At 39.9% G+C, this 57,671-nt stretch carries 56 protein-coding genes and 1 riboswitch (2 of these 57 running past the window's edge); of the genes, 24 read left to right on the plus strand and 32 right to left on the minus strand.

What is annotated here, in order from left to right; all coding sequences use genetic code 11:
• A protein-coding gene (def, locus tag OW157_RS02965; RefSeq protein ID WP_268751844.1) for a peptide deformylase crosses the window boundary here: on the plus strand, window positions 1–436 show its 3' portion. 131 nt of this gene lie to the left of the window's left edge; the window shows 436 of its 567 coding nt (coding positions 132–567); the start codon falls outside the window, past its left edge; its stop codon occupies window positions 434–436.
• Window positions 437–495: 59 nt separating this feature from the next.
• Here the strand turns inward: def and coaBC are convergent, their stop codons facing one another.
• The gene (gene coaBC / locus OW157_RS02970) at window positions 496–1,719 is read right to left on the minus strand and encodes a bifunctional phosphopantothenoylcysteine decarboxylase/phosphopantothenate--cysteine ligase CoaBC (RefSeq protein ID WP_268751845.1); all 1,224 of its coding nucleotides are present in this window, start codon (window positions 1,717–1,719) and stop codon (window positions 496–498) included.
• A gap of 410 nt (window positions 1,720–2,129) precedes the next feature.
• Here coaBC and OW157_RS02975 point away from each other — a divergent pair, with 410 nt between their 5' ends.
• The gene (locus tag OW157_RS02975; protein WP_268751846.1) at window positions 2,130–2,762 is read left to right on the plus strand and encodes a 50S ribosomal protein L25; all 633 of its coding nucleotides are present in this window, start codon (window positions 2,130–2,132) and stop codon (window positions 2,760–2,762) included.
• Between the two features lie 162 nt (window positions 2,763–2,924).
• Here the strand turns inward: OW157_RS02975 and OW157_RS02980 are convergent, their stop codons facing one another.
• The 3 genes from OW157_RS02980 to pyrR form a co-directional block, all read right to left on the minus strand.
• Entirely contained in the window at window positions 2,925–5,294 is a 2,370-nt protein-coding gene (locus tag OW157_RS02980) for a CAMP factor family pore-forming toxin (protein WP_268752773.1), read from the minus strand.
• 323 nt (window positions 5,295–5,617) lie between these two features.
• Complete coding sequence (thiT, locus tag OW157_RS02985) at window positions 5,618–6,184, minus strand: energy-coupled thiamine transporter ThiT (protein ID WP_268751848.1); 567 nt, start codon at window positions 6,182–6,184, stop codon at window positions 5,618–5,620.
• Between the two features lie 146 nt (window positions 6,185–6,330).
• A riboswitch (TPP riboswitch) is annotated at window positions 6,331–6,430 on the minus strand.
• Between the two features lie 47 nt (window positions 6,431–6,477).
• Window positions 6,478–7,017, minus strand: a complete 540-nt coding sequence (gene pyrR, locus OW157_RS02990; RefSeq protein ID WP_268751849.1) for a bifunctional pyr operon transcriptional regulator/uracil phosphoribosyltransferase PyrR — start codon at window positions 7,015–7,017, stop codon at window positions 6,478–6,480.
• A 107-nt stretch (window positions 7,018–7,124) separates the two neighbouring features.
• On the opposite strand from pyrR, the gene OW157_RS02995 reads away from it, so the two are divergent.
• From OW157_RS02995 to OW157_RS03005, 3 genes are all read left to right on the plus strand, one after another.
• On the plus strand, window positions 7,125–7,481 hold the full coding sequence (locus OW157_RS02995) for an iron-sulfur cluster biosynthesis family protein (RefSeq protein ID WP_268751850.1): 357 nt from the start codon (window positions 7,125–7,127) through the stop codon (window positions 7,479–7,481).
• The gene (locus tag OW157_RS03000) at window positions 7,478–8,803 is read left to right on the plus strand and encodes a hydroxymethylglutaryl-CoA reductase, degradative (protein ID WP_268751851.1); all 1,326 of its coding nucleotides are present in this window, start codon (window positions 7,478–7,480) and stop codon (window positions 8,801–8,803) included. The genes OW157_RS02995 and OW157_RS03000 overlap by 4 nt, the downstream gene beginning before the upstream one ends.
• A 115-nt stretch (window positions 8,804–8,918) precedes the next feature.
• Window positions 8,919–9,572, plus strand: a complete 654-nt coding sequence (locus OW157_RS03005) for a YczE/YyaS/YitT family protein (protein ID WP_268751852.1) — start codon at window positions 8,919–8,921, stop codon at window positions 9,570–9,572.
• Window positions 9,573–9,681: 109 nt separating this feature from the next.
• Here the strand turns inward: OW157_RS03005 and OW157_RS03010 are convergent, their stop codons facing one another.
• The 6 genes from OW157_RS03010 to uxuA all read right to left on the minus strand — a co-directional run bounded on the left by OW157_RS03010 (window position 9,682) and on the right by uxuA (window position 16,113).
• Complete coding sequence (locus OW157_RS03010; protein ID WP_268751853.1) at window positions 9,682–10,857, minus strand: hydroxymethylglutaryl-CoA synthase; 1,176 nt, start codon at window positions 10,855–10,857, stop codon at window positions 9,682–9,684.
• 205 nt (window positions 10,858–11,062) lie between these two features.
• The gene (uxaC, locus tag OW157_RS03015) at window positions 11,063–12,475 is read right to left on the minus strand and encodes a glucuronate isomerase (RefSeq protein ID WP_268751854.1); all 1,413 of its coding nucleotides are present in this window, start codon (window positions 12,473–12,475) and stop codon (window positions 11,063–11,065) included.
• A gap of 49 nt (window positions 12,476–12,524) precedes the next feature.
• A complete protein-coding gene (locus OW157_RS03020) occupies window positions 12,525–13,166 on the minus strand; it encodes a bifunctional 2-keto-4-hydroxyglutarate aldolase/2-keto-3-deoxy-6-phosphogluconate aldolase (protein ID WP_268751855.1) in 642 nt (213 codons plus the stop codon).
• Window positions 13,167–13,187: 21 nt separating this feature from the next.
• On the minus strand, window positions 13,188–14,036 hold the full coding sequence (locus tag OW157_RS03025; RefSeq protein WP_268751856.1) for an HAD family hydrolase: 849 nt from the start codon (window positions 14,034–14,036) through the stop codon (window positions 13,188–13,190).
• Window positions 14,037–14,139: 103 nt separating this feature from the next.
• Complete coding sequence (locus OW157_RS03030; protein WP_268751857.1) at window positions 14,140–14,985, minus strand: SDR family oxidoreductase; 846 nt, start codon at window positions 14,983–14,985, stop codon at window positions 14,140–14,142.
• Between the two features lie 42 nt (window positions 14,986–15,027).
• Complete coding sequence (gene uxuA, locus OW157_RS03035; protein WP_268751858.1) at window positions 15,028–16,113, minus strand: mannonate dehydratase; 1,086 nt, start codon at window positions 16,111–16,113, stop codon at window positions 15,028–15,030.
• Window positions 16,114–16,502: 389 nt separating this feature from the next.
• Here uxuA and OW157_RS03040 point away from each other — a divergent pair, with 389 nt between their 5' ends.
• On the plus strand, window positions 16,503–17,189 hold the full coding sequence (locus tag OW157_RS03040; protein WP_268751859.1) for an RluA family pseudouridine synthase: 687 nt from the start codon (window positions 16,503–16,505) through the stop codon (window positions 17,187–17,189).
• A 447-nt stretch (window positions 17,190–17,636) separates the two neighbouring features.
• Here OW157_RS03040 and rpiA read toward each other — a convergent pair whose 3' ends face one another.
• The gene (gene rpiA, locus OW157_RS03045) at window positions 17,637–18,311 is read right to left on the minus strand and encodes a ribose-5-phosphate isomerase RpiA (protein ID WP_268751860.1); all 675 of its coding nucleotides are present in this window, start codon (window positions 18,309–18,311) and stop codon (window positions 17,637–17,639) included.
• A 212-nt stretch (window positions 18,312–18,523) separates the two neighbouring features.
• Between rpiA and OW157_RS03050 the strand changes: the two genes are divergently transcribed.
• Together OW157_RS03050 and OW157_RS03055 are read left to right on the plus strand one after the other, a co-directional pair.
• Complete coding sequence (locus OW157_RS03050; protein WP_268751861.1) at window positions 18,524–19,264, plus strand: hydrolase; 741 nt, start codon at window positions 18,524–18,526, stop codon at window positions 19,262–19,264.
• Window positions 19,265–19,286: 22 nt separating this feature from the next.
• A complete protein-coding gene (locus OW157_RS03055; RefSeq protein ID WP_268751862.1) occupies window positions 19,287–20,414 on the plus strand; it encodes a M24 family metallopeptidase in 1,128 nt (375 codons plus the stop codon).
• Window positions 20,415–20,516: 102 nt separating this feature from the next.
• Here the strand turns inward: OW157_RS03055 and OW157_RS03060 are convergent, their stop codons facing one another.
• Window positions 20,517–20,828 carry a hypothetical protein gene (locus OW157_RS03060; protein WP_268752774.1) on the minus strand — a complete coding sequence of 104 codons (312 nt, stop codon included), beginning with the start codon at window positions 20,826–20,828 and terminating at the stop codon, window positions 20,517–20,519.
• An 81-nt stretch (window positions 20,829–20,909) separates the two neighbouring features.
• Here OW157_RS03060 and OW157_RS03065 point away from each other — a divergent pair, with 81 nt between their 5' ends.
• The 4 genes from OW157_RS03065 (at window position 20,910) to OW157_RS03080 (ending at window position 24,953) form a co-directional block, all read left to right on the plus strand.
• Window positions 20,910–21,455, plus strand: a complete 546-nt coding sequence (locus tag OW157_RS03065; protein ID WP_268751864.1) for an aromatic acid exporter family protein — start codon at window positions 20,910–20,912, stop codon at window positions 21,453–21,455.
• 118 nt (window positions 21,456–21,573) lie between these two features.
• Entirely contained in the window at window positions 21,574–22,788 is a 1,215-nt protein-coding gene (metK, locus tag OW157_RS03070) for a methionine adenosyltransferase (protein WP_268751865.1), read from the plus strand.
• A 151-nt stretch (window positions 22,789–22,939) separates the two neighbouring features.
• The gene (gene alr / locus OW157_RS03075; RefSeq protein WP_268751866.1) at window positions 22,940–24,079 is read left to right on the plus strand and encodes an alanine racemase; all 1,140 of its coding nucleotides are present in this window, start codon (window positions 22,940–22,942) and stop codon (window positions 24,077–24,079) included.
• Between the two features lie 34 nt (window positions 24,080–24,113).
• Window positions 24,114–24,953, plus strand: a complete 840-nt coding sequence (locus OW157_RS03080) for a helix-turn-helix transcriptional regulator (RefSeq protein WP_268751867.1) — start codon at window positions 24,114–24,116, stop codon at window positions 24,951–24,953.
• A 56-nt stretch (window positions 24,954–25,009) separates the two neighbouring features.
• Here the strand turns inward: OW157_RS03080 and OW157_RS03085 are convergent, their stop codons facing one another.
• Window positions 25,010–25,987: a tetratricopeptide repeat protein gene (locus OW157_RS03085; RefSeq protein WP_268751868.1), complete on the minus strand. Its 978-nt coding sequence runs from the start codon at window positions 25,985–25,987 to the stop codon at window positions 25,010–25,012.
• Between the two features lie 280 nt (window positions 25,988–26,267).
• Here OW157_RS03085 and OW157_RS03090 point away from each other — a divergent pair, with 280 nt between their 5' ends.
• Window positions 26,268–27,197, plus strand: a complete 930-nt coding sequence (locus tag OW157_RS03090) for an AraC family transcriptional regulator (protein ID WP_268751869.1) — start codon at window positions 26,268–26,270, stop codon at window positions 27,195–27,197.
• Between the two features lie 65 nt (window positions 27,198–27,262).
• Here OW157_RS03090 and OW157_RS03095 read toward each other — a convergent pair whose 3' ends face one another.
• A complete protein-coding gene (locus OW157_RS03095; protein ID WP_268751870.1) occupies window positions 27,263–27,844 on the minus strand; it encodes a hypothetical protein in 582 nt (193 codons plus the stop codon).
• 45 nt (window positions 27,845–27,889) lie between these two features.
• Entirely contained in the window at window positions 27,890–28,819 is a 930-nt protein-coding gene (locus tag OW157_RS03100; protein ID WP_268751871.1) for a YitT family protein, read from the minus strand.
• A gap of 252 nt (window positions 28,820–29,071) precedes the next feature.
• On the opposite strand from OW157_RS03100, the gene trhO reads away from it, so the two are divergent.
• Entirely contained in the window at window positions 29,072–30,046 is a 975-nt protein-coding gene (gene trhO / locus OW157_RS03105; RefSeq protein ID WP_268751872.1) for an oxygen-dependent tRNA uridine(34) hydroxylase TrhO, read from the plus strand.
• Between the two features lie 84 nt (window positions 30,047–30,130).
• Here trhO and OW157_RS03110 read toward each other — a convergent pair whose 3' ends face one another.
• Complete coding sequence (locus tag OW157_RS03110) at window positions 30,131–30,793, minus strand: helix-turn-helix transcriptional regulator (protein WP_268751873.1); 663 nt, start codon at window positions 30,791–30,793, stop codon at window positions 30,131–30,133.
• Window positions 30,794–31,042: 249 nt separating this feature from the next.
• Between OW157_RS03110 and OW157_RS03115 the strand changes: the two genes are divergently transcribed.
• From OW157_RS03115 to OW157_RS03125, 3 genes are all read left to right on the plus strand, one after another.
• A complete protein-coding gene (locus OW157_RS03115; RefSeq protein ID WP_268751874.1) occupies window positions 31,043–32,116 on the plus strand; it encodes a PTS sugar transporter subunit IIC in 1,074 nt (357 codons plus the stop codon).
• Between the two features lie 21 nt (window positions 32,117–32,137).
• The gene (locus tag OW157_RS03120) at window positions 32,138–33,484 is read left to right on the plus strand and encodes a D-serine ammonia-lyase (RefSeq protein WP_268751875.1); all 1,347 of its coding nucleotides are present in this window, start codon (window positions 32,138–32,140) and stop codon (window positions 33,482–33,484) included.
• Window positions 33,485–33,565: 81 nt separating this feature from the next.
• The gene (locus tag OW157_RS03125) at window positions 33,566–33,949 is read left to right on the plus strand and encodes a Rid family detoxifying hydrolase (RefSeq protein ID WP_268751876.1); all 384 of its coding nucleotides are present in this window, start codon (window positions 33,566–33,568) and stop codon (window positions 33,947–33,949) included.
• Between the two features lie 149 nt (window positions 33,950–34,098).
• Here the strand turns inward: OW157_RS03125 and OW157_RS03130 are convergent, their stop codons facing one another.
• On the minus strand, window positions 34,099–35,001 hold the full coding sequence (locus tag OW157_RS03130) for a M15 family metallopeptidase (protein WP_268751877.1): 903 nt from the start codon (window positions 34,999–35,001) through the stop codon (window positions 34,099–34,101).
• Window positions 35,002–35,175: 174 nt separating this feature from the next.
• Here OW157_RS03130 and proB point away from each other — a divergent pair, with 174 nt between their 5' ends.
• The gene (gene proB / locus OW157_RS03135; RefSeq protein ID WP_268751878.1) at window positions 35,176–35,982 is read left to right on the plus strand and encodes a glutamate 5-kinase; all 807 of its coding nucleotides are present in this window, start codon (window positions 35,176–35,178) and stop codon (window positions 35,980–35,982) included.
• 21 nt (window positions 35,983–36,003) lie between these two features.
• Complete coding sequence (locus tag OW157_RS03140) at window positions 36,004–37,260, plus strand: glutamate-5-semialdehyde dehydrogenase (protein WP_268751879.1); 1,257 nt, start codon at window positions 36,004–36,006, stop codon at window positions 37,258–37,260.
• Between the two features lie 95 nt (window positions 37,261–37,355).
• On the opposite strand, the gene OW157_RS03145 is transcribed toward OW157_RS03140, so the two are convergent.
• The 10 genes from OW157_RS03145 to brnQ form a co-directional block, all read right to left on the minus strand.
• A complete protein-coding gene (locus OW157_RS03145) occupies window positions 37,356–37,817 on the minus strand; it encodes a hypothetical protein (protein ID WP_268751880.1) in 462 nt (153 codons plus the stop codon).
• Window positions 37,818–37,841: 24 nt separating this feature from the next.
• On the minus strand, window positions 37,842–38,267 hold the full coding sequence (locus tag OW157_RS03150; RefSeq protein ID WP_268751881.1) for a PPC domain-containing DNA-binding protein: 426 nt from the start codon (window positions 38,265–38,267) through the stop codon (window positions 37,842–37,844).
• Between the two features lie 102 nt (window positions 38,268–38,369).
• Complete coding sequence (locus OW157_RS03155; protein WP_268751882.1) at window positions 38,370–39,485, minus strand: SLC13 family permease; 1,116 nt, start codon at window positions 39,483–39,485, stop codon at window positions 38,370–38,372.
• Between the two features lie 99 nt (window positions 39,486–39,584).
• Entirely contained in the window at window positions 39,585–40,343 is a 759-nt protein-coding gene (locus OW157_RS03160; protein WP_268751883.1) for a CpsD/CapB family tyrosine-protein kinase, read from the minus strand.
• Between the two features lie 11 nt (window positions 40,344–40,354).
• Window positions 40,355–41,095, minus strand: a complete 741-nt coding sequence (locus OW157_RS03165; RefSeq protein ID WP_268751884.1) for a YveK family protein — start codon at window positions 41,093–41,095, stop codon at window positions 40,355–40,357.
• A 75-nt stretch (window positions 41,096–41,170) separates the two neighbouring features.
• Window positions 41,171–43,012 carry a polysaccharide biosynthesis protein gene (locus tag OW157_RS03170; protein ID WP_268751885.1) on the minus strand — a complete coding sequence of 614 codons (1,842 nt, stop codon included), beginning with the start codon at window positions 43,010–43,012 and terminating at the stop codon, window positions 41,171–41,173.
• Between the two features lie 31 nt (window positions 43,013–43,043).
• Window positions 43,044–43,823, minus strand: coding sequence for a tyrosine-protein phosphatase (locus OW157_RS03175; protein ID WP_268751886.1), 780 nt, complete (start codon window positions 43,821–43,823; stop codon window positions 43,044–43,046).
• 39 nt (window positions 43,824–43,862) lie between these two features.
• The gene (locus OW157_RS03180; RefSeq protein ID WP_268751887.1) at window positions 43,863–44,327 is read right to left on the minus strand and encodes an NUDIX hydrolase; all 465 of its coding nucleotides are present in this window, start codon (window positions 44,325–44,327) and stop codon (window positions 43,863–43,865) included.
• A complete protein-coding gene (locus OW157_RS03185) occupies window positions 44,327–45,202 on the minus strand; it encodes a DegV family protein (protein ID WP_268751888.1) in 876 nt (291 codons plus the stop codon). The genes OW157_RS03180 and OW157_RS03185 overlap by 1 nt, the downstream gene beginning before the upstream one ends.
• A 148-nt stretch (window positions 45,203–45,350) precedes the next feature.
• Window positions 45,351–46,706, minus strand: coding sequence for a branched-chain amino acid transport system II carrier protein (gene brnQ / locus OW157_RS03190; RefSeq protein ID WP_268751889.1), 1,356 nt, complete (start codon window positions 46,704–46,706; stop codon window positions 45,351–45,353).
• 179 nt (window positions 46,707–46,885) lie between these two features.
• Here brnQ and OW157_RS03195 point away from each other — a divergent pair, with 179 nt between their 5' ends.
• Window positions 46,886–48,400 (plus strand): FAD/NAD(P)-binding protein, encoded by a 1,515-nt coding sequence (locus OW157_RS03195; protein ID WP_268751890.1) that lies wholly within the window; start codon window positions 46,886–46,888, stop codon window positions 48,398–48,400.
• A 106-nt stretch (window positions 48,401–48,506) separates the two neighbouring features.
• On the opposite strand, the gene OW157_RS03200 is transcribed toward OW157_RS03195, so the two are convergent.
• The 5 genes from OW157_RS03200 to map form a co-directional block, all read right to left on the minus strand.
• Window positions 48,507–49,400: a DNA/RNA non-specific endonuclease gene (locus OW157_RS03200; RefSeq protein ID WP_268751891.1), complete on the minus strand. Its 894-nt coding sequence runs from the start codon at window positions 49,398–49,400 to the stop codon at window positions 48,507–48,509.
• Window positions 49,401–49,488: 88 nt separating this feature from the next.
• Window positions 49,489–50,460: a GMP reductase gene (locus OW157_RS03205; protein WP_268752245.1), complete on the minus strand. Its 972-nt coding sequence runs from the start codon at window positions 50,458–50,460 to the stop codon at window positions 49,489–49,491.
• Between the two features lie 766 nt (window positions 50,461–51,226).
• Complete coding sequence (locus OW157_RS03210; RefSeq protein ID WP_268751892.1) at window positions 51,227–52,156, minus strand: LCP family glycopolymer transferase; 930 nt, start codon at window positions 52,154–52,156, stop codon at window positions 51,227–51,229.
• Window positions 52,156–53,535: an LCP family glycopolymer transferase gene (locus OW157_RS03215; RefSeq protein WP_268751893.1), complete on the minus strand. Its 1,380-nt coding sequence runs from the start codon at window positions 53,533–53,535 to the stop codon at window positions 52,156–52,158. The genes OW157_RS03210 and OW157_RS03215 overlap by 1 nt, the downstream gene beginning before the upstream one ends.
• Before the next feature lie 226 nt (window positions 53,536–53,761).
• Window positions 53,762–54,517, minus strand: a complete 756-nt coding sequence (gene map / locus OW157_RS03220) for a type I methionyl aminopeptidase (protein ID WP_268751894.1) — start codon at window positions 54,515–54,517, stop codon at window positions 53,762–53,764.
• A gap of 364 nt (window positions 54,518–54,881) precedes the next feature.
• Here map and OW157_RS03225 point away from each other — a divergent pair, with 364 nt between their 5' ends.
• The 4 genes from OW157_RS03225 to OW157_RS03240 all read left to right on the plus strand — a co-directional run.
• Window positions 54,882–55,532, plus strand: a complete 651-nt coding sequence (locus OW157_RS03225; protein WP_268751895.1) for a GntR family transcriptional regulator — start codon at window positions 54,882–54,884, stop codon at window positions 55,530–55,532.
• Window positions 55,533–55,750: 218 nt separating this feature from the next.
• Complete coding sequence (locus OW157_RS03230) at window positions 55,751–56,992, plus strand: aminopeptidase (RefSeq protein WP_268751896.1); 1,242 nt, start codon at window positions 55,751–55,753, stop codon at window positions 56,990–56,992.
• Between the two features lie 27 nt (window positions 56,993–57,019).
• A complete protein-coding gene (locus tag OW157_RS03235; RefSeq protein ID WP_268751897.1) occupies window positions 57,020–57,322 on the plus strand; it encodes a hypothetical protein in 303 nt (100 codons plus the stop codon).
• Between the two features lie 6 nt (window positions 57,323–57,328).
• Window positions 57,329–57,671, plus strand: the 5' end (the start) of a protein-coding gene (locus OW157_RS03240) for an ABC transporter substrate-binding protein (RefSeq protein ID WP_268751898.1). The gene runs 1,304 nt beyond the window's last position; 343 of the gene's 1,647 nt are visible here — the first part of the coding sequence; the start codon lies at window positions 57,329–57,331; the stop codon falls past the right edge of the window.

The following is a 57,671-nucleotide window of genomic DNA, read 5'->3' on the forward strand; positions in this document are numbered from 1 at the left end:
CCAAGATGAAGAAATCGCTGCTAAATATGATTTGCGAGCTGGAGTCGGTCTAGCTGCTCCCCAACTCGATATTTCCAAGCAAATCTTAGCAGTGCTCATTCCTGGATTAGGCGAAGATGACGATCCAGAACTAAAAGGAGTTTTTATTAACCCTCGTATCATCAGCCATTCCGTAGAATCTGCCTGTTTGCGTGAAGGTGAAGGTTGCTTATCAGTTGATCGTGAAGTTCATGGTTATGTGCCTCGTCCTGCCCGGATAAAATTACGTTATACTGATATCGAAGGCCAAGAACATACCCAACGTTTTTCTGGTTACCCAGCAATTGTCTTACAACATGAAATTGACCACCTTAACGGTATCATGTTTTATGACCATATTAATGAAGAAGACCGCTTTGCCTTAGATGATAATACCCATATCTTAGGCGAAGACTAATAAATGAGTAAAAGCGGCAGCGAAGATAGCTATTAGTTAATCTTCGCTGCCGCATTTTTCTATTTTTTCTTCGCACGGGAATCAATTAATACTGCAGCCAATATTTGGCTAGCAATAATCATTTTATTGGATTTTTCCAAGGCCTTTACCTCCGTTTGGGTAACCAAATAAGCGGCATTGTCTTCACTAGCAAAACCAATAGATCGGTCAGAAACATCATTAGCGACAATCATATCGGCACCTTTAGTTTGCAACTTAGCTTGGGCGTAAGCAACGACATCTTGAGTTTCAGCAGCAAACCCAACAACATAATGATTGGCTTTAGGCAAGTTGGCCAAAATGTCCGGGTTTTCAACTAGGGATAAATTAAGGCGATTTTTTGACTGAGTCTTATCTTTTTTCATCTTTTGTCCGGCGACTTCCTCTGCCCGATAGTCAGAAACCGCTGCCGCCATGATAATGATATCAGCTTGGCCTTCTTGCATGGTCATCGCATCATTTAGTTCCACTGCTGACGACACAGTAATAGTATCAATGCTAGGTAAAACAGGTAAATTTAGCGTAGACTCCGTTCGCACCAGACTAACTTCTGCCCCTAACATAGCTGCCACATGAGCAATGGCAATACCCATTTTACCGGAAGAATGGTTGGATAGGTATCGCACCGGATCTAGAGCTTCTCTAGTCCCCCCCGCACTAACCAAGACTCGTTTCCCTTGCAGCTTTTGGTCAAAGCCTACTGTTTCAATGGCCATCAAGGCAGACAGCGCTTGAAAAACCTGGTCTGTTTCTGGCATGCGTCCCTTTCCTTGATAGCCTTCTGCCAAGAAACCATAAGCAGGCTCAATAACATAGTAGCCATCTTTGCGGAGTTGGGCAATTTGTCTTTGTAAACTAGCCTTCTGCCACATATTATGATTCATAGCTGGTACAAGTAATAGCGGGCTGTGACTAGCCATCAAGCTTGACAGCATCTCATTATCTGCGCGTCCTGTGGCTAATGCCGTTAAGGAATTGGCAGTTGCGGGAAGTAAGACCATGGCATCTGCCCAGTCTGCCAAAGCAACATGACCTACCATTTCAGGATAGTCTTGTCCCTCAACTAGGACAGGATACTTGCTTAGAACAGCCAAAGTTTCACTGGTCACAAAACGTTGAGCTTGGGGTGTCATTGTTACTCGCACTTGGGCCCCAGCCTTAATCAAAGCGCGCACAAACATGGGCACCTTATAAGCTGCAATCCCCCCACTTATTGCGACAACAATATGCTTTCCTGCTAACATAATCCTCCTACTTTCTCTCAAAATTCTAGGATAAACTTTAATCTATCATCATTTTCAACCGATTAGATCGCTTTTACACTCATTTTATCATGCTTATTAAGATAACTCGAAAATTTACTCACGTCAGCTCATTATTGGGAATCTAGAGTCACTGAACTGGGTCATTAGAATAGGGGGCGTGCCATTAATCTGCACAGGCAATGCTTGATAAATTTCCCTCTATTATCAAACGGTGATAAGGGCATTAATATATATAGCTCCCTAGAATTCGCACTCAAAATCTCCAAATTAGGTATATGACAATCTTTGGTTAAGCTTTTGGGATTAGGATTTGACAAATCGCCTATTTCTAGGTATTATAAAGTGTATTTCTGAATAAGTCAGAAAGTAATTACTCAGGAGGTAGGACAATGAAATTTACAGCAAACAAGCGTGAAGCAGCTGGAACTAATGCTGCTAAACAATTGCGTAAACAAGACTTAGTGCCTGGTGTTGTGTACTCAAGCGACATGGAACCAGTTAATATTACAATGCAACGCGCAGATGTTGAACAAATCAAACGTGAACTTGGTATCAACTCTGTGTTCACTCTCGACTTAGATGGTGAAAGCAAAACAGTTTACGTTCGTGAAATTGATACAGCAGCTATCAAGCCAATCGTTTATAACATTAACCTACAAGCAATCAAGAAAGGTCAAAAATTACAAATGCCTATCGCGATTACTGTGGTTAACGAAGAAGAATTGGGTAACCCAGATGGTGTTGCTTCCGTAAACTACTTCGAAATCGATGTTGTTGCTGACCCAGCCACCGCGCCAGAAGTTATCGAAATCGATGTTACTGGTATGGAAATTGGTGACACAATCACTGCTGGTGATCTTAAATTAGCTGATGGTATTGAACTTGACCAAGACCCAGAAGAAGTTATTGTGTCAATCACTGTTCCAGATGAAGAACCAGAAGAAGTTGATCCTGATGCTGAAGAAGCAGAACCAGAAGTGATTAACGAAAAACCTGGTGAAATTGTAGAAGAAGACGACTAATTATAGTCACAAAAAAAGCCAGCCTTGAGGTGATTCACTCTTGGCTGGTTTTTTTATCTCTTCGATTCATCGACAAAAAGCCCCCTAAGGACATCCCTAGGGGGCTTTTACTGACTATAGCTCGTTGTCATTCAACAGAACTAATTATTAGGATCAGATCATTTAAACTGTTGCAAGATCTGCACTAAGGTTAACTTGATTTTGCGCATCAATAAGGGTTTGACGAAGTTTTGCCATCATATCTGTGACTTCACTTGAGCTAACTTTAGCGCGTAAACGTGTTCCGACAGCTTGGCTAATGACTTGGTTAAGATTGTTATAAGTATCGAAGGAAACATTACCTAGTAGTTCCTTATCACGAATCTTACGAGCTTGCCAGATTAAATCACGCAATTGTGTTTTTTCATCACGGTCTGCACGGTCAGCTTTGTTTTGGGCGGCAAGTGCTTTGGCTTCAGTTAATTTAGCTTTAATTTCATCGATTACTGCTTGTACATCAACAGTTTTAGCATCGACAGCCAATTGTAGCCCCACTGCCTTAGTTAGGCTTTGGTTTAGGTCATGGTAAACATCGAAGGAGACATTACCCAAAATGTTTTCATCACGATCGAAACGAGTTTGCCAGATCAAATCAGATAATTCACGTTTCAATTGATTAGGTGCGATTTGTTGTTCCACTGGAATATTATTGAGATAATCTTCTGCTTTTTGATAAGCGGCTTGTAATTCTTCCACAGCACCGTCAATTTCGTAAACGCGAGTTTCAGAATAAAGCTGTACACCGACTGCCTTAGTAATCGCCTTATTTAAGTCATTGTAGACTTCAAAAGGTACTTTGCTAAGAATGTATTCATCACGGTCAAAGCGGGTTTGCCAGATTGCTTTGTCTAGCTTTTCTTTGACATAAGTGGTTGCAATATCTTGAGGAGTAATTTCTCGATAAGCATTACCGAATACCAGTAAGGCTTCTAGTTCTTTAAGACGTTTACCTAAACGTTCTGCTGTTGAGAATGGGTCAACAACTGACATAAAGGAATGAGTCACTTCTAAACCAGTTTTAGAATGAACGATTTGAGGTTTCATCCGCCAGTCAGTGACAGCAGTTTTAATTACTTCAATCGCCTTAGCAGAAACTTGGGCCCGCAAGCGAATCGTATTGGCATTGAAAAATGTTCCTGGGTGGTAACCTACAACCATACCGTCTGCAACAGAATGACCAATATCAAAGGCCATTTGTCCTAATTTATCAAGCACATAATTCACTGGTGTCCCATTGAATTGTACTTCAGATGGAATTAATTCAGCCAAGGCACCTACAATTTCAGTAGAAAGATATACATCTTGGCGAACATTTTCTGCTTTTAGTTCAGCGATACGTTGGATTAATTCACCAATCTTAGTAAAGTTTAAGTTTACTGGCAAGACGGAATCGATAATCGCACCAATGTCAGAAGCTGGGCGTTCACCTTTTTGTAAGTTTTCTAAAAGCGAAACCACACTATCGGTTGTGCCAGTGATTTTACCTACTAATTTTTCAAAGTCTTCCATACTGAATGATGGGCCTGCAGATTCAGCCTCTTCTCCTGAGTAGAAGGCTAAGCCGCTATCACGACTAGTCACTGAACCAGCTTCTTCTTGATGAGATTCAAAATTTTCCTGACTTAAACGACCATATTTGCTAACAAATTTTGAGACTTCCATCAATGTTTGGGGATCAACTTCTTGGTCTAATAAAATTTCGCCAATAGTACGTAAAACTTCTTCATTGGTTGCTTGATCGTCTGCTTGTTCTGACACAGAGATAGCCACAGCTAAAACTTTGTTAAAGTCTTCAGGGTTCTCAGTAGCAAAACGGTGAACCTTCGCAAAGTCGATGGTCTCTTCAGTATCTTGATCTGCCTCTGCTTCAGCAAGTAGATCTTCTACTTGGTCAGAAGCAGTTGGGTTAGCAACTTCTTCTTCATTTTCCTGATTTGTTTTAACTTTATGGTTGGCTTGGTCAGCGTCTTCTTCGGCTAATTCAGAGTCGAGATCCTCTTGATCAACCACAATTTCCCCTTCATGGGCTTCGACATTAGCATAGAAATCTTCGTCAACTGGATAAGTAGTGATTTCTTTGTCTAAATCATGGTCAGTCGCTTCTTCCTCTTTAGCTTCATCACTAGTTTTAGAGCTTTCATCCACATCAGTAGACTCTGAGCTAGTGTCTTCTTTTGATCCAGTGTCTTCTTCTGATCCAGTTTCTTCCTCAGTTAAGTTTTCTTCTAACCCTTCTTCTTCTAGGTCAGGCACTTCACTACTATCGTAATCCGCTTTGTCTTCCGGTTGAGAAGTTTCTGGCGCTGCTAAGATTGCCTCAGTGATCAAAGCTGCCCCTTCATCAGCTGTCATTTCCACATTATCAGCTTCTGCTGCAGCCACTGATTCCGTAGAAGCAAAAAGCAAACCTAAACTAACTGCTACACTACTTGCTCCTAGACTTAATGTTTTTACATCAAGATGTTTTTTCCAAGATTTTTTATGTTGCACCATTAAAACTCCTCCTACTATTTTGTCCTCACTTAAATTACAACCAAAAATTAATCGCTCCCATCCCCAAAATGCCGGCATTCATTTTTGCTTCATTGAGTGAATTAATTTTCTGCCTCCAATCCTACCACGTTTCATAAAAAATTCAGTATTTCTAAACTAAATCCGCTCATTTTATATAAAATAATCAATAATAAAGCGTAATTTTCGGACAATATTGTATAAAGGTTATCATGAATCCTCAAAATACAATAAAAAAAGAGAAAATAAGTAATTTTACAATTGAAATTAATTGCAACTTATTTTCTCTAACGATAAGATTCGATTTATTTTTTCTTGGCTAAAACTAACTGCGGTGAAAAGCGGATTAAAGCGAAAGACACTAACCAACCGGCCAACCAGGTGGCAGAACCACTTAAGAGATTCATTATCGCTGAATAATAGACAGCCGACATTCCTTCAGGAGCAAATTGGCTCCAAAAAAAGATCCCTGCTAAAAAATGAATAAAGTATTGAGCAGCCATAGCCACAAAAGTAGCCAATGCCGTATAGGTTAATAAGTACACCGTTCTCTTATTTTTAACAGCTGTCTGCACTTGTTGAGCAAAGATTCCTGCTAAGCCTCCAAATCCAAAGGCAAAGAGGTATTCCAATAAGCCTTGGACTGGAGTCAAAATATCTGCAGTCCCAGTGATGACTTTTAATGTTCCCCAAATAAAGCCTGCTAAAATCCCTACACCTATTCCACGTCTAAATGACACAATAAAAATACCTACTACCCCTAAAGAAATGCCAAAACTAGGGCCAATCTGAATGGGGATAAAAGAAATAATCAATGAAATAACTGCTGCCAAAGCGGCTTCAATCCATACATTAAGTTTACTTCCTGTCATTATTTTCACTCCTTAATTCATTTATCGCTAGTATCGGTCCTCCTTCACCTGATTATTGGCGCGACTAATAATCAAGAACACACAAAAAACCGCTCAGTTTTTACTGATACGGTTCGACTCACATTGATTTAAAGCACACAGTATTTGGCGCACTATCATCACTTCCTTACGCTAGTATTAACTAGTTCAAGTCTTAAGGGTCCGTATCACTACATCTCAGCCATAATGGCACCCCTAGTGTGTTATGTTTTAATTAAATTTATTATAGGCAAATTCCCTGTCCTTGTCAAAACTTATTCAGGCTTGTGTAAGACTACCCGATCTTCGCCATCAATTTCCTCTAAATGAACAGTAACCTTCTCATGACGAGAGGTGGGGATATTTTTGCCGATGATATCAGGACGAATCGGCAATTCACGGTGTCCCCGATCAACTAATACCACCAAAGAAATACGTTGGGGACGACCATTATCCATAATAGCATCCATAGCTGCTCGGATAGTACGTCCTGTATAGAGAACATCATCCACGAGAAAAATATGCTTACCAGTAAAATCCTGACCAATGCTTTCATGGAGGGCTTGGCGGTCAGCCATCTGCACGACTTGGTCATCACGGTAGGCTTTAGTTTCTAGTTCGACAAAGGGTACTTCCACTCCTTCTAATTCCTTGATACGATCAACCATTCGTTGCCCTAACCAAGCGCCACGCGTTTTAATCCCCACAATAACGATATCGTGAATGCCTTTATTCCGTTCAATCAATTCATATGTCATCCGGGTCAAGGCTCGTTTCATGGCCGCTTTGTCAACAATTTCTACACTCTGTTCCATTAGACACATCCTTTTCCTGACTTTTTCTTTATTCTAATGAATGCTAGGCTTTTTCGCAAGAATCTAGCCAAAATATGTTATGATTTTAGTAAAAGGAGAGACAAAAAATGAAAGTAAACATCAGCCAAACTGCCATAGACCAGCTTCAATCTCTACATTTGTTTTCTAACCTTTGTTTAACGACTAGTCAAAACTTAAGCCCTGAAAACTCTGGGCCAAACCACCTAATTTTAATAGGCAATGTTAGTGATTTCACTCCCTATGATCAGACGATTAACTCGCATGTTGGTAAAATCCACCTAAACTCTGATAGTTTACGTATCTTAGCCCATGACAATGAAATCGATTATGATCATTACCGCCAGGCCTTCATACTTTTGGTGGATGGCCAATTAGTCGAAGATAACATCCAAGTCCTTGATGCCAGCCTTAACACCAGCCCTAGAAAGGATACTAGCCTATGACCGCTAACCACTGGCAAGGCTTCTACAAGCTAAGCCGACAAGAGCGCATCCAACACTTGTTGGACCAAAAAATTATCAACCAAGACCAAGCCCAAAATTTACAGAACGGCCTAGGTCTTGACCCCCAAACCGCAGATGACATGGTAGAAAATCTTATTGGAACCTATCAATTGCCTTTTGCCTTGGTAATGAACTATCAAATTAACTCTAGAGATTTTCTTATACCGATAGCAACAGAGGAACCTTCCGTTGTTGCTGCTGCTTCTTATGCAGGAAAATTAGCTAAAGCCGGTGGTGGCTTCACTTCCCACGTAATAAAGCGGCTTATGACGGGTGAAATCGCAATCTTAAACGTTAAAGATCAAGAGGCTGCTGACCAACTCGCCCAAAACATTGACCAATCTGCTGAGGAAATTATCAATATAGCCAACCAAGCATATCCTTCTATCGTGAAACGAGGTGGTGGTTGTCAAAAAGTTTCTACCCATTACTATGCTGCCACTGAAGTAAACGAAGCTTTTTTTGTTGTCTATCTTCATATCGATAGCCAAGAAGCGATGGGTGCTAACATGATGAATACCATGTTAGAAGCTGTTAAAAATTCCTTCAACCAAGAGTTTGCTCAGCAGGAAGTCGATTATCATGCCTTTATGGCTATCCTCTCCAACCATAGCACTAATTGCTTGGTGACTAGTCAATGCCAGATTCCTGCCCAAGCCTTAGACCGCCCTGGACATGATGGTCGGCTGGTTGCCAAAGCTATCGCCCAAGCCTCCCAACTCGCTCAAGTTGATCCCTACCGAGCTGCTACGCATAACAAAGGGATTATGAACGGTATCGATGGCCTGGTGATTGCTAGCGGCAATGATTGGCGGGCCATTGAAGCCGCTTGTCATTCATATGCTAGTCGCGACGGTCATTACCGAGGACTCAGTCATTGGACCTATGATTCCTTTAACGAAAAATTACATGGTGAAATGACGCTTCCTCTTCCCTTAGCTAGTGTTGGAGGATCTATTGGAATTCATCCTAATGCCCAATTAGCTCATCAGTTGATGGGACATCCTGATGCCAAAACATTAATGACCATTGCAGCCTCTCTAGGTCTAGGTCAAAATCTGGCCGCCTTACGTGCCTTAGTATCAGAAGGTATCCAAGAAGGTCATATGCAGCTCCAGGCCAAGTCTCTAGCCATGCAAGCTGGAGCGCATAGCAATGAACTTTCTGGTGTGATTGCAATTTTAGAAACTATGCCCCACCTTAACCAAAGCAGTGCCAGAGAAGCTATAAAGCAATATCGCCTACAAAATAGCAACCATTAGCATTCATCCCCTAATCCATCTCTTGCATTTTTTATAATTTAGCAGGAGAATAAAGATTGGAGCTCAAAGTGATATCATCTATTGAGCCTTAGTTTTTATTTTAGGAGGAATGACTGTGACACGAAGAGAGTATTGGAGACGAACTGGATTATTTCTAGTTGGCTTGTTAATTATGAGTATTGGCGTGGCAATGACCAAGCACGCTAGCTTGGGAGTAACCCCAATTTCATCAATGGCCAATGTTTTCAGTGAACGCTTCCCACAACTTAGCTTAGGTAATTATTTAGTGATTTGGAATTTGATCTTAATCCTAGGTCAAATTTTTATTTTAAAAAATGAATTCCATTGGCGAGAATGGATTCAGTTACCTATTTCCTTTTTATTTGGCTTTTTTACTGACTTGGGAATGTCCCTGGTAGGTGGCATCCATTTAAATTCTTACTGGGCTTGCTTACTATTTCTTGCTCTAGCGACTCTCGTTTTAGCTTTGGGAGTAACCTTAACTGTCATTGCTGATATTTTCTTAAATTCAGCAGAGGCCTTCGTTCGTGCTGTGACAATGAAATCAAAACGTAATTTTGGTCAATGCAAGATAATTTTCGATATCTCTTGTGTTATCTTATCCATGGCCTGTTCCTTAGTTTTCTTTTCTGGCCATATTATCGGGACACGAGAAGGAACCCTTATTTCCGCTATTTTTACTGGCTACTTAGTGAACCGCTATGTTAATTATATTGGTCAACCCTTAGCGCACTGGCTAAAAAAATAATAGTTTTAGATAAAGTTTTCTATCACAAAAAAGCAGACCCAAAAGTAGCGGGTCTGCTTTTTGTTATCGTAAAAATTCTGCTTTACTTGCGGTGCGATTTATAATCCACTTAGTTATTATCTTGGCGTCTGCTATAGAGACGTTTGTGTTGATCTAGACCTACTAATTGGAAGGCCACATCTGCCTCAGCCGCCAATTCTTGTTTAGATCCATCCACATTTAAGGTTTGGCTGAACATGGTCTCATAGTCAGCCACCGAAAGTCGGTTTCGATTGGCTAGCATCGCTTCATGGTCGGCTTTAGCTAAGTGGTCTTGATAACCAGGCATTAATGTTAGGGAGTAAAACTCTGCCACTGCGCCTGATCCATAGCTATAAAGGCCAATACGATCACCCGCCTGTAACTGGCTATCTTGATCTAATAAGCTAAGTAAGCTCAAGTATAGTGACCCAGTATAGATATTACCAACATAACGATTATAATAACGAGAATTTTCAAAATGTGCTTGTAAGCTCTCTGCTTGGTCATCCGTGGCTTCAGGTAATAGTTGGCGCAAAGCTTTTAAGCCCATTTTAGTATAAGGCAAGTGGAAACAAACAGCTTGTAAATCCTCTAATGCCAACTGATTCTTTTCCTTGAAAGCTTGCCATACTTTATCTAAATAGTCTAAATACTTCACGGTTGAATAATGACCATCAACCTTGGCAGTGTCAGAGTAATTTGGCCGCCAAAAGTCCATAATATCACCGGTATAGTAAACGGCATCGTCATTAATCTGAGCAATGCGAGGATTAGTAGTGATTAGCAAGGCCACTGCACCAGCACCTTGGGTAGACTCTCCTGAGGACTCTAAACCATAGCGGGCAATATCAGAGGCAATAACTAAGGCCTTGCTCTCAGGATGACGGGCCACATGATTAACCGCTGACTGGAGTCCTGCTGTCGCCCCATAGCAAGCTTCCTTCATCTCAATACAACGCGCATAAGGATTAATATCTAATAAATCATGGACATAAATAGCAGCTGCCTTAGATTGATCAATACCGCTTTCAGTTCCGACAATCACATAATCAATAGCCATCTTATCTTCATCAGTCAATATGTCTTGCGCAGCATTACAAGCCATTGTTACAGGATCTTGGCTAATTGGGGGGACAGCCATCTTACTTTGACCGAGCCCTTGTAAAAACTTACCTGGCTCAACACCACGTGCTTCGGCCAATTCAGCCATATCTACATAATAACTAGGTGTATAAAAGCCTATCTTGTCAATCCCTATTTCCATTACTCAACCTCCTGAACTTTTTTGCATCAAAGTTAATTTTATCACAGGCCAAGCTTATCCAAGTAAAGTCTTGCTTAAAGTTAAGTGAAACTTAAGAAATGGCATCAAAGAAGCATCACTTTAAATAAAGGAAAAGGTGTCAGCATTTAAAACAGATGCCAACACCTTTATTAATTAGTTTTAAAGTTAGCTATTTCAAGAAAAACTATTTAGCAAAGTTGAAATATTCAACTGCATTATCGTAAGAAACATTCTTGATTAATTTTTCTAACAAGGCTTGGTCATTAGGGATTTCACCTTGTTCCACTAGACCACCGATATAGTCACAGAATAAACGACGGAAGTATTCGTGACGAGTGTAGGAAATGAATGAACGTGAGTCAGTCAACATTCCCACAAAATTCATCAATAGACCCGCTTCAGCTAGGGCTTTGAATTGTTTCAACATACCATACTTGGTATCGTTGAACCACCAACCAGAACCTAATTGAACTTTAGATTTAATGCCTTGATCATTGCCTTGGAAGTTAGCGGCCGCTGTACCAGCAATGTCGAAATAGCCTGGGTTCAATGGGTAAAGAATTAACTTAGGTAAGTGGTTAGTCTTATCCATTTCGTTAATTAAACCATTTAAGTTTTCTGCAACATTAGTTTGGTCATTAATAGAATCTAACCCAGCGTCTGGACCGATTTCTTTAAATAAACGTTCTTGGTTGTTACGAATAGCACCGAAGTGGATTTGCATTATAAAGTCATTTTCCGTATAAATACGACCTAATTCACGAATTAAGGCTGTTTGAAATTGACCGTATTCGTCTTCAGAAACAGCCTCACCTTTCGCTGCTTTTTGGAAGATGGCTTCAGCTTCGTCATCTGTTACTGGACGGAAAACAAGTTTACCTAAACCATGGTCAGAAACATTAGCTCCGTGATCCTTAAAGAATTTCACGCGATCTTCTAGGGACTCAACCAATTTGGCAAAAGAATCAATTTTAATCCCATTGGCTTTTTCCATCTTAGGCAAGAAGTCAACAAATTTTTGTTCACCTACTGCAAAGGCTTCATCAGGACGGAAGCTTGGTGCCACTACTACATCAAAACTATCATCTTCAGCAATTTGTTTGTGGTATTCTAAGCTGTCATATGGGTTATCGGTGGTTCCAATAAATTTCACATTAGAGCCTTCGATGAACTTACGAGCAGTTAAGTGTTCATCTTTTAATTTAGCATTTAATTGGTCATATATTTCTTCCCAATTGTCGCCGTTCAATAATTCATCAATGCCGAAGAAACGTTTCAATTCTAAGGCTGTCCAATGGTAAAGCGGGTTTCCGATTGTATTTGGTACTGTTTCTGCCCAAGCTTGGAATTTTTCCTTGGCAGAAGCATCGCCAGTGATATATTTTTCTTCAATTCCCATAGCACGTTCAGCACGCCATTTATAATGGTCACCACCAAGCCACAATTCAGTGATATCTGAAAATTCGTGGTCTTCAGCAATTTGTTGTGGGCTTAGGTGGCAGTGATAATCAAAGATTGGCATATCTTTGGCGTAGTCATGATAGAGTTGTTTAGCAGTTTCAGTTTGTAACATAAAGTCATCAGTAATAAAAGACATAAAATTCTCCTTTTCCTAATTTGGGTCGAGAGCTTTGGAATCAAAGACCTTATTTAAGGTTTTTTAATTTGTCTGCGAATTTTTGAGCTTCTTCACGAACAGAGTCTGGTCCTTCATTTTTGTAACGTTTCGTTAAGGCAGAACCAATACCTACTGCCCAAGCGCCTTTTTCGATCCATTCACCCATGTTGTCAAGGTTAACGCCACCTGAAGGCATGATTTCAACTTGTGGTAGCGGGCCATGGACGTCTTTGATGAAGCTAGTACCCAATAAACCACCTGGGAAAGCTTTAACAATTTCGCAACCAGCTTTTAAAGCATTTTGAACTTCTGTCACAGAGCCACAACCTGGAAGGTAAGGAACTGTATATAAGTTACAAATTTCGGCAATTTCAGGTACCCATGTTGGAGATACAATAAATTCAGCACCATTTAAAATGGCAATACGAGCGGTAATAGCATCAAGAACGGTACCAGCACCAACTACCATATCAGTGTCTTTAAATTCTTTGGCTAAACGCGCAATCACACGCTCAGCGCCTGGTGTTGAGAAGGTTACCTCTGCATTTTTAACGCCACCTTCGTAAGCAGCCTTAGAAATTTCATAACCAGCTTCTTCAGAGTCCCCACGCACCACTGCGAAGAGATAATTTTTTTGCATTTGTACTACTGATTCTGCTTTATTTGCCATCGATATAATCTCCTTCTCTAATTAAAAGTTTGCTAATAAATCATTGTAAGCCTGGATGAGACCATCTTCGTAGTCGCCACCGTATTCACCTGCTTGGAACTTAGCTAGGGCTTCATTTTTGAAACGTTCCCAAGAAGCTTTTTCATCATCAGGCATAATTGGATAGTAATGTACCCCGTTGTTTTGCGCCGCCTTCAAATCCCCAGGTGCGTCTCCAACCATAAGGACATTATCCTTGTCATAGCCTGCTTCTAATAATTTAGCAATGGCTACTTGCTTAGGTCCAACTTCTTGGCCACAAACCACATCAACATAGGTCATTAAGCCATGACGGTTCCACTCAGAGTCTAAGGCTTCTCCATTGGCTGATGAAACAATAGCAACATCTCCAGTTTCTTGGGCTTGGGCCAAGCCTTCCTTAGCCCCTGGGAATGGTTTATCACGACCAGTAAGTTCTTCATGAATCCCTTTGTTTACACGGTAAGACCAGTCTAGGGCCTTTTGTAGGGAGTCATCATCATTGCCTGCTTCGATATAAGCTTCTAAGGCACCATTTGATAACGAGTCAGTGGTGTCTGCCCATTCTGCTAAGGCAGTAATATCGATCAACTCTTCACCAGCTGCTTGAGCGTTTTGCAAGCAGATTACTAGGGCAGTAAAACGGTTAACTCCCCGAGTCGTTGAAAACAAGTTGACATGGTTCCAATCTTCTTGGAAGGCTTCTTTATTTTGGATACCAAAGACTTCAGCAGCAATTGGACCAAAGAATTCGTAATGTTTCACATTCATAGTGTCCATGGCACAGCCATCAGAGTCAACACAGATTAGTAGGTCGTTTTCTTTGGTAAATTCATTAATTGTTTTAGACATTTAATCCTCCTTGGATAGATAAAAAGGGACCCTGACAAAAGTATTCAATTGTCATGGTCCCTATACTTTAGCATTGAGGCTAATAATTACTGACTAACGGTGATTAAACACCTGAGTAGGCGTTGAATCCACCATCGATTGGCAATACTACACCATTTACAAAGCTAGCAGCTTCTTCTGAAGTCAAGTAGAATACCCCGCCAATTAATTCTTCAGCTTTACCAAAGCGTCCCATTGGTGTATTAGTGATGATTTTTTCACCACGAGGTTTTAATGTCTCATGGTCAGCTTCAAACATTAAGTCAATGTTTTGGTTAGATACTAAGAATCCTGGTGCAATAGCATTTACTCGTAAACCTGCATGTGAGAAGTGAACCGCTAACCATTCAGTGAAGTTAGAGATAGCAGCTTTGGCACCTGAATAAGCAGGGATCTTAGTTAATGGTGTAAATCCGTTCATTGAAGAAACATTTAAGATGTTAGCTCCTTCACGGCCTACCATATCTTTCGCAAAAACTTGTGTAGGTAATAAAGTACCTAAGAAGTTTAAGTTGAAAACAAACTCAATTCCTGATTGGTCAAGATCAAAGAAAGATTTTGTATCTGCATCTAAGTCATTGCTGTGGAATTCGTTGTCAGTCGTTGCTTTTGGACTGTTACCACCAGCACCGTTGACCAAAATATCCACTTGACCAAGGTCAGAATAAACTTGGTCACGAACAGCTTCTAGAGCTTCTTTGTCTAAAACATTAGCTTTGTAAGCCTTCGCTTTACCTTTACCTAAGGCATTAATTTCGTCTGCTTTAGCTTGAGCTGCTTCTTCGTTTAAGTCAAGTAGGGCAACAGCAGCACCTGCTTTGGCATATTCTTCAGCAAATTTACCAATCAATACACCACCAGCACCAGTTAATACAACGACTTTATCTGAAAAATCATAACTTACACTCATGAATTATCCCTCTTTCTGTCAATTAATACATGTTATTAGTTGTTATTTTGTTTTATCAGTGATTCCGAAATCAGGCGTCTTACCTGCAGCTTTCATAGCCGCTTCGTAAAGGCCATTGAAGTAAGTAGCACCTAAGGCACGGTCATAAAGGCCATAACCTGGTGTTTCGACTTGGTCTCCCCAAATACGACGACCATGGTCAGGACGGTTAGCCCCTTGCCAATCCGCATCAACTAACAATTTGATAACTTCATACATATCGATATCTCCGGCAGGTGATAGATGGGCAGTTTCTTGGAAGCCCCATTCATCGCGGGTGACATTACGGGTATGCATGAAATTAATCCGGTTACGATCTAAGGCGTATTTCATGATATCAAGCACATCGTTGGCTGGGTCAGAAGCATAAGAACCGACACACATAGTAATACCATTGTTTTCAGAGTCATAGATATCTAAGAAACGTTCAACGGCAGCCTTACCAGTGATAATACGTGGTAAACCAAAGATTCCGTATGGAGGATCATCTGGGTGGATGGCCATCTTAACACCAGCTTCTTCAGCAACTGGCATAATTTCTTTGATGAAGTATTCAAGGTTTTCCCATAATTTTTCTTCATCAACATTGTTACGGTAGTAGTCAACAATTTCAGCAAGTTCTTCTTTGCTGTATGAGGCATCCCAACCTGGTAAGGATAATTCACCAGATACTGGGTCAACTTTTTCGACGTCTTCTTTAATGAAGGCAAGTGATGTTGAGCCATCAGGTAAGGCATGTTCTAAATCAGAACGTGTCCAGTCAAAAACTGGCATAAAGTTGTAACATACTACGGGAATGCCTGCCTTACCGACATTACGGATACTTTCTTTATAGTTTTCAATTAATTCATCACGATTATCCTTACCCATTTTGATATCTTCATGGACAGGAATCGATTCAATCACAGAGATGTGAAGACCATTATCTTCCACTTCTTTTTGTAATTTTTGGATATTTTCCAAAGGCCAAGCTTCTCCAACTGGGACATCATAGACAGCAGTAACAATTCCTTGCATTCCTGGAATCGCACGGATATCCTTAAGCGATACAGGATCATTAGGTCCATACCATCTGAAGGTCATTTCCATAGTATATTGTCTCCTTTGTTTTACATGTGTAACACATTTATTTTTTGAGTAAAGCCTTTTCTTGCTTACTCAAGCACTTTCATTTTACCGCAGTTTTTATTGGCTTTCAAGTGAAAATGGCTAATTTTGCAAAATGAAAGCAAATTAGTAAAACGCATACTTATTCTTACTAGCTTTCGCTTGACTTACTCTTTTATGGTATAATTTATGCAAGCGTCATGATAAAAAGTCGTATAGATTGGGATTTATTCTCTCTTTTATCATGAAATTGAAACAAGTGAAAACAAGTAACCATGGTAAAAGATAGCAATTATCCACTCATTCACAAAAAAATCAAAAAATAAGCAATTTTTGCAAACAATTACTTTTATACTATCAAGGAGGCCCGTATGGACCAAGATGTCATTTATGAAGATAACCACTTATTAGTGGTCAATAAACCCGTAAACATGCCCGTTCAAGCTGACAAGTCCCAAGATCCTGACTTACTCACTGCTGCCAAACACTATATTAAGAAAAAATATAATAAACCCGGAGCCGTCTATCTAGGTCTCGTTCATCGCTTAGATCGACCTACTGGTGGTGCCTTGGTTTTTGCTCGCACGTCAAAGGCAGCTAGTCGTTTAAGCAAGCAATTACAAAAAAATGAATTCGACCGGCAATATTTGGCGATTCTTCATGGACACTTAGAACATAGTCAAGGCCAGCTGCATAATTATCTCCTTAAAGACAAAGCTAAGAATATTGTCTCGGTTGTTGATTCCAAAACGCCCCAAGCCAAAGAAGCTCTATTAGACTATAAATTATTAGCCAGTGACGAAGACTATAGCTTGGTTCAAGTGCGTTTACATACAGGACGATCTCATCAAATCCGAGTTCAATTTTCTAATATAGGCCACCCTCTCTATGGGGACCAAAAATACGGTGCGGACTACAATCGAAAAGGCCAACAACTGGCTTTATGGGCTTGGCAACTATCCTTTAAGCATCCGACTTTAAAAGATTGGATGACCTTCCATTCTGAACCCTTTAAGACTGAACCATGGACCCGTTTTGCCGAAAGTTTTAATTGGTAAAAAAGTGCACATAGCTGGACCAGTATCATAAACTGTAATAATTTTTAGAATATCCACCTAAGCGGTTAGGACTTTTGTCACAGCCGCTTTATTGTATGCGAATTGTTATCTGGATTCGACCTGCTAAAGAATAGTTTTGCTAGGCTAGTGCGCACTTTGAAGGGGGAGTTTGTTGAAAAGGCAATTGTGCGCACAAAAAAAGAAATAGTGCGCACAATCTGGGATTGTAGGCACTATTCCTCTTTTTAGTCTAAGGCTTCTGTTCTTAACGACTTTTGTCACATCCTTTTAGTTGAGCTCTTACCGCTTTTACTCACATCCTGTTTAGTCAGGCTCCAAAAGTCAGAACAGACTGCCTTTCCTAAAATCCCTCAGATGGCTGTTTGCCATCTTTCGCGTTTTAGTCCAAGGCTTCTGTTCTTAACGACTTTTGTCACACCCTATTGTTTATTTTTCAATAATTTGACAATTGCCGTCTTTAGCTAAGATTACTTTGTCAGCAATGTCCAAGAACAACCCATGTTCTACCACACCCACTAGGTGTATCAGTTCTTCTGAAAGGGCTTGGGCATCCGTGATTCCTTCCAAATGAAGGTCGATAATATAATGCTCATTGTCAGTAAGGTAAGGTTCCCCCTCGTCATTAACACGTAGGGTGGGTTGATAACCCTTGTCAGTAAAATAAGCCAAGAGGTGTTTACTTCCTTCACGAATTACCTCAACAGGTAGAGGAAAGGAACCTAGCTGACTGACTTCCTTGCTATGGTCCGCAATCCAGATTACTTCCTTACTATTGCTGGCGATAATTTTTTCAATCAACAAGGCACCGCCCCCACCTTTTATTCCATTTAATTGCGGGTCAAATTCATCGGCTCCATCGATGGTAAGATCTACCCCATCCACTTCATCGACAGAATACATTTTAATCCCATTTTTTTCTGCTAACCTAGCTGTTTCTAACGAGGTAGGGACGCCAGAAATTTTAAGCCCTTCCTCACTAATCCGCTTAGCCAATGCCATAACAAAATAATAGGCGGTTGACCCTGTCCCCAAGCCGACTACCATCCCGTCACTAACAAATTCTGCCGCTCGTTCGCCTACCATTTTTTTCTCATTTACCATTTATTTGTCTCCTTTATTCGTCTTCTTACCAGCTAATCAAATCAAGTCTATCTTACGACCAAAGCCTGTAAATGTCTAGATTTATTCTATCCGTCTTTTTCGCAATTAAAATTACAAAAAACTCATAAAATCATCACGCAATCATTATTCTTTTTCAAGCTTTTGTCGTACAATGTAAGAAGCAATTTAAGATTTTAAAGGAGGTTGCCCTAATGGCAAAAGAATCCCCTATCATTACCTCGCACTTTCGTAAAGATATGATTATGGTGCCTGAAGTAATTAATGAAGCTTCTGGTATTCGCATTTTTGGACGGACCTTAAAATCCTTTGTTTTCACTACCGATGTTGCTATTATTCAATATTGTAATGCCGATGCTGTTTTAGCGGTATATCCTTTTTCACCTCATCCAGCTATTATCTCTGCGGTATCTTCTGTTTCAAGCCGACCTGTTTTTGCTGGCGTTGGTGGCGGAACTACTCAAGGGAAACGGAGTGTTGATATCGCTCTCTTTGCCGAAGCTAGTGGCGTTATGGGGGTAGTGGTTAACGTGCCAATGTCCACTGATAATATCCTGGATATTGAGAAAACGGTCGATTCACCCATTGTGGGCACCGTCGTTTCTGCCTACAATGATATCCCTTCCCGGTTGACGGCTGGTGTTGATATTCTTAACGTTTCTGGTGGCAAAGATACCGCTGATATCGTTCGCCGTATCCGACGTGACCATCCCGATATTCCTATTATTGCTACTGGAGGCAAAGAAGAGAAATCGATCAAAGCTGTCATTGATGCCGGCGCCAATGCTATCTCTTGGACCCCTCCTACCACTGCACAAATCTTTAAGGATAAAATGGTCAACTACCGGAAAGATCGCCGCGAAGCCTTCATTGAAAGCCATGACGGTATGACATTGAATGAATATGAGGAATACGTTGAGGAACAAAATCATTAATTAATTAAAGGAGGACTTGCTTATGCCAAGCGAACACCAAAAACGACTTAAGACCCTACAAGCTTACCTAATAGAAAAAAACTTGGATACAATGATTATTAGCGATCCAGCTGCTATCGCTTATTACATAGGAGTCAAATTTGACCCTATGGAACGTTTATGGCTTTTACTTGTTCCTCAAGAAGGGCCAAGTCAGGTGATTGCCAATGAACTCTTTGTGCTTGATGATTTACAAGTCGATGATCTAAGCATTACTTGGGTCAAAGATACCCATACCATTAGCCAAGCTTTCCAATCTTTGGTCTATCCCTTAGACCAAGAAAAACATTTGCAAGTGGGAATCGATAAAAATTGGCGAGCTGGCCAGTTCCTACCTATTGCTGCTGATTACCCTAATGCGACCTTTACATTAGCCTCTGATATCGTTGACCAACAGCGGGCGATTAAAACAATTGAAGAGCAAAAGGCTATGCGTTTAGCATCAGAGATCAACGATCGGGCAATGGGGCGATTAATTCAAGAAGTTTTACCCCTCGGCTTAAGTGAGCTCGAAGCAGTAGATCGCTTGAAAACTATTTATGCTCAAGAAGGAGCTGATTCAGGCTTTAGTTTTGACCCAATAATCGCTTATGGTGGTAATGGGGCTGATCCTCACCATGAACCTGACCATAGTAAACCTCTTCCAGGTGATGCTATTGTTATCGATATCGGCTGCCAACATCAAGGCTACTGTTCTGATATGACTCGAACTGTTTATTACGGGGAAGTCAGTGATTTGGATCGTAAACTTTATAACTTGGCTAAGCAAGCCAACCAAGCAGGAATTGAGGCAGTAATTTGCGGTCAGCCTCTTAGCAGCGTTGACCAAGCTAGCCGTAATGTCATTGCTAAGCAAGGCTATGATGAAAACTTCACCCATAGAACTGGTCACTTTATTGGCCAAGAAACACATGAAGCCGGCGATGTATCAGCGAGCAATCATACCCCGATTCAAGCTGGAAATATTTTCTCTATCGAACCAGGAATTTATCTTAGCGGCCAAACCGCTGTACGGATTGAAGACTTAGTCATTGCTCATGAAGATAGCGTGGAAGTGATTAATCATTATTCTAAAGACCTCACCGTCATACCCCTAGCAAAAACAGAATAACCAAAAAGAGGGACATGAAAACCGCGACCAAAAGGTAAAAGTGTCCAATAGAAAACGAGGCTGGGCCTTTTGCCCCAGCCTCGTTTTCTATTGTTTTACATCCTAATTAAATAATCCTTGGGCAAAATGATAGATTTCTGGTCCGAGCAGCCAGATAATAATAACAGCAATGAGTATAATAATCGCCGCGAAAACCAATCGACCTGGATATTTAGGGTTGGACCACCGCCATTGTTTTTCTTTTTGACGAGAGAAGTAAATTTCATTGGTATCTTGATTATCATTAGAGGAGCGCACGTGATCTTGAACGCGAAAATGTTCCGCTGAAAACTCTGTTGTTGCTTGATTCAGTTCCTGCTGATCTTCTTTTTCTTGCATATAATCCTGCCATTTTCGATAAGTTTTACGTTTCACGCCATCCCCTCCTTATTTTTTCTTGTTAATTAAAGTATAATAGAAACAAGTTAATTTTCAAATTAAGATGAGGAGATTCTTATGACAAAAGGTCATCGTTTTCATATTGGAATGCGAATGTTTAAGACGGCACTTAGCATTAGCCTTGTTAATCTTTGCTATCACTTTATCCCAGCTGCTTCAGCTCAAATTGCTAGTATAGCCGCCGTTTATTCGCAGCGCGCCAACTTCAGCCAATCCTTAACCTTTGCAAGACACCGTTTGTCCGGCATGGTAGTGGGCGGATTGGCCGCTTTAGGGACAATATTTCTTTTAGACTACCTACCAGAACATTACTTGATCCATAGCTTACTCGCTGGCTTAGGCGCCCTCTTTACCCTATGGTTATGCAATCTCACCCATAGCGAAAAAGCAGTAGTAGGGGCATCAGCCACCTTCTTTATCATTTTCTATACGATTCCCGAATCCAACCGTTATGCTTACGCCATTATGCGAACCTTGGATACTTTTGTAGGAGGCATTATTGCCTTAGGAGTAGAGTTCATACTCCCAAGAGAGCGTACGGTGCGTTTGGTAGCCTATTACAATGATAAGGTTCCCCAATGGCTGCAGATCAAACATCGGTAAAATTCCCTTAAAAAGGGGCTATTATGGCAAATTATATTTGACAGGGCCTAAAAAATAAGGGAAAATCTATCATAGCAATCCGTAGGCCACAAGCGGAAATAATCTTTAGGAGGAAACTATGGTAAGTGAACGTAAATTATTTACAAGTGAGAGTGTCACTGAAGGGCACCCTGACAAAATCGCTGATCAAATCAGTGATGCAATCCTAGATGCTGCTTTGGCAAAGGATCCTTACAGTCGTGTTGCCTGTGAAACAGTAGTCAACACTGGTTTAGTGGTATTGGTAGGTGAAATCACTACTACTGCCCAATTAGACTACCAAGAAATTGTGAGAGAAACCGTTAAAAAAATTGGTTATGACCGGGGGAAATATGGTTTTGACGCTGAAAACCTGGCTGTTTTAGTGGCATTAGACCAACAGTCCCCAGACATTGCCCAGGGAGTCAACCACTCCTTAGAGGAAAAAACAACCGGCCAAAATAATGAAGAAAGCGAACGCGACAGTGCCTTAGGGGCCGGGGACCAAGGACTTATGTTTGGTTATGCTTCTGATGAAACGCCAGAATTCATGCCCCTACCTATTACCTTGTCCCACCGCATCACACGTCGGCTAGCTGAAGTACGTAAGAACGGCGAATTGGCTTATCTTCGCCCTGACGGTAAGGCCCAGGTCACTGTTGAGTATGATGAAAACAACCAAGCTCAACGTATTGATACTATCGTTTTATCAACTCAACACGATGAAGATGTTTCCCAAGAACAACTTCACCAAGATATGATTAATACTGTTATTACCACTGTAGTCCCAGCAAATCTTATTGATGATAAAACGCGCTACTTGATTAACCCAACAGGACGTTTTGTTATCGGTGGCCCAAAAGGGGATTCCGGTTTAACGGGTCGTAAAATTATTGTTGATACTTATGGCGGTATGGCACGCCACGGTGGCGGTGCCTTCTCTGGTAAGGATCCGTCCAAGGTAGACCGGTCAGCATCTTATATGGCTCGTTATATTGCTAAGAATATTGTTGCAAGTGGCCTAGCTAAACGTTGTGAAGTTCAACTGGCTTACGCTATTGGTGTGGCTGAACCAGTATCAATTCGTGTTGATACTTTCAGTACTAGCCAGAAAAACGATGATGACTTAATTGCTGCTATTCGTGAAATTTTCCAAGTCTCTCCATCCGGTATTATCAATAGCTTAAATTTAAGACAAGCTATTTACAGTCCGACTGCCTCTTATGGCCATTTCGGACGGCAAGCAGAAGATACTTACTTCCCTTGGGAAGAAACAGACAAGGTAGATGCTTTAAAAGCTTACTTCGCTGAATAAGATAAACAAACTAATTTGACTAGTTTAGAGGTTGGGAACTTTCCCAACCTCTTTGCCTTTACTTAAAAGCTTTTTTTCTTTAAATTTTTACGGTAAACTTAAATTGAATACAAAAAATTATCAGCATTAACGATAGATAGGATTTGATGATATGATTCCAGGAATTAACCGGCCCAGTGCTGTTCACGTATCAAAAACAGCCGTCCTCAATAATTACCATAAAATTAAAGATGCCCTTCCCGAAGGAACAAAGGTCTTAGCAGTGGTTAAGGCAGATGCTTATGGTCATGGCGCCGTTCCCTTATCACTCGCCTTATCAGAAAGTGGGGTTGACGGCTTCTGCGTTGCCATCTCAGATGAAGCCAGAGAACTCCGCCAAGCAGGCATCATTGAACCATTGTATATTCTTGGTTTAACACCAGCCGAAGAAGCTTGGAATTTGGCGCAAGAAGAAATTGGAGTAACAGTTTCTTCACTGGACTACTTGAAAAAAGTAATTGCTCTCGCTCCTAACCAAGTTGACCACCCCTTACTCATCCATCTCAAAGCCGATACGGGCATGGGAAGAATTGGTCTCAACCAGGCTGAGGATTTGCAAATTTTAATTGATTTCATTAGTGACCACCAAGACTACTTGCAATTGGAGTCAGTATTTACCCATTTTGCAACAGCAGATACAGTCAGTGATTATGACCAAGAAATCATGAACCAACAAAACCAAGCTTTCCAAGCGATTAGGGCGAAACTCGATTTTTCTCAACTCAAGCAACACCCTTTTTTCCATCAGTCCAACTCTGCCCTATCTTTATGGCATCCTGATTTGACTCTAGATGCGGCCCGACTAGGCATTGCCATGTATGGGGTTAATACTACCAATTATGACCTAGACTTGCCGTATTCTTTAGAAGCGGCCTTAAGTTTGACAACAGAAATTGTTTATTGCAAAAAAGTTGCCCCTGGCCAAACAATTTCTTACGGAGCCACTTACCAAGCTGAAAGCCAGGAATGGATTGCTACTCTACCCATTGGCTATGCAGATGGTTGGCCTCGCTGTATGACTGGATTTGAGGTCTTAGTCGACGGCCACCCTTGTCCAATTGTAGGCCGAGTTTGCATGGACCAATGTATGATTCGACTACCACACCATTATCCTATTGGCACTCCAGTGACTCTGATTGGTCATAACAAGGATAAGGTTATTGCCGTAGAAGATATCGCTAAATATGCTAACACTATTGGGCATGAAATTCTTTGTGGTCTTTCTAACCGGCTACCACGTATTTACCATTAATGATTCATTACTTGCTTAAATAGGAGGTCAAGACATGGTGTCTTCAATCCCTTTTCGCTTGAAAACAAAAACCATTACCACTGATACCCTTGCTAATTATAATCAAATTTCTTTTCATCGCTCAGAAATTATTTTCGCTAAAAAACCTTTAATTATAGCTATTGCCGATACCCAAATCCAATTAAATGTCCATCATATTGCTATCCTGCCTAGCCAAATGGATCGGAAAATTTATTTTCCTGACCATCGCCCTCGCTCAGCTAGCAATCATGCAGGCTATCTATTATCTATTTCCAATCATTATCTTGAGGCAATTGCCGAAAACTTTATCGCTTTACCAGAGTTAAATCATATCTTTGATGATCCACATATCCTGCATTATTCCTATAACAGTTGGCAGCATTTACTGGAGATTATTGAACAAATTGACCAACGTTTATCAGTAAACATTTCTGATTTAGAACGTAAAATCATTTTTGCGCTCACGTCACAACTATTTTTGGAACTTTTTGATATGTTAGTCCATTTTAATTCTGAACAGTTAAATCTCGATGAACGAGAACAACTGGCTTACCAAATTAAGGCCTTTGTTGAAAACAACTTTGTTAGTGATCTTACCCTATCCCAAGTAGCTGAACAATTTCAAGTATCTAATTCCACGGTCAATCGGCTCTTTCATAGCTATTTTGACAAAACTTTCTACCGCTTTTTATTGGAGAAACGTTTGCAAGTCGCCCATCATTACTTGGCTCATGGAGAATCGGTCACAGACTCCTGGCAGCAGGCAGGTTTCAATGACTATAGTAATTTTTATCGTGCTTTTAAACGTTACTTCAACTACCGTCCCCATGAAACGAAAAATCATAAAAATTAAAGAAAAAAACTCGCCAAGCAGGCGAGTTTTTTAGTATGAATACTGAGCAGGTTTTCTTAGAGGTCATGACAACGGTCTAAAGCCGCCATGACTTCTTGTAATTCTGCTTTTAATTCAGAATTGGATTGCTTATCGGTATAATTAGCCAAGGCTGCTACCATGTCTTCATTAGGATAATGATTTAGACTCAGTTTTTTCAGAACTTCTGCTCTTGGCATAGCGACTAAAACATCCTTGTCTACTTGACCTTCCAAATCACTTATAACTGTTTTAACAGCCTCAGTGCTTTGCCAGTCTTGACTCAGTTCATAGAGACGGTAGGCAATCTCCCAGTCTTCCTTAGAGGCATAAAAAGCCCCTAAAAGGAAAAAACCTTGTGCTAGCTCCTCACAAGTCACAGAATGTTTGAGCGCTGATAAAATGGTCGGATAAGACATACCGAACTGGTTCATTTCCTGGTAGAGATGAGCCAATTCATAATAAATTGAACTATCATAGGGATTCCATAGAATCGCTTGCTGATAATTTTCTGCCGAATCACGCCAGTCATTACCTTTGAATAAAAGTTGCGCATAGAAACGATACAGACCTGCATAATCACGTTTGGTTGGCTGTAATTCAATTTCTGGTCCATTATCAAAATAGAACTTAAACTGATCAATCGCAGAAAAAATGGCCAAATGTTTTTCATTCATCTTAGGTCGTAAATTGGAGAAATCATCTTCCATTTTGCGGATAAATAAAGCTGTTTCAAACTGTGCTCTAATAGGTTCTTGGTCAAAAAGTTGCCGCATCCGGTCAATAAATTCTGCATCTCCAGACTGATCAATATCTGTTAACATTGTCTCCAATGATTCAGATTTGTCAGCATAGGCAGCAGTTAAATATTGGTCCAAGGCTTGGACGAAGGTTTCATCTTCAATATAATCAAAATTATCACGCAAGGTCACTGCAATATTGCGTAGGTCGGTTTCAAAATCACCAGTTTTTTGAATGACAATCTTATTTAATAGGTCATCACTATCTTTTTTCATCTCTATCGCTCCTTACAAGCTTGCCTTAAATAAAGGGCACTAGTTATTCTAGCGGTATTGGCAAAATAATCAAGTCATTTTACACTTTCTTAACAAAGTGATTTGATTTTCTGCAAACTCAGACCAATCGCAAAATAGAAAAAAAGGCGAATTAGTCTAACGTAACTATTTTATCATAATGTAAACGGTAAAATCCAAATTATTGCCCCTTTATTCTTTGCAATTTTTGTTATATACTGAATGAGATGAGTAAAAACCATAATTAGAAGAGGTGTCTCTAATGGAAGTAGCTAAACTATATACGCAACAAAATTTTTTCAGTTTAAATTATCATGATGAACGTCACCAAGAACTAAAAAGTTCCTTTAATGGGGTGCCTCATTTTGGTATTAATACCACGGAATACGCTGATGCCACAGCGCTATGGCATGAACATGATCATTTAGAATTATTTGTTTACATGGGGAATCTTTGCCATTATAAAATTGACCAACGTGAATATGCCGTCTACAAGGGCGATATCTTACTTATCCCTCCATATACTCCCCACCAACTCAATAGTGAAAAAGGCATTAATAATAGTCGTTATGTTGCAATGGTTCCCGAAAATATATTGCAGCAATTTACTGAAGTCAATCCTAGCAAAGCCAAGGTATTTAAAAAGTTCCTGTCTGAGCCAGGACATTTCCGTTTAGAAGCCGAAAGTATTGATTCCGTGACTGATGAACTCAGCAAAATTATGACTTATTCTGATGATAAAGCAACAGATGTCTCCTTCATCACTGCCTATCATCTCTTGCGGGCCATGACAACTATTTTTCAATCCCATAAATTACCTTATATTTCTGGTAACTATCAGGATGATCGTCACTTTAGTCATATTATCTATTTTATCGATCAACATTTCCGCGAATCTGACTTACAATTGCAACGGATAACCGAAGAATTTGGTATTTCTCCTTATTACTTCTCCAAACTCTTCCGAAAAGAAATGAACCTCAACTTCCATGAATACTTAGTCAAAAAACGAGCCCACTACGCTGCGCGTTTAATGCGGGAAATCCCTAAAAATAAAATGTCTCTACAAGAAGTTTCGGATGATTCTGGATTTGGAGACTATTCGACTTTCTACCGAAGTTTCAAAAAAGTTTATAATGAATCACCCAAAAACTATATTAAAAACCATACCAATGAAGATTTGATGGTATAAATAAAAAACAGCTGGATTTCTAAATAAGAAGTCCAGCTGATTTTTTATTCATTTTTACCGTCATCTTACTGACCATTTTCATCAGATTTAAAGGAAGAGAAACGATCACGTAAGTCTTGACGAAACTCTTCAATCGGAGTCACCTTGACAAAGGAATCTGGTCTAAAGCGTGGCCGGTAGTCTTCAGGAAAATCATCAAATTCAGGTCCAGTAAAAAGATATTTCTCCATCTCCTCATCTGACATAGTCGAAAAATATGCAAAAGGAATGGTGTCATCCGTGAGCCGACCATTACGCAGGCGTTTAATGAAATGGGGAATATTATTCAAGTCGTAATAATAAGCAAAATACATTTCACTACGCCGTTTTTCTATCGGTGTCCGACTATACTCAATCAAAATTTTCAATAAGGCTTGCTGTTCCAAAACGTTTCGTTTCTCAAAACCAGGAAAGGTTGTACGCAACATATAAGGTGCTTCTAGACTAACTTCTGCTAATTTGGCATCATCATCATAAATTTTGAGTACCCGATAAGTTTGACCAAGCTTGTCTTCTTTGCTTCGGGTCGCATAGTAATTTTCAATAAACCCCAATTGATTGAGGCGGCTATACAATTCCTCTGTGCGCATACCCAACAGTCCTTTCACCACTTTTATCCTAAGTATACCTTAAAAGTAACTGAAGTTCATCCTTTAAAGCTGTTCTTGGGTGCCATGCTTACTTTCGACTGCTTTTTTCTTAGGGCGCTTGAAGTGCTGGGTTGGCTTAATATTATAGGTAAAGCCTTCACCTGTTACCTCAGAAACCGTTGACACATACAAGAAGGCACGCATATCCACTTCATGAAGGTGACGTTTCAATTCAATCATATCGGATCGGTTAATGACAGTAATAATTACTGCACGGGGTGCCTTGGTATAACCCCCCTTGGCATTGTAAATTGTGGTTGCCCGATGCAATTCTGTCAGGATAAAGTCATTAATTGTTCCACCATGTTCAGAAATAATGGTGACTTGGAATTTAACATTTCCCCCGGACATAATCTTATCAACAATTTGTGAGTTTAATAAAATACCAATTGATGCATATAGTCCGCGATCAACCCCAAAAATCAACATCACAAACATTAAGACAGTCAAGTCTACAATCATCACAGACAAGGCAAAGGGTATGGGAGTATGCATATTAATTATTTTACCTAAAATATCTGTTCCTCCAGTAGAAGCTCCAGCATTATATACTGTCCCTAAACCTACTGCCATAATAACTACCCCAAGAATCAAGTTAACAATACTATCATCAGCCACTGGACCATTAAGGGGCATAAATCGTTCAAATAAGCCATAGAAGAAAGAATATAAAACAATGGAAACGATGGTTGTTCCACCAAAATCCTTACCCACAAAAATAATCCCTAAACTTAGCAGAAATAAGTTAACAATTAACAAAATGAGTGAATAAGGTAAACCAATGAAGTGATCCAGAACAATTGTAATTCCGGCAGTTCCTCCACCCACTAATTCATCAGGAACTAAAAAGAAATATAGCCCTATAGTCATTAAGAATGTTCCTAGGGCTACCATTAATAATTGCGTTAAATTTAATCGTTTGATTGCTTCCATTTCATCCTCTCCTTTTCCCTTAGTCTCAACATATTCGACTATAGCAAATATACAATTTATGTGCAATCTTTTCATTTAGAATTTCAATTTATTTTTCATCCTAGAAAATTGTCGCCTTTGTCGCTAGATAAAATCAGCTTATAACTTGACAAAAGTCGCTATATCTGAAGCCTTACTTGATTCATTTATTAAATTTCGGTATAATTAGGGATTGTAGCTAGAATAAGACAACTTTACTTTGGAGGTAAAATTATGTCAAAAGATTATGAAGTGTTACTATACTATAAATATGTTGATATTGACGATCCTGAACAATTTACTAAAGACGAATTAATGTTCTGTAAATCCATTGGCCTACGTGGCCGTATTTTGATTTCTGATGAAGGAATTAACGGAACTGTTTCCGGACCCAAAGAAGTTACCAAAAAATACATGGACCATATGCACGCCATGGATAAATTTTCAGACTTATGGTTTAAAATCAACGAAGCTGACGACTATGCGCACAAGAAAATGTTTGTCCGCTATCGTCCCGAAATTGTTTCACTAAAATTAGACGAGGATCTCGACCCTAACCAAATTACAGGTAACCATCTAGATCCTAAAGACTTCCGAACAGCCATGCAAGATGAAGATACTGTCCTCATTGATACCCGTAATGATTATGAGTATGAACTTGGGCATTTCCAGGGAGCTATCAATCCAGATATCCGGGCATTCCGTGAGCTTCCGCAATGGTTACAAGACAACAAAGACAAGTTCATGGACAAAAAAGTACTCGTTTACTGTACTGGTGGTGTCCGTTGTGAAAAACTATCTGGGTACTTAGTACGCGAAGGTATTGGTAAAGAAATTGGTCAGCTAAATGGCGGTATCGAAAACTATGGTCAAGACGAAGAAACACGTGGCGATCTTTGGGAAGGTAAAATGTATGTTTTCGATGAACGGATTTCTGTTCCTATCAACCGAGTATCACCAAGCGTTATCGGAGAAGACTATTTCGATGGCACACCATGTGAACGTTACGTTAACTGTGGTAACCCAGAATGTAACCGCCAAATGTTAGCATCCGAAGAAAACCAAGAGAAATACTTAGGAGGTTGCTCACACGAGTGTCGGGTACACCCACGTAACCGTTATATCCAAGCAAAAGGTTGGTCTACCCAAGAAGTCGCTGACCGGCTAGCAGCTATCGGCGAAGAGTTACCAGCAACTGTTGAATTTTAATCTAATCACTATAACAAAAGAAGCGTCTTGCCAATGTGGCAAGACGCTTCTTTTTTAATGGATTTTTTAGTTCATAAATTACCTTTAATTAATCATTTTGCGGTAACGGTAAACACTGGGCTCAGAAATATTTAGCGCTTCCGCCACCTTAGTGACTGCTCCCTTGATTTGGAAAACACCTTTGTCATCCAAGCGATCAATAATTTCAACTTTGTATTGCTTGGTTAATTGCACATTATCATCAATGGTTTTAGTATCGATAACTTGAGCAATAATGTCATCGACACTTTGCGACAAGACTTCAATCGGATCATCCGACGCATCTTTGTCTGTGGAGGCTTGGTCAGGATGCCACAAGTCATTAGGAATATTGAGGTGATTCATTAATTCATCAAGCATAGCTACTGATTGACTGGTATCACGATTAATACAAATCATGCCTAATAAATGATTATTATCATCTTTAATAAAGAATGTTGATCCCCATAATGTTTTATTATCAATGGTTTTGGTACGATAACCACTAATGTAGGGAACTTCCTTATGACGCTCATCCTTAATCAAATCTAAGGCAAATTGGGTGATTGGTGAATCAATTGTTCGCCCACTGATTTGCCCATTAACGATTTCTGCCATATAAACTTCATTATCTCTGATGATATGAAGAATAATTTCAAATTCATCGCCCAATAAGTCGCCCAAAAAATGCACTAAGTTTATATAGTTAGTTGGTTTAAATTCAGTCATCTCATATTCACATCCTTTCACTGACATTTTACGCTGTGCTTAAATTATAACCTAAATAAATAAAAAGGCAATCGCATTCATTGATAAAATGCATAAAGGTATTGTGCTTTTTTTGAATAAATAATAATTTATCATTCTGATAATAAATTATTGACAACGCTTACCTAAGCCCTTACAATAAGACTTGTAAGTGAATAGCTTATAATGATTTGGAAATGTTAGTGAGTAATTTAAGAAAGGAGGAAAGCAATGGACCTGTTGATTGGTGTGGGTCTCTTGGTTTTAGTACTGGGACTCTTCACCTTATTTACCTTTAAGGCTCCCTATGGTCGAAAAACCATGTCAGCTTTTGCTGATGCTTCTGTGGCAACACTCTTGGTTGAAGCATTTTTGAATTCTTTTGTGGGGAATGTGTTCAACCTCCCCTTCTTCAGCGAAGTCGGTAGTGCTGCTGGGTCAATGGGTGGTGCGGCAGCGGCTGCCTTGATTCCGATTGCCCTTGGCGCTTCACCGGTTTACGGCATGTTAACTGGAGCAGCTGTTATGGGCATGGGGATCTTACCCGGTTTAGTGGCTGGTTATGCTTGTTTCTACGTGATTCGTTTCTTAGATGAACGTCTACCTGAAGGTTTAGATCTTATTGCCATGATTATCGTTGTTGCTCCACTTGCACGTTTCTTAGGCCGTTTGAGTGAACCCATTGTAGAATCTACCCTACTCAATATTGGGCGTACTATTTCTCTAAGTGCGGAAGGTAACCAAATTATCATGGGGTTAATCATTGGTGGTATAATGGCTATAGTTGGTTCCTCACCAATTTCTTCCATGGCTCTATCAGCTATGTTAGGATTAAAAGGGATACCAATGGGAGTAACGACTATGGCCATTTGGAGCGCCTCATTTGTAAACTTCATGGTCTACAAACGTTTCGGATTCGGTAGTATGCGAGAAACATTATCCGTTTTTATCGAACCCAAAACCCAGGTGGATTTAACCTCTGCCAATCCAATTCCGGTTTACCTCAGTAACTTCCTTTCCGGTGGTTTATGCGGTATCATAGTCGCCTTAGTTGGATTAACGAATGAAGCCTCATCTACTGCAACACCTTTTGCGGGACTAGCAGTGATGTATGCTTATAACAACCCTATCAAGCTTACTATTATGGCAGTTATTTGTGCTTTAATTGCACTAACAGTGGGTTACGTCGTTTCACTTGCCCTTAAGAACTATCCAATTGTAACTTTAGAAGACTTAAACGCAGAGGACGACCAAGCGACAAGTAAAGAACACGGTCAATTAACTGAAGCTTATTCAACGAAATAATATAAAGAAAAGAGGTATATTATGACAAAAGAAATTGCTGGAAAAACTTTAGAACAATGGAAAGAAAACCCTTATATCAAAGATATTATTGAGGAAAATGATGTCTTTTGGATTAACGATAAGAAAGGCTCTTTTGAAGAAGAAAAGGATCAAGTCGAATATACTGGTCAAGATGTCAAAGATGCGGAAGATCGTTTGAAACGTTTTGCGCCTTGGTTAGAAATGACCTTTGAAGACACTAAAAAGTTAAATGGTTTAATCGAGTCTCCTTACAGCAAAATTGATCAATTCAAGGCTGATGTTGAAGCCCGTTATGACACTGAAATTATCGGTGACCTTTACTTAAAACGTGATGATCTTCTTCCTATTGCAGGAACTATCAAAGCACGTGGTGCCATCTACGAAGTTCTTGTCCATGCTGAAAAAGTTGCGATTGAACAAGGCTTGTTATCTGGTTACGACGATGACTATACTAAATTTGCTTCCGATGAATTCCAAAACTACTTCAAAGATTTCTCAGTGGTTGTCGGCACAACCGGTAACTTAGGTATTTCCGTAGGGGTTATGGCTGCTGCCTTTGGTTTCAAAGCAATCGTGCATATGTCTAGCGAAGCCAAACAATGGAAGAAAGACTACCTACGTCAAAATGGAGTCGAAGTCATCGAACACAATACCAACTTTACTGAAGCCGTTGAACAAGGTCGAGCTGCGTCTGAAGCAGATCCTAATTCTTACTTCGTTGATGACGAAAACTCTGAACACCTTTTCTTAGGATATACAACTGCTGCGTCGCGTCTAAAAGCTCAACTAGAAGATGATGGTATTGTAATTGACGATGATCACCCACTATTCTTGTACTTACCATGTGGTGTCGGCGGTAGTCCAGGTGGAATTACTTTCGGTGCTAAACATACTTTTGGCGATAATGTTTACGCCTTCTTCGCTGAACCTACCCATGTACCTTCCTTAATCCTAGGTTTATTAACTGGTGAATACTCTAATGTCTCAGTGAACGACTTCGGTATTGATGGTAAAACAGTGATGGATGGTCTTGCTGTTCCACGTACCTCTCAATTCGTTGCTAAAGTCATGGAACATTTCTTCGATGGTGGTTATACTCTTAGTGATGAAGAATCTAACCGCAACTTGACTCGTCTAGTAGACACCGAAGACATCTTCTTAGAACCTGCTGCTACTGCTGGTCTTTCTGGTGCTGCTTTCCTCTTCAAAACTGAAGAAGGACAAAAATTCATCCAAGATAAGGGCTTAACAGAAAAAATGGCGAACGCTACTCATGTTGCTTGGGCAACAGGTGGTTCTATGGTTCCTGAAGAAGACCGCAAGAAGTTCTATGAAGCCGGTAAATAATTCTAAAAACAGCTAACCTTTCACAAATTAAGGCTGGGACGTCATCCCAGCCTTTGTCATTGAATAAATAAGGAGAATATTATGCGTAAAATTATCCAAACCGACCAAGCACCTGCTGCCATTGGACCATATGTTCAAGCTATTGACACTGGCACTAGCCTCCACCTATCTGGTCAATTACCTATCAATATGGCAACTAATGACATTCCTGATAATATCGAAGAACAAACCAAACATTCCTTGAAAAATATTCGCGCTATTGTTGAAGCTGCTGGCTATGATTTCTCTGATATTATCCACTGCACTATTTACTTAACTGATATGGCTGATTTTTCAGCTGTCAATGAAGTCTATGGTCAAGCCTTTCCAGAAGGTGCTTACCCTACTCGCTCTTGTATCGCAGTCCGCGAAATCCCTAAAGGGGCTCGTGTAGAGATCGAAGCCTTAGCAAAAAAAGACCACTAGTAAAATTCACTGCCTTAATCGCTTATAACCCCCTCACGACAAGGATTAAAAATAAATTGATTGGCTGACTCAGCTGCAAACAAACACAAAGCTCCCTAAGCAAGTTTAACGATCTTGCTTAGGGAGCTCTTTACAAGCTTAAAATGGTATTATTCTTCTGCTAAGGCTTCTTGAATAAGATGGAATTCTTCTAAGGTGAGCCCATGTTTAGCCATATACTGAGCTGGTTTGACGCCAACGTAGCGGTAGTGCCAAGGTTCATAATTATAGCCAGTAATGTCTTCCTTGTCTTTAGGATAACGCAGAATAAAGCCATAATTAGCAGCATTTTTCATGAGCCATTGGGCAGAAGGGTCGTTCTCGTAGTCTTCTGACAAGGACTTCCCTTGAGCCAACCAATCTTTACCCAATAAATCGAGCACTAAGCCAGTCGTATGCTCAGAAGCATTGGCTGGAGCCACATAGGCATCAGTAAGCCGTTGCGCCTCCTCCTCATCACCCCCAGTTTGGGCAAGATATTGCTGATAATTACTCTCAATATTTTGTTCTTGGTAGGCAATTGACCGGTAGCCTGACACAATATAGAGAGGATAACCTGCTTCTTGAGCAGCATTTAGTAATTCAGTGACAGGTTTTTCAATATCTTCATGGAAAGATTGGCCTGATTCAGCATCATAAGCTAAGGGAACTTGCGGCTCTTGTTCAAAAGGATTGTCCTTATTAATCAAGATTAATTCTGCGGCCTCTTGGTTAGGGTCCCTAGGAAATTCCTTGATTAGGGTATTAATGTCTGCATCACTTTGACTCGCATGAACTTGTTCTTCTAACTGAGCTTTTTCTTTACGACTGAGCCGTTTATTTTGTTTATTACCGATATCAGTTTCTTGGACTGACTCTTGACTTTGCTGACTTTGTGCGGTTTGATCTTCCTGAGTAGAATCTGTCGGTTGACGTCGAGCATAAAACAGACCCACTAAAACAATTAATAATACGACAATCAATAAGATCAAAGTAATATATACCTTACGCGCATGCTCCTTGGTAAAATTCATGATAAGCCTCCTCACCGTTTATTCTATTATAATAAAAAAATGAATTACTGGCTATATTTTTATAAAACAATGGCAAAGCGCTAGTAGCAGGCCATGGTCGTTTCCATTTTGAAATTATGCTATAATGAGTCAGTCTATTCTTTTATCGAGTAAACCCAAACTAAGGAGTTTTCTATGCAACGTGAGAAAATAAAAAATGCCAAACGTATTGTCGTCAAAATTGGCACTAATTCCCTATTAAATGATAAAAATGAACTAAACTATCGTCGTATTGACCGTTTAGCCTTTAGTTTAAGCAGTTTAATGCAAGCAGGTAAAGAAATTATCCTTGTTTCCTCTGGTGCGATTGGGGTGGGTTCCTCCCACCTTAATATTGAAGAGCGACCCACAGAAATCCCCGACCAACAAGCAGTAGCTGCTGTGGGGCAAGTGATATTAATGACTGTCTATAGTCGTTTCTTCAACTACTATGGCCAAGCCATTGGGCAAGTTCTACTCACCCGTGACATCATTGACTATCCGGAATCTTATGCCAACTACCGTAATTCCATGAATGCTTTGATGGCAAATAAGATTATCCCTATCGTTAACGAAAACGACACTGTTTCAGTGGATGAAATGGACCATCACACACGTTTTGGTGACAACGACACTCTTTCTGCTATGGTTGCTAATACCATCGATGCCGATTTATTGGTCTTATTAACCGATGTAGATGGCTTCTATTCTGCCAACCCACAAAGCGACCCCCAAGCCAAAAAATTCAATATTATTCATGAAATTACTGAAGAGCTCTTGGCTATGGCAGGATCTGAACAAGGTTCTACCTATAGTGTTGGAGGCATGCAAACCAAACTTACTGCAGCCCAAGACTTATTAGACCACGACCGTCAAACCGTTATTATGTCTTCACATGAGCCTAGCCAAATATTAGAACTCTTAGCCGGTTTAGATATTGGAACTGCCTTTATCACGCCATAAGTTATGATGGGAGGACTAAATATGATTAATGAAGAGACACTTTACGATTTAGGAACTGCAGCTAAAAAAGCAGCTAAAGAATTAGCTCAATTGCCTAGCCAAGCCAAAAACCGAGCGCTAAATACTATGGCCCAAGCATTACGGACCAAGCTAGCTGACATTCTTGCTGCCAACCAAAAGGATATCGCTAAAACCCATGACAGTGGTCGTCCAGAAAGCTTTATTGAACGAATGACATTAACTGAAGAACGAGTAGAATCCATGGCAGCTGGTTTAGAAAAGGTGGCCCAATTAGCTGACCCTATTGGTAGTAGCCATAAATCTTGGATTAATGAAGATGGTTTAGAAATTTCTCAACGTACCGTCCCGCTTGGCGTTATTGGGATTATCTATGAGTCGCGGCCTAATGTTACCGCCGATGCAGTGGGTCTTTGTTTCAAATCTGGTAATGCCGTTATTCTTCGTGGAGGTAAGGAAACGATTAATTCTAACCTAGCAATTTTAAATGTCTTAAAATCTGCGTTAAGAAAAAGTGGGATCACTGAGGATGCTGTTGCTTATATCGATAACCCTGACCGCCAACTCGCCCAAAAATTCATGCAAATGAACGACTATGTGGATTGTCTGATTCCTCGTGGTAGCCAAGGCCTGATTCAAAATGTAGTAAAACAAGCAACTATTCCAACTATTGAAACGGGTGTTGGTAATGATCACCTCTATGTCCATAAGGATGCCGACCTGGATAAAGCGCTAGCTATCTTAATCAATGGGAAAACTCAGCGCGTTTCTGTTTGCAATGCCCTTGAAACGCTTCTTGTTGACCAGGCCATTGCTAAAGATTTCTTACCCCGAGTTGCTGAGCAGTTAGCAGATTATAACGTCTTAGTTCATGCTGACCAAGCTGCTCTGACTTATTTCCCAGATGGACAATTAGCTAAGCCTCAAGATTATGCCCAAGAATTCTTGGATTATGAAATTGCGATCAAGGTTGTTGCTGATTATGATGAAGCCATTAATCACATTGACCAATATTCTACCCAGCATACAGAAGTCATTGTCACTGAAAATTATAGTGTCGCCCAAGACTTCATTAATGCTATCGATGCTGCTGTAGTCAATGTTAATGCCTCCTCTCGCTTCTCTGATGGTGAGAAATTTGGATTTGGGGGCGAAATCGGCATCTCTACTCAAAAACTCCATGCCCGTGGTCCAATGGGATTGGATGCCTTAACTTCTTATAAATACGTTGTCTTAGGTAGCGGTCAAATTCGCCAATAGCATGAGCCAACAATTCTCATTAGATAATTAAAGCTCCTCCAAAAGTCTTCTGACTTTGGAGGAGCTTTTCGCTATTTAGGTCATTATAAACTTTTTTAGGCATCCGTCACCATTTTAAAGGCACCCAACTGCAGTGCTATGTCTTTATCTTGGTAAACCCGTTTACTTGGTCGCCCTTGGTAAGCTAAGGATTCAGTGACTAGAATTGCTTGACCATTTTCCCAATTACCCAAAAAATCATGGTCATAAACAAAATCAGTTGTTTCAAGAGTCATCTTTTCCTCTACTAGACTAGCTTCAAAATCTCCGCGAAGTTGATAAATCGTTTCCTGACTTAAATTAACAAAAAGTAAAGTCAATTCTAATGTTTTATTCTTCTTATTTGGGGCTGCTTGGATAGGCAAAACATTGATTTCGCCTCTGTTCATTCGATAAGAATTCTCATCAACATATTGTTGGATGGTTGAGATAATTGTATCAACATCAGCTTGGGCATGTTTAGAATTCAAAGCTTGCAACTGTGCCTTCTGTCCCGGTGTTAGTACCGCTTTTACCATAATGATACCTTGCCTCCTACTTGATTAATCTTCAAATTGGAATTCGTTGATTCCAGTATCAGGATTTTTCTCACGGTCAACATTAGCTTGAATCGCATGAATCATAAATTCACCTGTTGCTGAAATTATGGCTCTATTAAGGTGTCCACCCCATACATGGCCCGCTTGATCAGCAAAAGTAGCATGAAAGTGGCTATAATGCTTGCCATCCATAGTGTTTATATTCCCAATCAAAGACACCAACTCCAAATCTTCTTCCTTAGTATTGAGATGATATTCTTGGGTTTCTAAATTATATAAACCATATTCGACTTGATTACAAGCGCCAATTGCTTGAACACTAGCTAATTCTACACCGGTTTCTTGGGCAAACTGGGCTATGCTGGCAATAATTTCTTCACCAGGATCAAGGCGAAGTACATAATCGTTAGCAAATTTTTTATATTCCATTTTTATACCTCTCAATCATTAATTGATTTCAAGCCATTTTGTCTATCAGTTCTTACTTAAAATTGTATCATGAAGAAATTTAAAAGCATAGTCATCACCTTTTTACGACAGCAATAAACATAAACCACCATAAAAAAAGACAGCCAAAATAATCAAGAAGCTAAAATTAACCTTTAAGAAGGTCCTTAAGTAAGCACGCGTATCCATTGATACGAAAGATCGTACAATATTGAAACCCAGTAAGTTAGCCATGGAAGCCAACAAGGTCCCTAAGCCACCGATATTTACCCCTAATAAGAGGGCAGGATAATCCTGACTAAAGGGTAGGAGCAAGATAGTAGTGGGAACATTGGAAAAAATTTGACTCAATAATAAGCTAGCCCAATATGAAATTGATAATTGACTAGCGTATGTCGACAAAAGTTCTCTTAGCCAAATAATTTGGCTAAGATTACCAACAATAATAAAAAAACATGCAAAGGTCAGCAAGAGCATGTAGTCAACCTGTAAGAGATATTTCCTGCCAAAAATAAAAACCGCTAACCCGATGGCCCCTGCAGTCCAATAGACATTAAGAACACCAAAAATTGCTAGAACCATAAGTAACATACCCAGGCTAGCATAGGCTGCAAGCGACCAAGACACAGTAGCAGTCTGTTTTTGTTTAGAAATTGCTAACTTATCTACCTTAAAGGAAGCTAATCCTAATAAAATAAGGCCTACCAGCATTAAAGGGCCTGTCCAAGTGATAAAATCTAAGAAAGAAGGCTGGAAAGTTTGATAAATTAACAAATTTTGTGGGTTAGAGAAGGGGAAGAATACCCCACCTAAATTAGCAGCCAAAACAATCAACACCGCTCCTAAAACTTGCCCATTAAACTTGGGCAAATAATAGAGCACATTCAAATATAATGGCAAGAGAGTCAAAACTGCCACATCATTAGACAATAAAAAGGAAGCCAAAAAACTCAAAAGAATTAAGGCTTGAATTAAGACACGTGAATTATTTGCCCAAGCCAATAAACGAAAAGAGGCATAGTTTAAGCCACCGGAAGCCGAGAACAACCCCAAAACTAACATCAAACCAAATAAGGTGACTAATAGCTGAAAATTAATATAAACCCAGGAAAAATCTCCTAATAATACTGATACTATGGCTAGTAATCCTGCCACAATAAAGAAAGGATTCGTTTTTATCCATTCCAATACTTTCATCATCTTTGTGCCCCACTTTTCTTGTTAGATTATCTTTAATTTAAAAAGAGCTGGGACAATGCCCCAGCTTCATTATAATCATATATTACTTTAAAATTTATATTATTGTTTTTCTCCTTCGCCATAGCTATAGCCATAGCCATAACCGTAGCCATAGCCATGAGTTTTCTTGGCATCGGCCCCATTATAAACGGCACCAATGACGTTGGCATTAACTACATCAAGAAGTTCTTTCGATTTCTTTACATTGTTTTTCTCAGCAACACCTTCACGGACAACTACAATTACGCCATCGACACGACTAGCAATAATTTGCCCATCAGTAACTGCAAGAATTGGTGGTGTATCAAAAATAACTAGATCAAACAATTCTTCAAGTTCTTGCATAACTTCTTGCATACGATTAGAACCTAATAATTCAGAAGGATTAGGTGGGGTCGGTCCTGCCGGTAAGATATAAACGTTGGCCTCTTGGACAAATTGAATGGTATCCGTCAAAGATAAGTCTCGATTTGTCAATAAGGAAGTTAATCCTTGGGTATTCCCTTCTAAGTTAAAGGTCTTGTGGACAGTCGGTTTACGCATATCCGCATCGACAAGTAAAACTCTTAAACCTAAGTCAGCCATCACTGAAGCGACGTTAGCAGCAACTGTTGACTTCCCTTCCCAAACAGCAGAAGAAGTAAACATCAAGGTCTTAAAGTCTTGGTCTACCATAGAAAATTGAATATTAGTTCGTATGGTACGGAATTGTTCTGATACTGTATCGTTGGGTTTAGTTACTGTAATTAAAGAAGCCCCCAAACGTTGCTCAGCATTCAATTGATCAAATTTTTTCTGTTTACGATTTTCAAAAAACATACATAAACCTCCTAGACCCGACGCCGACGATTTTGATTGTCTTTGTTTTTCTTCTTGAAGCGAGTTTCTTGAACATTACTTTTAGTCATTTCTGGCAATGTTCCTAGCATAGTCCAACCCACTTCCTCAACAATTTCTGAACTGCGAACAGTACGGTCAAAAATTGCCCGCAACAGTTGATAAACAAGTCCAATAATACCCCCAATTAAGGCACCTAATATCAAATTAAGCAGTACATTAGGTGATGCAGGGTCTTCGTCTGGTTCTGCTGAGGTGACAATAGAAACGTTTTGTACATTCAATATGTTTTGGACTTCATTAGAAAAATGTTTAGCAATAGCATTAGCTAAATCTGCTGCCAAATAAGGAGAAGCATTTTCAACAGTCACTGAGAAAATCAAAGAATCTGACTCAGTTGTCACAGTAACTTGGGAAGCCAATTCTTCCACCGTCATGTCTGCCCCTACTTCCTCGATAGCAGGTTCTAATACCACTGGTTTGGTCACAATATTTTGGTAGGTATTCAACAAAGTAAGGTTCGTTTGTAGTTGCGATTGATTTAGCTGTTCTGATGAATCTTGGGTATCATTTACCACGATATCAGTAGTAGCAGTGTACTTAGGTTCAATCACCAAAAAGGTCAGCAAAGCTGCAATGACAAAACCAATAAATGTTGCCATTAATATCTTACCAAACTTGTCCTTAATAATCGTATAAATATCGAGCAATGAAATTTCTTGTGTTTCTTCCATAGTTCCTCCTTATTGGCATAGAATCTCTAACATTCTATCATAAACCCTTCAAATAACCTAGTTCTTTTTGATGGTTTACTCTTCTGCTGTATCACGGTGAACAAAGGCGACTAATTCTTGGGCCAAATCAGAATTAGCCTGTCCAGAAAGGTCAAGACTCTCCACAAAATCACGAATCGTAGTCAATGGTAGATTATGGATTTTTCCGACAAAAATCTTATCATCCACTCGTCGTCCCGTGGTTTCATCCGTTAAAAGCAGTTCTTCGTACAATTTTTCTCCAGGACGTATACCTGTCTCAACAATGCCAATTTCTTCTTCAGTAAAACCAGATAATTTTATCATTTTCTTGGCTAAGTCCAGTATATAAACTTCTTCTCCCATATCTAGGATAAAGATTTCGCCCCCTTGAGCATTAGCTCCGGCCTGAACTACTAAACGACTAGCTTCAGGAATTGTCATAAAGAAACGTCGCATATTAAAATCAGTTACCGTCACTGGACCACCTGCAGCAATTTGTTTTTTGAATAAAGGAATCACTGATCCACGGCTACCCAAAACATTTCCGAAGCGCACCGCAGTAAAGACAGTTCCTCCGTTATCATCATTAAGTCCAGTAACAATCATTTCCGCTATCCGTTTAGTGGCGCCCATTACATTTGGTGGGTTGTTAGCCTTATCAGTAGATACCATCACAAAAACATCCACGCCAGATTCTTTGGCGGCTTTGGCAACATTATAAGTCCCATAGATATTATTTTTCACCGCTTCGGTTGGGTTAGCTTCCATCAATGGCACGTGTTTATGCGCAGCGGCATGATAAACAATATCGGGATGATGTTTCTCCATAACTTCATAAATATAATCGCCATCTTGAACATCAGCTATCACAGGAATAATTTGCACATTAGGTAAGTTCATGGCTCTTAATTCTTGGTTAATAAGATAGATGGAATTTTCACCATGCCCTAATAAGATCAGTTTCTTAGGGGCAAATTTGATGACTTGTCGACAAATTTCGGAACCAATCGAGCCCCCTGCACCAGTAACTAAGACAGTATGTCCAGAAATTTGTTCTAGAGGTTTACTGTCGTCTAACTCCACTTCTTTGCGGCCCAAAAGGTCAGCAATATCAATTTCTTGCGGTGTTTTCTCATATTTCACTTGGTAACCAGATAGGGTACTTTCCACCACTGGCATCTGGTTCACCTTAATATTAGCAGCATTGGCAGCATCTAAGATTCGCTCAATCTGCTCCCCAGGAAGCGAAGGTGCTGTAATCATAATTAATTCGACTTGATAGGATTTTATAATTTCAGGCACTTGGTCTAAACTTCCTAAAACACGGATGCCATCCAAATAAGTGCCACGTTTTTCAGGGTTATCATCCACGATTCCTACTAAGCGATAGACTCCATTTTTACGATTAAAGCTTTGAATGAAAATTCGTCCAGCTCGTCCGGCCCCTACTAAGAGTGTTCGAGTTCCTGATTTTTGACTTGCAGCTAAAGGATTATGCTGCTTTTCCCGTTCATTGATATAAAAACGCCAAGCTAACCGTAGGAGCGCCATTGCCCCGATGCTGAACACAGTTAATAAAAAGATAAAGCGTAAACTAACATTATCAAAAACAGTAAGGTAAACCACTGTCGTCACTAATCCGGCAAGAATATTAGATACACCTAAATTACGCACATCATGAATCGAAAAAAGCCGAATAGTTGCCAGATGATTTTTCAAGAAATAACCCACTATAAAATGAACGCCATAATAAACTAAGACTAAAAATAAAATATTGCGAAAACTAACATGAACATAATAAAGCAACAATAAATAAGTTATAGCAGCAGAAAAAAATACACATAGCAAATCAGCAATCGCTATGGTAAAGAATTTAATTTTTTTAGTGACTTGCATAAGACCCTCCATTATAGACTACGAGAATAAATTAAAATAAACCAAACCATTTTTTTCGTGGTTTTTTCTTGGTTGAAATTTCAAAATCCGTAATTAAGTGGTCCCCATTCACTAAACTCCGAACATTTTGCTGATAATCAAACACTAAGGACACCCCATAGTCCTTCTCCAATTGTTTAAACGCTTCTGCCATATGAAATCCCCGCACCCCATCAGGACGATGGGCATCGGAAGCCATCATATGCACTAGACGGTGTTCAATCATATATCGAGCAGCCGCTTCAACTTCTGAGCCAAACACACCCAAATAAGAAGCTGCTGTAACTTGCGCATAGCATCCTTGATCAACAAAGCGCCGTAAAATCCCAGGATCTTCCATCAATTTCGTATTACGTTCCGGATGGACAATCACAGGACGAATATTACGATTTAATAATTCAAAGATAATTTGATAGGAAAACTCAGGAATCTCATTGCTAGGAAACTCTATTAGGAGATAAGAATTATTTAAATCAGTAAATAAAATATCTCCTTTAGTGATATTAGCCATTAGCTCACCATGAATATGGACTTCCTGACTAGGAAAAACAATCAAATCGATACCGCGACGATCTAACTCTTCTTGCAAACGAGCAACCCTTTGATTGACCTGGTCGCCAGTATTATTATAGTCTTTTGTGTGATGATGAGGCGTTGCTAGGATATGAGTAATTCCTTCTCGTCGCGCAGCATTAGCCATAGCGATAGCCATATCCAAGTCCTTGGCTCCATCATCCACACCAGGTAAAATGTGACAATGCATATCAATCATCGTACGCTTCCTCCCATTAATACTTATCTAAACCAAACCTTATAACATCTTTTCTTCAACTTTCATGAGTTGACGACTGTCATCATAATAAAATTTTAGATCAAATGGCCCCTGGTCAGCCATAATCGCACGAATAAAAATTTGATCCCCTTCCCACAAGTCTAAATCTAAGACTTGATTTTTAGGAATCCAGGCCAGAACACCTTCATTTGTTTCGCTAAACTCGCGACTCCCTATACGACCAGTATAAACCATAATCAACATTGGTTCTTGGTCAGCATAGAAAAAGGTCACAAAGCCCTGAAAAACGGGCGCTAATAATTCTTGGCCCGTCTCTTCTAGGACTTCACGTTGGGCACATTCTAATGGAGACTCTCCATATTCGAACTTGCCGCCAACGCCAACCCACATATTTTCATTAATATCGTTTGCTTTTTTGACACGATGAAGCATTAACCAGTCGTCTTGGTCTTCAATATAAATTAAGGTGGTTAACTTCATCATTACCCCTCAATCCGCGCCTTGGCAAGTGTTGCCATACCTAAGCATCCCTTACCGCCATGGGTACCAACAACAGGTGTCAAATATTTAATTACTGAAGGCATATCAGGATGATCAGCGATAACATCATCACGTAATTGCTCAATTTCCGTTTCGGCATCCCCATGGGCAAATGCTAAGGCGACGTGTCCATTGTATTGGTCATAAGCTTGATTGAAAAGGTCTCGATAAGTTTTTTTTACCTTTTTAAGCGAGCGCACCTTATCATAAACTGCTAGACCACCTTCATTAGTGAAATTCAAAATAGGCATAATTTTAAGCATGTTCCCTAACATAGCTTGCATAGCTTTCATACGCCCACCTTTTACTAAATTGTTTAAGTCCTTGATAGCGACATAAATTGTTGAATGATCTGTCACCCATTGGATTTCATCAAGAATGGCTTCTTCCTCCATGCCTGACTCAATCATTCGCAAGGCTTCCAATACAATATGTTCGCTATAAACAGAAACACCCTTAGTATCGATACAATGAATAGTAATTTGATCTTGGTAATCCGCAGCCACCATTTGGCCAGTTTGGAAAGTACCACTCAAAAGCGATGACATAAGGAACATAAAAACAACATCATAGTCCTTGCTCACAATGTCATCAAAAATCGCTATATAGTCCCCTGGTTTAGGTTGGGACGTTGTAGGTAATTCACTTACCCGACTTAACTTATCATAGAAATAAGCCACTTGGTCGGCTTCAGTGGAGTCCACCATTGTTTCTCCATCTTTAAAGTTTAGGGATAAGTCAACCTGATAAATATCATCACGTGCTCGTAACTCATCCGATAAACCTGCTGTACTATCAACGATAATCGCTGCTTTCATGGCGTCGTATCCTTTCTACACTTGTATTAAGTATAATTGTATCATTTTTACCCTGGATTATGTATCATTCTCACCAAAAAAATCAAAACATTTATTCTCCATAAAAAAGAGAGGCTGCGACTTTGGTCACACCCTCTCACTATTAGATTTAAATATCAATTTTTCTTTTTTGCCATTGGATAAATAATAATCCCACAATCAAGCCTATTAAGGAAGGTACTAACCAAGCAAAGCCATAGTCATACAAGGGGAATATCCGACTCCCCAAACTTTGCCAAGAGTCACCACTGACCCAATCATAAAAAGGCGCGGGTAGGGTCTTAACAAAATCAAAGAGCGCCGGAATTAGAGTAAAAGCCGTCACCCATTTATATAGGGACTTGTGGATGATATAACGATCAAACAAAGCCAATACAATTAAAACAATCGCTAAGGGGTAAAGTAACATTAGAACTGGTAAGGAAAAGGCAATAATATTGGTCAAGCCCACATTAGCCGCTAGGAAAGACACCAAAGTCACAATGACTGTCCACCATGACAAGGATAAGCGTCCTCCGAATAGGTCATAGAAAGTTTCTGAGCAAGCCACAATTAAACCAACTGCAGTCTTCAAGCAAGCCACAAACATGATAATGGCCAAAAGCAAGAGACCCACTGCACCAAAATAATGAGAAGTTATTTGTGCAATAGCAATTCCACCATTTTCAGCACTCGGAAAAAGGCCGCGACTTTGTGCCCCTAACAAGGCCAAACAAGCATAAATGATTCCCATTGCTAAAATGGCAAATAAACCTGATTTTACAGTTTCAATTCCAATATGACTAGGATCCATAACACCTAGAGAGCGAATTGCGTTAACAATAATAATTCCAAAGGCTAGGCTAGCCAAGGCATCCATCGTGTTATATCCTTCCAAAATTCCTTGGGTAAAAGCCCCTTCCTGATAGACTGGATCTGGAACAATTGTAGCCGGATTTCCTAAGGGGTGCCAGAAGGCTACCACAATAATAACCGCTAATAAAACTAAAAAACTAGGATTTAAATAGCGGCCAATATAGTCCAAAATCTTTCCTGGGCGTCGGGCTAATAAATAAGCCAAAGCAAAAAAGACTGCTGTATATAACCACAACCAAAGTTTACTTGACTCACTAGGGACCATTCCCGCTAAACCAACCTCAAAGGACACTGTGGCCGTACGCGGAATAGCAAAAAAGGGACCAATTGTTAAGTAAAGAGCCAAAGTAAAAAAGTAAGAATAACTTTTAGACACCTTTTGGCTCAAATCTTGTACCCCTTGGCTATGCGACATCCCCATTGCAGCGACTCCTAACAAAGGTAAACCCACTGCTGTAAGAATAAAACCTGAAACCGCTTGCCAAACATTATTCCCCGCTAGTTGCCCCATTGATACTGGAAAAATAATATTTCCCGCTCCAAAGAAAAGACCAAACAAGGTCGAAGCAACTATTAGAATTTCTTTAGTATTTAACCTTTCTTTCACCATCTTACTCATCCTTTTTTAATTTATTTCTTTTTAAATTATCATACTTTTACCAACAATGCTATATCATTCTTATTGTTTATTTTCTGTGTTATAATAGGACGATGTCATTAGAAGCGGTATAATCACTTTATTCGATATTTCCGCTAATAAATTAAATGATTGGGGATGGAGGGCCTAATATGAAAATTGCCATCGTCGGACTCGGTTTATCAGGTTCTGGAGTACTTAGAGAACTATTAAACCGGCTCCCCCAAAAAGATTCTGACCAACAAACAATCGATATTTATGAAAGAAAAGACCACTTAGGGAATGGTTATCCTTATGCTCAAGATGCCACAGAAATCTTGATGAACTCTTCCCCAGGTGACCTTAGTATCAACCCTGATGATCCTGATGAGTTTGTTGTCTGGGTCAAAGAAAACTACCCTGAAATCGCTGAAAGCCACGACTTCATCCCTCGACCTATTTATGGGGACTACTTAAACAAAAAAGTCCAACCTTTATTGGCGGATTCTCGAGTCAACGTTATTAATCAAAAAGTTCATAATGTTTTACCGATTAGGGTTGACGGGCACGCAGCTTATCAACAAAACCATAAGCCTTATCATTATCAATTAGCTTTGGAAAATGGTGAGCTTACAGAAGCTTATGATGGCGTATTTCTCTGTATCGGCCACCCGCCCTATGCCGACCATTACCAACTGATGGGCGCAGAAAATTATATCCATAATCCCTATCCAGTACGAGAAAAATTATCCCAACTCGATAAAAGTAAGAAAGTTGCCTTAATCGGATCAGGTTTATCTAGTTTAGACGTCATGCGTTATCTACAACTTCATGATGATCATGATTGGGGCCATGCCATTTCCTTCTATATACGGAATCTTCCCTTCACAATTGTACGTAAACCAGTCTTTGACCGTTCTAGCCGCTTCTCCTTATCTAAAGAATGGATAGACGAAGAAAAGCAAGGTAATAACGGCCTTTTACCCCTAGACCATCTACTTGCAAAAATTAAAGGTGATTTTCAAGCAAGTGGCATTGATTGGCGGCAATTAATTGCTAAATACGGTGAGGGCAGTATTGAACAGATCCGTTATGAACTTAACCATGAGGACGCTATGTTAGAAGCCTTGCAAGGCTATATCGATCGAATGAAACCCCTATTATCCGAAATTAATATGAGTTTATCCGCCTCAGACTGGCAACGTATGCAATCTGACTACCTCTCTGATTTTGAACATTTCCGGAATCAATTGGCCCAACCAGCCATGGAAGATATTCTAATCTGGCAATCGCAAGGTAAGCTAACCATTGAATCTGGGCTCAAAGATATCAAAGCCACTGACAATGGCTTCGAAATGGTAATGGCTGACCGTACCGATACAGTGGACATTGTCATAAATACTGCTGGCTTTGAAAAAAATGTAGGCAAAGCAGCCCAACAAGATCCACTAATCCATAATTTATGGGAACAAAAGCTCATTACTTCTGGTAAAAATGGGCAATTCATCCAAGTCACCTGGCCGGAAAGCCAAATTTTTAACCAAAATCAAGGGGTTCACGACAGCCTCTATCTCTTAGGTTTTTGGATTTTTGGCACCCAATTTGGTAATAATAACGCTAGTATGTCAATCAAATCTGGTGAAAAGGTCGCCCGACATTTTATTGATTATTATTATAAAAATAACTAAATCCATTACTTCATACAGAAAAAAGCTGGGACAAAAATTCCCAGCTTTTTCTATACGAATTCTCAGATAAATCCTTTGGGCTAAACTTCTTTCATCTCATCTTACTTTATTCTAAGTGGCTGCTGCCATCTTTATAATTGAGATGAATTCCAGGTTGACGGTTAGGAATATAAACGTGAAAAGCTAACTGTCCATCATCTTCAATGGAATATCCTTCCATATAGACGCCTCTAGCCAATAATTCATCTCCTATAAAAACTGGTGTCACCCGATAACGGATGTGCACATCATTATTTTCAATATAAGCAGCAACATAATTTTCAAAAGGTAACATCCCATCCACATTAAAGGCCCGAGTTGCCGTTAATAGATTCAAGACATTGGCTTGTTGACCGGTTAATTGGTAACCAATCAAATGTGAACGATTATAAAGCCATGAGCCTTCAACTTGTCCAGGATAGCGCATTTGCCGCCATCCTGTAGGTTCGACATGGCTCAAAGAGTCTCGACTATCCTCATCAGCTGGCATTAAGTCGCTAGCTAATAAGGCATTGGCTTGCCCCACACGATTGAGGTCATCCAAAGGGGAATAAGCTTCCCACGTATTTTGCTGGCTCTCTAAATCTTTGCTAGTAAATAAGGGCACATTCCCATTAACAACCTGATAGTCATCACCTGCTGGTACTTCTAAGTCTTGGCTATGGAGCGCTTGTTCTTGTTTAATAATCTTCTGGTCAGCCTGACTCGCCTTATCTGATGTAAAGGCTTGTTTACTACTAGAATTAAAATAGGGCACTCCTTTACTTTTCTCTTCTTCTTGGGAAAACTGGGCCCAAAAATCTTGATAAAGACTCTCCACCTGATCATCAGAAGTCGTCAACTCTTCTTCAGTAATTTGCTGAGCTAAACTAGAGCCAACACTTAAAAACAAAATAACCACTAAGCAGATTAGTAAGGACCACAGTCCATTAGTCTGCAATTTTTGTCTGTGTTTTTTCATCCTTACCCCCCAAAACGCAAAAAGTAAAGTCTAAAGAAGACTTTACTTTTATTATATCATTTTTTATTTAAGCCGTGTTTGATTGAATTTAACGGTCACCGTTAAAGATACTAGGCACGACCATATAATCAACGGTTCGAATAGCGTGCAAATCTCTACCCCCAGCATAAGAAATAGAACTTTGTAAATCTTCCTTCATTTCTTGTAAAGTTGAGAAGACGGACCCCCGACTTTCAATTAACATTTTCTTGCCTTCAACATTTTTGTAGATTCCTTTTTGATGCTCAGAAGCGGATCCAAAATATTCTTTAAATTTAACACCATTTTCTTCACTTTCTACACCTGGTGATTCTTCGTGAGCTGCTAACAGTGATCCAATCATCACCATTGACGCACCAAAACGAATACTTTTCGCGATATCACCGTTAGTCCGAATCCCACCATCAGCGATAATCGGTTTACGGGCTGCCTTAGCACATAAACGAATGGCATCTAATTGCCAGCCAGCTGTCCCGAATCCAGTTTTTATTTTTGTGATACATACGCGACCAGGGCCAACCCCAACTTTTGTGGCATCTGCACCAGCATTTTCTAAGTCCCGAACGGCTTCAGGCGTAGCAATATTTCCCGCAATAACAAAGGCATCAGGTAAGGCTTGTTTAATATATTGGATCATATCAATCACAGATTGGGCATGCCCATGAGCGATATCAATCGTAATATAGTCTACTTTCTCACCAGAAGCTTGTAATTCATCAATAAACTCATATTCTTCCGCTTTAACGCCCACAGAAATTGAAGCGTAAAGACCACGCGCATTCATATCCTTAACAAAATCTAAACGTTTCTCAGGATTGAAGCGATGCATAATGTAAAAATAATTGTTTTCAGCTAATTGAATAGCTAGGGATTCGTTGAGCACAGTTTGCATATTAGCCGGCACAACGGGAATTGCAAAACGGCGGGGACCAAATTGAATGCTTGTATCACATTCACTCCGACTATCAACGACACATTTAGCAGGAATTAGTTGGACTTGTTCATAATCAAAAGTTTGCACAGGATTTTCTCGCCTTTCTGTCTCAAAATGTAATTTCAACACACAAAATCTATTCTACTGATTTTAACTCTATTTTGCAATGTCTTTGTTTCGAATAAACGAGGATGCGAGCAAATGCGGTAAGAGCGAGAGATTTGAGCCAATAGGCAAAAGATATGAACTTAAATCTTTTAGGCTATTGGACAAATATCCGAAGCTCTTGCTTTTGCGAGCTCGACTAAAGGGTGCGACAAAAGTCGCTAAGAACAGAAGCCTTGGACTAAAACTCGAAAGATGGCAAACGGCCATCAGAGAGCTTTAGGAAAGGCTGTCTGTTCTGACTTTTGGAACCCGACTGTGAGGATCAGATGAAAAACGGTTAGCCCCAAAGGATTTGTCTGCAAATGGGAAGTATTCGTAGAATATTGACTCATTTACAGAAAATACTGATGGGGCTGCATTTCAGAACTCGACTAAAGGGTGCGACAAAAGCCGCTAAGAACAGAAGCCTTGGACTAAAACTCGAAAGATGGCAAACGGCCATCAGAGAGCTTTAGGAAAGGCTGTCTGTTCTGACTTTTGGAACCCGACTGTGAGGATGAGATGAATACGGTAGGACAGAAGCCTTGGACCAAAAGACTGAAGATAGCAACTAGCTATCAAAGTCTTTTGGGAAACGCATGTCAGTCCTGCTTTTCAGAACCCGACTAGAAGGATGAGATGAAAACATATAACTAGGATAAATCGAAGAGGCCGGGACTTATGTCCCGGCCTCTTTGAACCCTTCTTATTCTAATTCTAAATTTTCTCGCAAACTGGTCGATACTTCTTGGATTTGTTGGTCAGATACATAATTCATGGAAGCACCAGTACTTGACGTACCCGTTGTCCCCGCTAGGTCCAAGCTCTCCACATCTGAAGAATCCACACGATAATTCAAGGCTAAGCTAGCCATCTCACTAGCTGTCAAATTGGTATTGACGTAATTTTCCACCGTATTAAATAAAGGACCTACCTGAGTAACAATAGCCGGGCTAGAGAACTTATCCAGTAAGGCTAGTAAAAGTGCTCGTTGTCGCCGATTTCGGCCAAAGTCACCTTCTGGATCTTCGTAGCGCATCCGTACAAAGGCTAAAGCCTGATCTCCCGATTGAATATTAACCATTCCTTGAGGAAAATGATAGCCACTTTGTTCAAAGGCAAAATTATTTTCTACGGTTACGCCACCAATAGTATCGATAATATGTATTAAGCCTTCCATATCAACAGTGGCATAGTAGTCCACCGGTACGTTCAATAAACTCTGGACGGCATTAATCGCACCTGAAACCCCATTACTTGCATAAGCTGAATTCATTTTGCTTTCAGTGCCTGGAATTGGCGTATCCCGAGGAATAGAGACCATCTTGGCTTTCCCGGTATTAGGATTGACTGTCACTAAGATCATTACATCTGAATTCTCTTCCAAACGTTCTGAATTATGATCAACTCCTAATAGTAGAAAGGATATCGGGTCTTCGTCCGAAACATTGGCCTCTTCACTCCGTATATTTTCTACTTCACCGTCAGAAACTGGTTGATAGATAGCATCAGTCGTACGGTTTAAACGACTATAGCCCCATACTCCTGCTCCAACAATAAGTAAAAGGACAAGCACCAGTAGCCAAGGCCACTTCCGCCGTTTTTTGGTCTTATAAGTTCGTCTTGTTTTCGACATTATTGCTCTTCTCCGTTCTCTCCAACTGCTTGATTAGGATCAATCACTGCTTCATTCTCTACATTACCTTCATCAACAGGGGCATTTTCAATTGGTGATTGGTCATACACTGACCCACCATAGCTTTGCCCACTGTCCTCACCTGGTGGGGTCAATTCTAATCCTGGCTGACTACTCTCTAACCCTTCATCTAAACCTGGTTGACCTGGCAAGACATTGTCCTGACTGCCTTCTCTTTGGGCATCACGCAGGGCTGCTTGTAATTCGGCCTCAGTATAAACTCCTGGTTGCACTGGCATGTCTTCACTCTCAATAATCAAGTTTCCATTGACATCGACTGTGGAGAAATATTCTTCAGGCACACCATATTCCACTGGATAAACAATTCGGGTATCAGAATCTTCCGATAAGCCTAATGATTGACGAATGGCATTGCTTACTCGCAAACGTTCTTCTTCGGGAATATAGAGATAATAACCGAAACTTTGGTTTAAGTCTAAATAATTTTGCACGGTCAATTTATTTAAGTTTTGTAGGGCATCCAAATAGTTTTGTTGTAGGGCGACCATATCCTCTAAGCGAAGGTCCGTTTTAATATTGTCATCTAGGCTATCCAAAACATCTTGGTATTTAGTGATAGTGCCTAAACTGGCTACCTTCTTAATCACCGCTTCGACCACTTCTTGTTGGCGTTTTTCTCGACCAATATCCCCTTCTGGATCTTCCTTACGCATACGGGCATAGTGGATGGCTTCTTCACCATTCAAGACTTGAGTTTTTCCTGCTTCAAACTCAGCTCCGTCTTGAGTAAAGGTTAATGAAGGCGTGATTTCAATGCCTCCTAAATGATCAATGACATCAATGAAGCCTTGCATATTTACTGACACATAATAATCGATAGGAATATCGAAATACCGCTGTAAAGAGTCAATCGTGGCATGTATGCCGTGCTTCATATAGGCATGGTTGAGTTTATCGAAGTCATCACTCTCTCCAATAGGACCCAAGGTATCACGGGGGACCGATGTTATCGTTGCCGATTCCGTTTCCGGATTAATAGTGATGATCATCATTACATCTGTTCGGCCATCTTCAACATCTTCATAGAATAAGGCACCATTATCAATACCCGTTAATAAGATAGAAATGGGTTCTTTCTCTTGTAAAACTTGGTCAGCATCCCGTCGTTTGTTACTATTCGCTTGCTCATAGATTTGGTTGGTAAAGCTCATTAAGTCTGAGCCAAAACGAAAAAGCAAGAAGCCCACCACTAGTAGAATAGGCAAGAAAACCCATCGTTTCTTACCCGAAAATACTGAGCGCTGACGACGTTGTTGGCTATGTCGTTGCGAATTATCTTTATGATTAAGATTAGCCATGGCGACCCTTTCCTTATCTTGAATTTTTTCTCAAGGACGGAGAACAAACGCTCCATCCTTGAACTTAATATAAAACCAATTATAGCAAATAAAAATGTAATTGAAGGTGACAAATAAATTAAGATTATTTAAAAACTAGCCCTATTTTTTAATAGAATAGGCTAAGGTCGGCAGTTCTATCCAGCCTTAGCCTTAACAAGACATCATATAAGTCTTTTGTCCCAAACTAATCTTTTTGCTTGGTAAAGATACGAGGACCTTCCTTAGTGATGGCTAAGGTATGTTCAAATTGACAAGACAAGCCCCCGTCAATAGTACGTGCAGTCCAACCATTATCGTCCATTTTAGATTGCCAAGCGCCAGTATTTACCATCGGCTCAATTGTAATAGTCATTCCTTCACGTAAACGTTGGCCCCGACCAGCATTCCCATAATGTGGTACAGAAGGATCTTCATGCATAGTCGGTTGAATACCGTGACCAACAAATTCTTTAACCACTGACAATCCTTCAGATTCTACATATTCTTGAATGGCATGACCAATATCGCCAATACGATTGCCAACAACTGCTTGCTCAATGCCTAAATACATCGCCTTTTTGGTCACCGCCATTAAATGGTCCAATTCTTCATTTGATTGCCCAACTACATATGACCAGCAAGAATCTGCCATATATCCATCTAGAGACAAGACCGTATCTACGCCAACTAAGTCGCCAGATTTCAAAATTGTGTTTTTATCGGGGAAGCCATGACAAATTTCATCATTTACGGAAGTACAAGTAGCAAATTCATAACCTTCATAGCCAATTTGTTCTGGAATAGCCCCTGCTTGTCTTATTTTGTCCTCAACAAAGGCATCAATATCAGCAGTTGTTATGCCCACTTGGATATAATCGCGAAGTTGTTCATGGATTGACGCGAGCAAGGCTCCTGCGCGTTCCATTCCATCCAATTCACGACTCGATTTTAAAGTAATCATTTACTGACCATCCTTTCTAAAATTCTCCCCCATTATACACCATGAGAGCATAAAGTGAAATCAAGGACTGACAAGCTATTACTCCGTCTAGGCCTCGTCCTCTTATTATTTCTAATTGCAATCAGAATATGCTAAAATAGGATGCAGTAGTTTGCGCTTACGCAATTTACCACAATTAATAGCAGTATTATGTTATTGTATCAGGTGATTTATTCAAGGGATTAGCAATATAAACTTAAAGTAAACTTATGTAAAAAACCTTTTATTTTACTAGGATAGTATGGTAAAATACGACTTATGTTATAAATATTGTGATAATTTTTTCAACAATATTGAGATTATGAATAGATTACGAGGGATAGTTATGGTAAAAGGACAAAAACTTGAACATATTGCATACTTATATATTAAGAACCGCATTCTTATAGATGAATGGAAAACCGGCTACCATATCATTGAAGCGACCATTTCGGAAGACCTCGATGTAAGCCGTAGCCCAGTTCGTTCTGCCTTGAAGCGTTTAGACGAAGAAAATTATGTCGAAGCGAAACCTTACCGCGGTTACTTTGTTAAATATGATGGTCATGACGATCAAATTGTGGCGCATAAGCTACTCTATTTCCAAATCATTGGGTATCGCCTCTTAGAACGAATGCAAAAAATCAACCGTAAAAGATCGCATATCGATGCGATTGATGAAAGTCAACTCAAACAATTAATTGCCGCTTATCAAGATGGCGACAAAGACGCCTTTAATGAAGCAGCGGTTGCTTATTCAGAAGATTTCTTAAAGATTGCTGACCATCCAGTGCTTGTCGCTGAGGGTAAGGCCAATTTTGCTGATTTGCTTAGTGGCAGTCAAGATATCTTAGCTGGAAATGAATTCCACAAATTACAAACTATGTTAGTGATTTACTTAGAAGACATGACACGTTTGGTAAATGAAGAACGTTACACTGATTGTCAAGTCATTATCGATCTGATGACTAAACGCTTAACCAACATTCTACAATAGGTAAGTCACATACATAGACTAAGACTGGGAGAGAAATCCCAGTCTTTTTTCTTATAAGCACTAGTTAGACTAGGTCTATCCCTAATTTTTCTACCATTTCTTTTCGCAGTTTTTCGTGATATTTGCTATACTTTAAGAAACATCTATATGCCTCATTCAGAATTTTATCTGATACATAAAATAGTACCCGGCTAATAGATTACAAAGGAGTTTTACTGATGAAAAATTTTAACGAATTATTAGATCGTTATGCCCACCTATTGATTAATAAAGGTGTCAATGTCGAAGCTGGCGATAATTTAATGATATATATTGAAACACAAAATGCCCCCCTTGGTCGCCTATTAGCCAAACATGCCTATGCCAATGGTGCTGAACGTGTTTACTTTACCTGGCGTGACGAGGTCATCCAACGTCTAGAATACGAAAATGTCGACACTGAGAACTTGGCCAATGTGCCTGATTATGAAATTGATCGCCAAAACGACTTGATCAAAAACAAAAAGATTTCACGTTTATCTATTGTTTCAGGTGATCCCGATTTATTGAACGGCATTGCGAATGAAAAAATCGATACCGTTCAAAATAAACGTAGCCAGTCACTTAAAATGGTCCGGCAAGCTACCATGAATGACGATATCAAATGGACTGTCGCTGCCGCTGCTGACTTTGGTTGGGCCAAACATATCTTCTCTGATCTTGCTGACCAAGCGGAGAAAGCTACCATGGCCTTGTGGGAAGAAATCTTTAAAACTTGTCGGGTTTATGCCGATGACCCCGTGGACGCTTGGAATCAGCATCGTGACACGCTCGATGCCCATGCTGATTACCTAAACAAAGAGCAATTCAGTGAACTTCACTATCGTGCTCCTGGTACGGACTTGCACGTCGGTTTACCTAAAAACCATATCTGGATGAGTGCCGAAAGCTTTACCCCTGAAAACCGGCCTTTTATTGCCAATATGCCAACTGAAGAAGTTTTCACTGCTCCTGATACCCGTCGTATCAGTGGTCATGTGACTTCAACCAAACCACTAGCCTACGCTGGAACAACCATCGAAAATATTTATGTTGAATTCGAAGACGGGCAAATCACCAAGATTACAGCTGACAAAGGACAACAAATTATTCAAGACCTCGTCTTTAACAATGATGGCGCCCGTGGCTTAGGAGAAGTCGCCTTAGTCGCCCATGACAGTCCAATCTCACAAAGTAATTTGATTTTCTATAATACTCTCTTTGATGAAAATGCCTCTAACCACTTGGCCATTGGTGCTGCCTATCCAACAACTATCGAAAATGGTACCAAACTCTCTGAAGAGGAATTAGCCCAAGAAGGACTCAACATTTCACCCGTCCATGTCGACTTCATGATTGGATCTGCGGAAATGGATGTCGATGGTATCACCGCTAATGGCGAACGTAAAGCCATCTTCCGCAAGGGGAATTGGGCCCTCTAAGCCTAACCAGTGAATAAGGAGTTAGCTATGTCTAATAAACCACAAAAACGCCCTACAATTGACGAATTAAACCAACGCTTAAAAAACCTTGAAAATATGGACATTGAAAAAACTTTGGAGACCTTAGACAAAGGCTCTCCAAAGTTAAACTGGATTTACGTTCTTTTAGCCATGATCGTTATTTTTGTCTTGGTATGGGTGGTTTTAACCTTCCTACCAGGAGACAATGCTGGTGAGCAAACCGAATATAGCCACCAGGAAATTGAAGAATTAGAAGAACGCGTTAACCAGTTAGAAGAACGAATTGATGTAATAGAAGGTGGACAATAGTAACTTATGAAGAAACAAGCAAATATCAGCTCGCTAGCTTTTCTAATATTATTAATGAGCTTTTTGATTGTTGGGTGTGAGCAAGTTAGCCTTACAGATCCTGATAATCCGGACTCTACTGTTAATAAAGAAGCAGAAGTTGAAGAAGAACCTATCCCTACACCTAGGGAAATGATGAGTATCCTTACTCAAGAAAAGTTAAGCTCTCTCAATCCTAATAAAGTTGTGTCATATTTTGATGCCAGTGCAATGAATATGGCTTATGAAGGTCTCTACCGTCTTAATAAAGATGGTGAAATTATTCCTGCCAATGCAGATGGGAGTATTAAAATAGAGAATAACCTAGCAA

It is taken from the genome of Aerococcus kribbianus, assembly GCF_026805545.1.
Classification (GTDB): Bacteria; Bacillota; Bacilli; order Lactobacillales; family Aerococcaceae; genus Aerococcus; species Aerococcus kribbianus.

Bases quoted from the DNA above. Each gene is read 5' to 3' on its own strand.
- OW157_RS03100 (WP_268751871.1), bottom strand. From the start codon at position 28,819: ATGGAAGCAATCAAACGATTAAATTTAACGCAATTATTAATGGTAGCC.
- uxaC (WP_268751854.1), bottom strand. From the start codon at position 12,475: ATGTCTTTTATTACTGATGACTTTATGTTACAAACTGAAACTGCTAAA.
- OW157_RS03115 (WP_268751874.1), top strand. From the start codon at position 31,043: ATGGACCTGTTGATTGGTGTGGGTCTCTTGGTTTTAGTACTGGGACTC.
- map (WP_268751894.1), bottom strand. From the start codon at position 54,517: ATGATTACTTTAAAATCGAGTCGTGAATTGGATGGAATGGAACGCGCA.
- OW157_RS02980 (WP_268752773.1), bottom strand. From the start codon at position 5,294: ATGGTGCAACATAAAAAATCTTGGAAAAAACATCTTGATGTAAAAACA.
- alr (WP_268751866.1), top strand. From the start codon at position 22,940: ATGATTCCAGGAATTAACCGGCCCAGTGCTGTTCACGTATCAAAAACA.
- coaBC (WP_268751845.1), bottom strand. From the start codon at position 1,719: ATGTTAGCAGGAAAGCATATTGTTGTCGCAATAAGTGGGGGGATTGCA.
- OW157_RS03085 (WP_268751868.1), bottom strand. From the start codon at position 25,987: ATGAAAAAAGATAGTGATGACCTATTAAATAAGATTGTCATTCAAAAA.
- OW157_RS03155 (WP_268751882.1), bottom strand. From the start codon at position 39,485: ATGATGAAAGTATTGGAATGGATAAAAACGAATCCTTTCTTTATTGTG.
- OW157_RS03200 (WP_268751891.1), bottom strand. From the start codon at position 49,400: ATGAAAAAACACAGACAAAAATTGCAGACTAATGGACTGTGGTCCTTA.
- pyrR (WP_268751849.1), bottom strand. From the start codon at position 7,017: ATGGAACAGAGTGTAGAAATTGTTGACAAAGCGGCCATGAAACGAGCC.
- OW157_RS03210 (WP_268751892.1), bottom strand. From the start codon at position 52,156: ATGTCGAAAACAAGACGAACTTATAAGACCAAAAAACGGCGGAAGTGG.
- brnQ (WP_268751889.1), bottom strand. From the start codon at position 46,706: ATGGTGAAAGAAAGGTTAAATACTAAAGAAATTCTAATAGTTGCTTCG.
- OW157_RS03110 (WP_268751873.1), bottom strand. From the start codon at position 30,793: ATGACTGAATTTAAACCAACTAACTATATAAACTTAGTGCATTTTTTG.
- OW157_RS03175 (WP_268751886.1), bottom strand. From the start codon at position 43,823: ATGATTGATATGCATTGTCACATTTTACCTGGTGTGGATGATGGAGCC.
- OW157_RS03025 (WP_268751856.1), bottom strand. From the start codon at position 14,036: ATGTCTAAAACAATTAATGAATTTACCAAAGAAAACGACCTACTAATC.
- OW157_RS03090 (WP_268751869.1), top strand. From the start codon at position 26,268: ATGGAAGTAGCTAAACTATATACGCAACAAAATTTTTTCAGTTTAAAT.
- OW157_RS03050 (WP_268751861.1), top strand. From the start codon at position 18,524: ATGGCAAAAGAATCCCCTATCATTACCTCGCACTTTCGTAAAGATATG.
- uxuA (WP_268751858.1), bottom strand. From the start codon at position 16,113: ATGGAAATGACCTTCAGATGGTATGGACCTAATGATCCTGTATCGCTT.
- OW157_RS03040 (WP_268751859.1), top strand. From the start codon at position 16,503: ATGGACCAAGATGTCATTTATGAAGATAACCACTTATTAGTGGTCAAT.
- OW157_RS03055 (WP_268751862.1), top strand. From the start codon at position 19,287: ATGCCAAGCGAACACCAAAAACGACTTAAGACCCTACAAGCTTACCTA.
- OW157_RS02995 (WP_268751850.1), top strand. From the start codon at position 7,125: ATGAAAGTAAACATCAGCCAAACTGCCATAGACCAGCTTCAATCTCTA.
- OW157_RS03180 (WP_268751887.1), bottom strand. From the start codon at position 44,327: ATGATGAAGTTAACCACCTTAATTTATATTGAAGACCAAGACGACTGG.
- OW157_RS03020 (WP_268751855.1), bottom strand. From the start codon at position 13,166: ATGGCAAATAAAGCAGAATCAGTAGTACAAATGCAAAAAAATTATCTC.
- OW157_RS03150 (WP_268751881.1), bottom strand. From the start codon at position 38,267: ATGGAATATAAAAAATTTGCTAACGATTATGTACTTCGCCTTGATCCT.
- metK (WP_268751865.1), top strand. From the start codon at position 21,574: ATGGTAAGTGAACGTAAATTATTTACAAGTGAGAGTGTCACTGAAGGG.
- OW157_RS03235 (WP_268751897.1), top strand. From the start codon at position 57,020: ATGTCTAATAAACCACAAAAACGCCCTACAATTGACGAATTAAACCAA.
- OW157_RS03170 (WP_268751885.1), bottom strand. From the start codon at position 43,012: ATGCAAGTCACTAAAAAAATTAAATTCTTTACCATAGCGATTGCTGAT.
- OW157_RS03125 (WP_268751876.1), top strand. From the start codon at position 33,566: ATGCGTAAAATTATCCAAACCGACCAAGCACCTGCTGCCATTGGACCA.
- OW157_RS03140 (WP_268751879.1), top strand. From the start codon at position 36,004: ATGATTAATGAAGAGACACTTTACGATTTAGGAACTGCAGCTAAAAAA.
- OW157_RS03195 (WP_268751890.1), top strand. From the start codon at position 46,886: ATGAAAATTGCCATCGTCGGACTCGGTTTATCAGGTTCTGGAGTACTT.
- proB (WP_268751878.1), top strand. From the start codon at position 35,176: ATGCAACGTGAGAAAATAAAAAATGCCAAACGTATTGTCGTCAAAATT.
- thiT (WP_268751848.1), bottom strand. From the start codon at position 6,184: ATGACAGGAAGTAAACTTAATGTATGGATTGAAGCCGCTTTGGCAGCA.
- OW157_RS03000 (WP_268751851.1), top strand. From the start codon at position 7,478: ATGACCGCTAACCACTGGCAAGGCTTCTACAAGCTAAGCCGACAAGAG.
- OW157_RS03145 (WP_268751880.1), bottom strand. From the start codon at position 37,817: ATGGTAAAAGCGGTACTAACACCGGGACAGAAGGCACAGTTGCAAGCT.
- OW157_RS03065 (WP_268751864.1), top strand. From the start codon at position 20,910: ATGACAAAAGGTCATCGTTTTCATATTGGAATGCGAATGTTTAAGACG.
- OW157_RS03230 (WP_268751896.1), top strand. From the start codon at position 55,751: ATGAAAAATTTTAACGAATTATTAGATCGTTATGCCCACCTATTGATT.
- OW157_RS03160 (WP_268751883.1), bottom strand. From the start codon at position 40,343: ATGTTTTTTGAAAATCGTAAACAGAAAAAATTTGATCAATTGAATGCT.
- OW157_RS03185 (WP_268751888.1), bottom strand. From the start codon at position 45,202: ATGAAAGCAGCGATTATCGTTGATAGTACAGCAGGTTTATCGGATGAG.
- OW157_RS03165 (WP_268751884.1), bottom strand. From the start codon at position 41,095: ATGGAAGAAACACAAGAAATTTCATTGCTCGATATTTATACGATTATT.
- OW157_RS03120 (WP_268751875.1), top strand. From the start codon at position 32,138: ATGACAAAAGAAATTGCTGGAAAAACTTTAGAACAATGGAAAGAAAAC.
- OW157_RS03215 (WP_268751893.1), bottom strand. From the start codon at position 53,535: ATGGCTAATCTTAATCATAAAGATAATTCGCAACGACATAGCCAACAA.
- OW157_RS03130 (WP_268751877.1), bottom strand. From the start codon at position 35,001: ATGAATTTTACCAAGGAGCATGCGCGTAAGGTATATATTACTTTGATC.
- rpiA (WP_268751860.1), bottom strand. From the start codon at position 18,311: ATGGTAAATGAGAAAAAAATGGTAGGCGAACGAGCGGCAGAATTTGTT.
- OW157_RS03080 (WP_268751867.1), top strand. From the start codon at position 24,114: ATGGTGTCTTCAATCCCTTTTCGCTTGAAAACAAAAACCATTACCACT.
- trhO (WP_268751872.1), top strand. From the start codon at position 29,072: ATGTCAAAAGATTATGAAGTGTTACTATACTATAAATATGTTGATATT.
- OW157_RS02975 (WP_268751846.1), top strand. From the start codon at position 2,130: ATGAAATTTACAGCAAACAAGCGTGAAGCAGCTGGAACTAATGCTGCT.
- OW157_RS03010 (WP_268751853.1), bottom strand. From the start codon at position 10,857: ATGGAAATAGGGATTGACAAGATAGGCTTTTATACACCTAGTTATTAT.
- OW157_RS03225 (WP_268751895.1), top strand. From the start codon at position 54,882: ATGGTAAAAGGACAAAAACTTGAACATATTGCATACTTATATATTAAG.
- OW157_RS03030 (WP_268751857.1), bottom strand. From the start codon at position 14,985: ATGAGTGTAAGTTATGATTTTTCAGATAAAGTCGTTGTATTAACTGGT.